This is a genomic window from Paraburkholderia lebeckiae (assembly GCF_050436225.1).
Taxonomy (GTDB): domain Bacteria; phylum Pseudomonadota; class Gammaproteobacteria; order Burkholderiales; family Burkholderiaceae; genus Paraburkholderia; species Paraburkholderia tuberum.
Genome location: NZ_JBNDLU010000001.1, coordinates 2867466 through 2925136 on the forward strand (window position 1 = coordinate 2867466; position 57671 = coordinate 2925136).

A 57671-nucleotide genomic window follows, 5' to 3' on the forward strand; every position below is an offset into this window, starting at 1 on the left:
CGCTCGTGCTGCGTTCGGGCGCTTAGGCGCCGAGATAATGCTTGAACCACTGCACCGCGTACCGTGAAACGGCTTCCAGTGTGCCGGGTTCTTCGAACAGGTGGGTGGCGCCGGGGACGATCACAAGATCCTTCGGACATTCGAGCAGAGCGAAGGCCTCCCGGTTGACTTCGATGACATTGACGTCGAGCCCGCCTACCACGAGCAACGTAGGCGCCTGCGCCGCGGCGAGGACGTCGCGTCCGGCGAGATCGGGCCTGCCGCCTCGCGAAACGATCGCCTCAACCGGGACCGACGACACGGGCGCCGCGCGGATCGCCGCAGCCGCGCCCGTGCTCGCGCCGAAGTAGCCGAAAGAGAGGCGTGTCGTCTGCTTCGCCGCGATCCAGGCCGTTGCTTGCGCGAGACGCATCGCCAGCAGCTTGATGTCGAAGCGGGCAGCGGGACCGGTGTCTTCCTGCTCGGAGAGCAAGTCCATCAGCAGCGTTCCGATCTTGGCCCGATTGAGTTCGGTGGCCACGTACTGGTTACGAGGGCTGAATCGTGAACTGCCGCTGCCGTGCGCGAGTAGAACCAGTGATTGAGCGTCCTGTGGCAGCGCGAGTGTGCCCATCAGGGAGGCGTCCTCCACCGGAATGGTGACTTCCTGCAATTGGAGCCTAGGTTCCATGACATCCTCAAACCGGGTGGGGCATTTCCGACCCGATACGCGACGCGCTGGCCGTCGGCGGGCGCGCTGTTGCTGAGCTAGACACTAGATTGCCCGGCAGGCTTCCGCGCATCTCCGGCACGCATCGCTGCATGTTCCGCAGTGCTCGGGTACGTGCCGCGCACATTCATCGGCGCACTCGTCACAGATCCGTGCGCAGAGTTCGCAAAACTCGGGTGCGAAATGGCTTTGTCGAGCCAAGGCCGCAGATGTGAGGCGGCATAGCGAAGCGCAATCGGCGTTGAGGCGAATACATTTGGCCATGTTAACCCGGCCCGGTTCATCGAGGCAGGCGGATGCGCAGCGATCGCAGGCAGCGGCACAAGCATCGCAGGCTTCAATAGACGGCTGATAGATTTCGGGGTTCATCGACGAAGCTCCAGCTTGAATAGAGTTGTTCGGCGTCCGCCGCGTGCTCTCCTCGAAGGCAAGGCGCAACGTGTTGCGATAACTTCAGGGCCGACCAGCGCGGCTCTCATAGCAGCGTAGTCGCTCGTGTCGGTGCCGTAAAGCGAAGCTACGAGCCGGATTCCTCGCGAATAGCTTCGTTAAACGTTTCGAGTTTGATTCGCTGTGCCGGTTCGCCGCGGTTCCGGAAGAGATTCTTCGAGACAAGGTGAAAACTGAGGCACTAATCTCCCAGGTCGACGCTTTCCGCGATGGCCGCTCGGTGATCGACATTCTTCTCAACCGAAGCGGTCCCAGTGCGGCCAACTTTCCTTGGACCAACGGCGATAGCAAATGAGTGCAACCACCGCAACGGTTGCCGCCTGCTCCAGTGGAGCGGTGGCCGTTCTATCCTTGAAAGCTGCCGCTCAGTCTGCGCCTGCTCGAGGGGCGGCTCAGGGTCGCGAGTACTCATTCACTCGTATTGGTACCTGACATTCGAGGCTATGTCGGCGCGAACGGCGGCAAAGCGCCTATCAGCTGTCTCACAGTCGCCAACACTCCAACGTCCGCAATGGCCGACAACCTGGCGGCCGCCGCTGACTCACGGATGACCGTTGGACCTCGGACGCGGCCATTGATCTCGCGTCGGTCCCAGCGGCGGCTCAGGGTCGGCACGAGCCTGTCGCGTCACGCAGTACCCGGTTAGGAAAACTCACTACACGGGCCGCGCTGGCTCACTTCACCGCGCGACTGGTTCAGTCGATTCGCCCGAGGCCTGGAGTTCCTGAGTCCGTATCCAACCCACAACCTGAAGCGTTTTGGCGATTACAAGCTGCGCATGAGCAGGCCGCAGGAAGGCTGGACCCGCGATGCGCTGTTGGCCCAAGGCCGCCCATACTGCGGGACGGAACGGCCCAGTATCTCAGCCCGGATGATGCTAGGCTATGGCGAGTCCGCGGGGATGGTCAACACGCATGGGCATGGCCGTTGTGCGCGTCCCGCTTCAGTCAACTGAAAGAACAGGAGGGTGTATGAAAATTGGCATCATTGGCGCGGGGAATATAGGGAGGGTGCTGGCGCTGCGCTGGGTCGAACAAGGGCACGAGGTGCTTATCGGCAACTCGCGCGGGCCGGATACGCTCGCCGATGTCGCCCGCGAAACTGGCGCGAAACCAGCCGAACTCGCGGATGTGGTCCGCGGTGCAGCAGTGATCGTGGTCACGATTCCCGAAAAGAAGGTGCTCGATCTGCCTGCCGGCCTGTTCGACGACGTGCCGGAAACCACGGTTGTAATCGATACTGGCAATTATTATCCACGCGAGCGCGATGGCCGCATCGACGGGATCGAGTCCGGGATGACGGAAAGCGCGTGGGTCGCGCAGCAGATCGGCCGGCCAGTAATCAAGGTGTTCAACAACATCTACGCGGATCATTTGCGCAATCTCGGCAAGCCGGAAGGCGCACCCGGGCGGATTGCGCTGCCAGTCTCGGGCGATAGCGCCGACGCCAAGGCGACAGTGATGCAGCTCGTCAACGAAGTGGGTTTCGATGCCGTCGATAATGGCGGTATCGACGACTCCTGGCGTCACCAGCCCGGCACGCCAGTCTATACGACGGACTTCGACACTGAAGGCCTGAAGGCCGGCTTGCGGAAGGCGGATCGAGCTCGTACTTCGCAGTGGACGGCCACGGACAAGAGCCCCGGCAGCTTCGATCAGCCTGCTTGAAGCCAGACGACGACAGACTTGTCGAAGTCCGTTGCCGCGTGCTGGAAAGACGCGGCCAGTACGAGAGGTCCGTTGTGCGCTCGAGAGCGGACCTTTGGCCAACACGGTCGCAATAGCGGCTATGGGTCGGCTATCGCCCACCGCCGCTTGACGCAAACTGGGTCTCCCTTCCCTTGAAAGGAGATCGTGATGGAAGCGACAACCAACAACAGCGTCGCGCGTGTGCCATGGAACAAAGACAAGCTGACCGGGCAGAAGCCGCCGCTGAAGCTCAGGGAAATCTGGGCCATCCGGATCAGGCTGCAGCTCGGGGCGAAAACCCGTGATCTTGCGATGTTTAATCTGGCGATCGACAGCAAGCTGAGGGCATGCGACCTGACTAAACTACGAGTGCGCGACATCTGCCTCGGCTCCCGCGTTGCGCCCCGGGCGACTGTGATGCAGCAGAAGACGCAACGACCCGTGCAGTTCGAAATCACTGAGCAAACCAGGGAGAGTGTGGAAGTCTGGATAAAGGCCGCAGGGCTCTCACCTTCTGACTTCCTGTTTCCAGGCCGGATTCACGAATCGCCCCATCTATCAACGCGTCAGTACGCGCGACTCGTGCATCGCTGGGTACGCTCGATCGGTCTCGACGACACGGCATACGGCACGCATACGATGCGCCGGACGAAGGCATCATTGATATATCGCCGGACGAAAAACCTCCGTGCCGTACAGTTGCTGCTCGGACATACGAAGCTGGAGAGTACCGTTCGATATCTAGGCATCGAAGTCGACGATGCGCTTGAGATGGCCGAACAGACCGAGGTCTGAGCGGCAGGCGGCCGGCCAGCGACCGGTCGCTGTCCGGCCGAGGGTGTGTGAAAACGCATTGATCGCCTAAACTGAATCAACGTACTGAGACCGGGTGACTCATGAAGCGATTCGTTGAAGGCGATGACCGCAAGCAGGTCGCACTACTACCCGAATGCATAGATGACTACATCGGGCAGGACAATCCGGTCAGGGTCATCGATGCCTTCGTCGACGAACTGGACCTTGCGGAACTTGGCTTCAACGGTAGCACGCCCGCAGTCACGGGTCGCCCGTCCTACCACCCAGGCGTGATGCTCAAGATCTATATCTACGGTTATCTGAACCGGGTGCCGTCCAGCCGGCGTCTTGAGCGCGAATGCCAGCGCAATGTCGAGCTGATGTGGCTGACAGGGCGTCTGGCGCCAGACTTCAAGACGATCGCCGACTTTCGCCGCGACAACGGGCCGGCCATTCGCAACGTATGCCGTCGTTTCGTCGAACTGTGTCGCGGACTGAAGCTGCTATCCGGCGACATGGTGGCCATCGACGGCAGCAAGTTCAAGGCTGTAAACAGCCGCGACAGGAACTACACGGCGGGCAAGATCGACAAGCGTCAGCAACAGATCGAGGAAAGCGTTCAGCGATATCTCGACATGATTGAAACCGCAGACCGGACCAGTCCGACAGGTTTCGATGTGAAGACGGTGCGTCTGTACGAGAAGATCGCGCTCTTGCGTCAGCGGATGCGTGAGCTCGAGCAGATCAAAAAGCAACTGAAGACGCAACCCGACAGACAGCTATCGCTGACTGACCCGGATTCCCGCTCCATGACCAGCGGCGGCAAGAGAACCGGCACCGTCGGCTACAACGTGCAGACCGCCGTGGATACGAAGCACCATCTGATCGTGGAACACGAAGTGACGAACATCGGGGGCGATCATGGGCAACTCAGCAGGATTGCGAGTTCTGCGAAGAGCGCGATGGGCAAGCTAAAGTTGAAGGTGCTGGCTGACCGCGGCTACTTCAGTGGTCCGGACATCCGTGCCTGTGAACTGGCCGGGATCACTACGTATGTCCCGAAACCACTCACCTCGGCGTCAAGGAAGAAAGGGCTCTTTACCAAACGCGACTTCATCTACGTTGCCAGGAACGATGAGTATCGATGCCCCGCCGGCGAGCGCGCAATTCCTCGGTTCAAGACCGTGGAGAATGGCATGAATCTGAACGTGTACTGGCCCAGCGCATGCCCGCGTTGCCATCTCAAGGAGCGATGTTCACCCAGCGACTATCGCCGCATCCGACGATGGGAGCACGAACATGTCCTGGAAGCCATGCAGCGACGACTCGACCGGAAGCCAGATGCGATGACCATCCGAAGAAGCACCGTTGAACACGTCTTCGGTACGCTCAAGCATTGGATGGGTGCCACACACTTCCAGACCCGGACGCTCGGGAGGGTGAGCACCGAAATGAGCCTTCAGGTACTGGCATACAACCTCAAGCGAGTCATGAATATACTTGGAGTTGCGAGGACAATGAAGGCAATGAGGATGGCTGGAAGCTGAGGCCCTGACGGGCTTCTTGCGCTCGCATTGCTCGAATAGCGCAAGTTCGACTCATCTAACTTGATTGACCCGACCGCCAACCTCGCCCTCAGACGCGAAAATCGAGTTTCCACACGCCCTCGGCCAACTACGGACGTTCGCCGATGCTTTCACGAGGACGTTTGAACGTCGGCTTCCGCCCAGGCAATGGACATTTCCCCCGACGTCTTTCCATCTCACTGGAAAGCAACGTGTCCGAATGAAAGCGCCTCGGTCAGGTTCAGGGCGCTAGCTGCCAGCGCAACACAGGGTGCGTTCCTCCCGGCGGCATAGCCCAGATCCCATGCGGGCTGAAATCGTACGTCGGGCCGAAGCTGGACGGCATGCTCATCTGCGCGGTGGTCAAACCTTGAGCGCTGCCCGCTTGTGCACCGTTGGCTAGAACGAGCACTGCGACCGTGGCGCCGGTCGTCTGCCTGTCCCAAAAGACGTCACTGGCGATGGTCCCTGGTGGCGCATCATTGTAGGCGGCGATGCCTGCCCCACCTCCCGGCACTTGCACCCTGCCGGTCGCGAACGACTGTTCAATCGTGCTAAACATATTCGCCCCAACCAGTGCTCCCACATAACCCTGAATGGGGCTACTGACTGTGCCGGTCGCGTAGGACTGCGTGATGGTGCTTGCATTATTGTAGCCAACCAGTCCACCTACCAGTCCGCCTGAGGTAACGCCAAACTGTGTGCCTCCCGTTGCCTCGACGTTTCCCGATGCAAACGACTGCCGGATGACCCCGTGGTTGTCTCCGACCAGGCCACCCGTATCCCCAGAAGGCGATACGACATCTGCACTGCTCGAAGAACGCGTTATGATGCTGTCGCCGGAGGTGTCACCGACGAGGCCTCCAGTTGAGATTTCTCCCCCACCTACCGGTGCCGGGCCTACCACTCTGCCGCTGGTATGCACCGCGGCAATGGTGCCGAGGTTGGTCCCCGCCAGAATTCCCTCGCTGCCACCGATAACGTTGCCACTGGTCGCCGGGCCGCTGACATTTCCTTGCACGCTCAGGTTGCGCACGACACCCGCCGTATCGATCACGGCGAACAGCCCTACCTCCGTGCCGCTTCCAGACGACGAAACCAAAATGGTGAGGTTGGAAATTGAATGTCCCATGCCGTCGAACTGACCGGTGAAGGGATTCGGGTAAATGCCGATGGGCGTATAAAGTGTGCCGGACGGCGGGCTGACGTCGATGTCCTTGCCGAGTGCATAGATGCCAGCGGGATCCAGCGGGACTTTTTCCAGATCGGCAAGCGAGTTGACGAGCTTATAGCCTGTAACCTGGGTGACGAGACCGCTGTCTTGTGGCGCGGTCCATGCTGTGCTTGGAAGGATGTTTCCCGCGCTGTAGCTGCCGGTCATGTCGTATAGCGCGTTGACGATGCCCATGCTTGCGGACCAGTCGATCGTGCCGTGGTTGGCTATGCTGCCGCCGTTGTCGATGCCCGAAGCGTCGGCGCGCAGGGTCAGATTGCCCACACCATTGTTCGCTATCGTCGTGCCCGTCGTCACGGAGATGTTGTGGTACGCGGCAAGCGTGAGCGAAGCCGGGCCCTGCCAGCGCAGGCTCGAAGCGATGCCCAGGTCGCCCGCTGCGCCGTTGCCACCCGTGGTCGTGACATCGACCGAGGTGCCCGCGCTCAGGCTGCGCTGCAACGTCCGTGCCGCGGCGTCATCGATCGTGAAAGCAGGCGTTGAAAGATTCCACTGCCCGGCGTGAACGGTTGTGTGCCTGCCGAACGCCAGCTGCGCCGCCTGCGTGTCGACCGTTCCGCCGCTGCCGTCGGCATCCGTTGCCGCGATCTTGCCTTGCTGCCTGACCAGGCCGCTGTCCGCGATCAGCCAGACGTGGCCATCCCGGGTGGCCGTGCCCGTCGCGCGGATCCGGGTGCCGCTGCCTGCGAGCGCATAGACGTTGCCATCGGCAGCCTGAAGACTGACCTGCGCGGCCTTGATGCGCCCCTCGTTGACGACGGTGCCGTGACTGCCTGCCTGCACGAACACCTGCCTGCTGCTGGCCGAGTCCTGCAACAGCACCGTCTCGCCAGCCGCCAGTTCCACCGTGCCGCTGGGCGCTCTTACCGTGCCCGCGTTGACGACTGCCTGACGCGCGATCAGGAACACATCGCCGCCGCTGGAGCTGAGCCTGCCGAGGTTGATCACGCTCGCGTCCGACTTGCCCGACAGCGTGAGCGCATCGCCGCCGTTCATGAAGGCGCAGTTACAGATATCTAGCGTGGACGCGACGAAACGTCCGCCCGTGCTGACAACGCCCGAGGGCCCCACGACGATGCCTTGCGGATTGATCAGGTAGAGGCTGCCGGTGGCGGTGAGCTTGCCGAGAATCGATGAGGGATCGCCGCCCGTGACACGGTTCAGCGTCGCGCCCGAGCCGTTGTTGAAGGCGACGGTGTTGCCGTTGCCGATCGAGAAGCTGTGCCAGTCGATCACGCCGCGGGACGAGGACTGGTCGATCGTTAGCGAAGTGGTGCCGCTCGTCATCGCGCCCTGGCCCCGGACGAAGGCGCCGCCCTGCGGCAGTGGTCCGGCCGCGTGGGCCATCGGCACGCACCACGCGGCGAGCGCGAGCGGCACCCCTAGTGCAAGCGTCAGCGGGCGCAGAACACGGTTCCACGCGGCAGGCCGCGACCGAGGCGCGATGAGTGCCGCGCCGGCATACGCCAGCGTAAAGGTCGGCCCGTTGCGCGGGGGTAGCGGCGACTGGATCGCCAGTCTGATTGAACGACGCGACATGATCCCTCCCGAAACGTGGTTCGTGGAAAGTCGTCGTCGCGGAACGCAGGTTGTTGCGACCAGGCAAGGCGCGAAAGCCGCCATACCGCACAACACAGCCTAATGGTAGCAGCGCGTTTCAAAAGACCAACCGGTATTTGGGCATGCACCCGGTGCTTGCTGGTACCGCTTCAAGCGGGGAGGTGTGTCGATCGCCGCGGCAGTGGGAACGGCTGTTCAACCCTCGAAGCTGCCTTTGGAGGAATGTTGGGCCGACAGGCCGCAGTGGGTCGCGCGCTGTCGGTCGAAGCAGAGGGAAGTCACGCCACCGATGCTGTTTGCATGAGGCACTGAGCGGCCAACTTCAGCCGTTCGCCCTCGTCCTTACACGGCCATTCAGAGGACCGTTCCGGTCATATAACAGACCTTCGCGCTGGGACACGGTCGAGCGCCCAGGCGGACGCGAACTTGCGACCCAGCCCGGACGTCCCGCGCCTCAACCTCCGCGGGAAGATCTGACACGCACGTTTGGGCCCGGATCCACGGGCAAGCAACAATCTAAGAGCCAGGTTCGGGGCCACCAGGAAACAGAACAAATCATACTTAGCCACTCCGTACAACGACTGGAATCAATCACTTTTGGTTGCAGCCGGCCGCCGCGCTGATTGTCGACAAGCGCGGAACAAATATTTTTCCTACCATTGCATGAGGCAGCCGCCTTCAGGAGATAAGCGGTGGGAAGCATTGCAGAGTGGTTAGCATCACTCGGCTTGTCTGAGTATGTCCAGCTCTTTGCCGAGAATGGTATCGATCGTTCGGTCCTTCGCGATCTCACGGACCAGGATCTCAAGGATCTTGGCGTACTGCTTGGACATCGCCGCAAAATGCTGCGCGCGATCGCCCAACTTGACGACAGCGCCGTTGCAATATCTCCAATCGTGGCCGCGCCCGTGCCAGGTGATGACGCGGACCGACGCCAGCTCACCGTCATGTTCTGCGATCTCGTCGGCTCGACTGCCCTCTCGAAGCGGCTTGATCCGGAAGACATGCGGAAGATCCTCGGCGCCTATTACCGGGGTTGCGCGGACGTCATTACCAAGGCCGGTGGCTTCATTGCCCAGTACATGGGCGACGGTGTGCTGGCGTATTTTGGTTATCCTCAGGCACATGAGGACGATGCCGAGCGTGCCGTACGTGCTGGGCTGACGCTGGTGCGGGCAATCGGCGAACTCGATTCCGGGACCGACGAACGTTTGCGAGTGCGGATCGGGGTTGCTACCGGCGTAGTGGTAGTCGGTGATCTCACGGGTGATGGCGAAGTCCAGGAGCATGGCGTTGTCGGTGAGACGCCCAATCTCGCCGCTCGGCTGCAGACATTGGCCGAGTCCGGAACAGTGGTGATTTCTGCGAGCACGCAGCGCCTTACGGCGGGGCTGTTTGACTACCGCGACAAGGGCCTGGCGACAGTGAAGGGTTTTGACGAAGCAGTGCGGGTTTGGCAAGTGCTCGGCCCCAGCGGGGTCGAAAGCCGCTTCGAGGCGCTGCACACGACCACGTTGACGCCAATCGTCGGGCGCGACGAAGAAATCGGGCTGTTGCTCGGCCGATGGCAGCGGGCGAAGAACGGCGATGGGCAGGTTGTGCTGCTTTCAGGCGAGCCCGGTATCGGAAAATCGCGGCTGACCACCGCCCTTGAAGAGCGGCTTCAATTCGAGCCGCACGACCGCTTGCGGTATTTCTGCTCGCGCCGCCATCAGGACAGCGCCTTCTATCCGTTCATTTCCCAGCTCGAGCGTGCGGCCGGATTGCGGCGGGACGATAACGCTGAACAACGCCTCGACAAACTTGAGGCGGTGCTCGCGTTCGCCGCAGACAATCTGGGCGAAGCTGCTCCGCTGGTGGCGGCGTTGCTATCGATTTCGACGGAAGGTCGATACCCAGCACTTAACCTCACGCCGCAGCAGTACAAGGATAAGACGCTTAGCACGATAATCGCGCAGATCAAGGGCTTGGCAAAGCGCCAGCCGCTGCTGATATTGTTCGAAGATGTACATTGGGTCGACCCCAGCTCGCTTGAAGCGCTGGACCATCTTGTCGATCGTATTGCAACCCTGCCTGTCCTGCTGATTCTCACCTTCCGGCCTGAGTTCGTATCTCCGTGGATCGGCCGCTCAGAGGTGATGCTCCTTGCTCTCAATCGTCTGCACCCTCGGCAACGAGCCGAGATGATCGAGCGGGTAACTCTTGGCAAGGCACTGCCGAAAGAGATTACAGACCGGATTATCGAGCATACGGATGGAATACCGCTATTTGTTGAAGAACTGACGAAGACAGTGCTGGAGAGCGGCGTACTGCGCGAGCAGAACGGGCGCTACGTCTTCGATAGTCCGCTGCCACCACTGGCGATCCCGATGACGCTGCACGCTTCGCTGATGGCGCGTCTCGATCGCCTGGCACCGGCGGGGGATGTAGCACAAATCGCCGCTGCAATCGGCCGGCGATTTTCTTATGAGCTCATCAGCGCGGTCGCGTCGATGCCCAAAGAGCGCTTGGACGACGCATTGGATCATCTCGTCAGTGCGGAGCTGGTTTTCCAGCACGGCGCACCACCGGATGCGGAATACACCTTCAAGCACGCCCTGGTGCAAGACGCCGCGTACAGCTCCCTGCTGCGGGACAGGCGACAGCAACTGCATGCCCGCATCGCAACGGAGCTCGAAAATCATTTTTTTGACGTAGCGGACCAACAACCGGAAATCCTGGCGGAACACTGCGCCCAGGCCGGATTGGCGGAGAAGGCGGCCCGGCTGTGGCTGCGTGCCGGTCACAATACGGCAAAACGCGCCGCGCATCGCGAGGCGTCGGCCTTGTTCGAGAAAGCGCTGAATGCCTATGCGGCCCTGCCGTCCTCGGCCGAGATACTTGGTGAAATCATCGATACCCGATGGGAACTTAACCACTCGCTTTATCCGCTCGGAGAATTGACACGGGACCGGGCGAATCTGGAGAGCGCAAAACATCTTGCCGAAGGACTTGGCGACGAGGTACGCCTATCGCGCGTTCTATCAAGGTTGGCTTTCACGCTCGGTTCGTTAGGCGATCTTGTCGGCGCCGTCGAGGCAGGCGACCGCGCCCTGACGTTGGCGGAGCGGCGAAGCGACCCCGATGCGAAGGCGTGGGCTGCCATGATGCTGGCCAGGTCACGGTATGGGCGCGGAGACTATGAACGTGCGATGGGACATGCTCGACAGGCGCTAGATCTCCTTCCCGAAGGCCTTGGTCACGGCCTCGGACCCCATGAGGATTACGCAAAATTCACGCGCGTCAACGGTCGTATCTGGTTGGTGCTGTGTCTCGCCGAACTCGGCCGGTTTGAAGAGGCTGCCGTCTTTGGACAGGAGGCGACCCGCATGGCCCGAGAGATGAATGAGCCAGAGGAACTAATCTTTGCCGGCCACGGTGTCGGACGGATGCACCTTGTTCAACGCAATCCCGGCGGTGCTGTCGAGGCACTTGAGCCAGCACTGGCCATGTGCAAGAGCGCTGAGTTTCCAATCTACGTTCCGCGAATAGCCTCCTGTCTGGGGGCGGCGTATGCCGCACTGGGCCGGACCGAGGAAGCACTGGTTCTTCTGGAAGAGGCAGTTCGCCAGGCGGCGGCGAGTAATTTAACGTTCGGACAGTCGCTAGTGCTCTCAATTTTCGGTCAAGTGTGCCAGCTCGCAGGTCGACAAGATGAAGCCCTCACTCATGCATATGACGCCATTGATCTTGCTCGAGCCTCCGGCGAACGAGGCAACGAAGCCTGGGCCTGGTGCCTGTTGGGCGATCTTGTCTCGGATGGCAACGCTACCGCACCTCGGATCGAGGAAGCTCACAATCACTATCGCATGGCGTTGATGATCGCCCAGGACCTCGGAATGCGCCCGCTGCAAGCACAGTGCCTACATGGACTTTCCCGGCTGCAAAAAGATGGTCGGAAATGAAGCATTGGCCGAGCAACAAGTAGCAGACGGCACCTCGTTTTGCCGGGAAACGGACATAAGAACTCCATAGCCTGGTAGAACCTCATTTCAACTCGCACCGTTCGCCGCGAACCGTTCGCGCGCTGGTCTGCATCAAATCTCGATTACCACCATCGCATTACTTACCTAGCGACTGGTTCGCCTTTTCGGCTGCCGCGTTCAGTGCCGCGGCGGGTTGAGCCTTTCCCAGGTAGACGGACTGCATCGCATCCGACACGACCTTCCCGGTGTCTTCCCACCCAGTGACAGTCGGTGCGAAGCGCGCGTTCGGCAACAATGCGATGAACGCCCTGGTGTCTGGGCTATTGAGCGCCGGATCGCTGGCTTCGGCCTTCGTCGTGGGCAGGAAGCCTTCCGTCTTCGAGAATTCGACGCGCGGGCCCTTAGTGAAGAGGAAGTCGAGAAACTTCCAGGCGCTCTTCTTGACCCTGGAGTTCTTGAACATCATGATTGAATCGGTCACCGCGTAGGTGGCCTGCGTCGTTCCGGTCGGAATGGGATCGATACCGTACTTCAGATCCGGTGCCTCCTTCGCGATCTGCTTCGACAGTAAGGGCAAAGAGATAACCATCGCCACACGCCCCTGCTTGAACAGGTTCTGTACGCCTTCACGGCTATACCCGGTGACCCCCGCTTCGGTCAGACCTTCAGCTATCATCGTTTTGTACAGCGTTGCGGCTTTCACGCCAGCCTGCGAATTGAAAGCAGCCTTGCCGTCCTTGCCGATCACGTCTCCGCCGTAGCTCCAGAGTGCATAATAGAAATAGACATCTGTCTCGATTTCTTTGCCTTGAAGACCAAAGCCGGCGATTCCCATCGCTTTCAGCTTCTTCGACGCATCGATTACGTCGTTCCAAGTCTTCGGACCATTCGGATAACCAGCTTTCGCAAGCAGGTCCTTGTTGTAGTACAGCGCGCGTGTTGAAGCAGCGAGCGGCAAGCCATACACCTTGCCTTTGATTTCGCCCGGCGCCAGCATCTGGCCAATGAAGCGGTCCTTGAAGCTCGCGTCCATGTAGCCATCAAGGGGCTCGGCGACGTCGTCCTTAACGAAGTCCAGCAACCAGCGGGTACCGACAATCGCCAGGTCCGAGTTCGCTCCACCCATGATGTCCGTCTGGAGCTTCTGTTGCAGCATGTCCCAGTTTACTTCTTCGATCTTGATTGTCGTACCGGGGTTAGCTTTCTCGAACTCCTGAGCCATCTTGTTGAAGTATGGGCCAGTCGCGTCACTGTAGTGCGAGAGGGTGATCCGGACCGTGTCGGCGAGTGCCGCTACTGCAATACCTGCAAACGCAAGCCCTACGGCAATCTTGCCCAGCGCGAAAGACACAAGTACTTGCTTGCGCCGGCGAATCAGCCTGCTCATGGGGTCGCTCCCGCTTGCGCGCGCTTGCCCGACAGGCAGGAGCGCTCCCTACAGAATAGGCCGGGCCAGCACGCGGCGTCCGCCATTTTCCCGCGTGGGAACAAGACGGCAGGGAACGCCGGCAGACGGCAACACGCCGGAAACCGCGCCTTCTGCCGGGGTCGTCAATGTCGCTAACTCGTACTAGCGGCATTGCGTTAATGGGACAAAGGTGCGGCGTGTTGCGCAATCCGTTATGCTGGTCAACGAAGTGGAGCGACCCCGACCGGCCGTTATACTCCGTAAGCCGCCGCTTTGGTCGCGCGGGGTCGGACGACCGCAAGGGGTCGGCCTGAGGCGGTCGCGTCAGGCAGCAGTCGGCGGGATTGGGCTGAGGTGAAGCCTTTGGCCGTCTGCTTTCGTGCACTGGTCGGCTGCCTCTAGCTGTCCTACGTTGCAGTTTGCTCGACGAGATATCGACCGAAGGAAACGCATGCCGTTTCGCCGATGATGGCAAGTGCAGTGAGCATCTGACAAAATCTCTAGAAGAATACTAACAATGGAGGCAGCTTGCGGACGGTCGAATACCGCTTTTCCACCATTTGGCGCATCGATGCGCCAGTGCAGGAAGTTTGGGCGACAATCCATGATTCGGCGCGATGGCCCGAGTGGTGGGATAACGTCGAGCGGGTGGACCAGCTAGAGGCTGGGTCCGATCAGGGCGTCGGTGTCGTACAACGCTATACGTGGAAAGGCTGGTTGCCCTATCGTCTCGTGTTCGATATGCGGGTGACGCGCGTCGACCCGTTGGTCGCGCTGGAGGGGGAAGCCAGTGGCGACGTCGAAGGCGCCGGCCGGTGGAGCTTTTCGACCGACGGACGCAACCTTACCGTGGTCCGTTACGACTGGTGCGTGCACACGAACCGCGCATGGATGAATGCATTGGCGCCGTTGCTAAGACCGGTTTTCCAATGGAACCACGATGCAGTAATGCGCGAAGGCGGCGAGGCGCTAGCGCGGCGGCTGGACGCGCGGCTGCTCGGCATCGAGCATCGATGAATCCAGCGCGGCAATGGATTGAGCGCTGTGCAGCGGTTCCCCCTAACCTCGATGGTATCTCTTGGCATCGAGGCAGATGATGCGCTTGAGATGATGGAGCAGACTGAAGTTTGAACCCAGGCGCCGCCGGTTGGCGATCGACCGTCGGTCGCTGTCCGGCCAAAACCCGACGGTCAACGGACTGCCCTAGATTGCCGACAATTCAATCCAGAGCGATGCGTTGAGGACGTTCCTCTTGCCATCAACCCCTCCTCCGAGGCGCGGCATTCTGCCGTGTGAGCGCTGTCCGCGAAACTCGATTCACGGCCTAGCGATGTGATTGACTTCAGGAAGCGGGATTCTGGCCGTAACTACAAAAGGGCGGCCAGCCTATTGGTTGCACACGACCAAAGCAACAGGAATCATCTGATCTGGAGGGCGACATCGTCGATCTGCTTGTCAACTTTGCAAGAATGACCTTGTTTTACGCAACCATATTCGTTTCCGGGCTTTGGTGGTGGGTAATCCCGGAGCAAGCTGGTGTCTACGCTAGATTTGCTCGTGCATGCGTGTGGTTGGTCGGGTTGCTGGTCTTCGGGTATGTGTGGTCCCGGAATGAAGCCCATGGCGGAAAGGCCAAGGTCTTATTGGGGTACTGGGTGCCGTTGAGCCTCTCAGGGCTAGGCTTCGCCATAGGTATGATCACGCGCTTTGCATTGTCGAAACATTGAGCGAGTGCGGGGGCAATCGTCGCGCTCGGTCGTGGCCCTCCGTCCGGCCACAAAAGGTCGTTCGACGCCGATGCCCAAATCGTTGACCTCCTCCGGTTAAAGCAGTTTTGGCAAACTCACTTTAACCCCCGTCGCCCGTCAGGGCGGCGGCAGGAGGTCCGCTAGATGATTTTCAATCGGACTCACCAAAACCGACGACACTTCCAAGTGCAACAAATTAACACCGAGTTTGGCCTGCTTAGCGTTGTTGACGAGCCCACGTACTCGTTTAAGTCACAAGACAATGCGCGTTCGTATGAGTTTGAGGTACTGCTTACGCCAGACACCCCAACATCTGTCCATGGGATAGCACTGAACGGTAGTGGGATAGTGGTCGTTGGCGCGGGTGGAGGCTGCTCATCAGTGCATGGTCATTCTGCGCTAGTGCTCGAGGACAAGCTTTATCTTGCGGTCGGCGATCACGTGGCCTGCCTCGCGCTTACGCTGCCGCATCGGCTGGTATGGTCAAGACAGGTCGATATGGCAACTTGCTTTGGTATCCACTGGGAACATGGTCGAGGTGCTCTCATTTCACATGGGGAACTTGAAATTTCTCGTCTGTCAGTAGATGGACAACTGATGTGGCAGGCATCTGGCGTCGACGTGTTCTCGGAAGGCTTTCGCTTGCTGCCAGACCACATCGAAGCCGTGGATTTCAATCGAACTGTGTATCGGCTTGATTACGCAACAGGCGAAGCGCGGGGATAGCTAGCGGCTCTTTTTCACGCCGAACGACCGCTTTCGGAGAAATCGATCGTCTCTTTTGGGTCGATTTTCGCCGCCCGAGACGGGCGTACGAGATCAGGTGTTATGTCAATTACGACCACCTATAACAATGCACCTGCTGCATTCCCGTTGTTCCGCCAAAAAGAAACCGCCTTGAACCGTGGGAATACCATCGGGAAATGCTGCGAATCGCGCAGTGGGCGGGCCATCTGTGGACGCCAAAAAACGTACAACGGAGTTCCCCGGGGGTGCCGCGATCGAGGGACTGGACGGGCGGCGGCCGTTGAACGTATGCCGACGCGATTCGCGTCAGCATACTCTTTCATTATGTCCCGCGTCACAGGTGCATTGCGCCGCGCTTCGCCGCGTCGTCTTTAATTGATATAGACCCAGGGGACGCCAATGTAATTCGCATCACCATCGCTAAAGTTCAGCTGCGCGTTGGAGCCGCCGCCCCGCGCGTACACATAGAACGAAGCGGTCACCCTGAGATAGGCTTGGTCGGCGCCCAACAGGTCCGAGTAGTACATGGTTCGCCAGCCGTCGAAGCGATCATTGACGTTGATGTTTTGGCTGTCCATGTCAAACACGTCGGTGCTGCCGGTCGCCTTGTAGTTGTACTGGTAACCCACTGCCGACATATCGATCCGGGCGTGAGCTTCTTTTGAATCCCAGAACCCGTCGTCCGCATATAGGATAGAGAAGCCGTGGAAGGGAACCCAAACGGTGTGCGCGTAATTGCGGTCCTCCGGAGCTTTATAGCTGAACCACCAGTCCATGTACACAGTGAATGAAGCTGCGCCGGTTCCAAAAATTCCGGAGCCGCTGCCGTTTGCAGAATCTGACAAGTCGATGTTGCCGGGATTGTAGCCCTGCCAATACACGGTGCCATCGGAGCCGTGTAGGGTGCCGTAGTACGGAGTGAACCAGCCGAGCGAGTTAGGTGCCACGAGGTGACCCCCAGCCAAGCCGGGATGCAAGGTCGTCTCGTTTTCCGGCGCCGACTTGGAAGACACGAGCTTTGCTTTTATGCTCTCGGTGAGCGACTTGGTGGCCGCTTCTGCTTCGCTATGCATGCCATCCAACGTGTCGAGCACTGTGACCATGTCCGTTGGCAGAGTCTTCCTTAGATCGGCGATCCGCGCTTGACCTCGAGTTTCCATATCCTTGAGATGGTCGGTCTCGGATCTCTGCAGTCTGACTACCTCTTCTCGGCGTGTGGTTACAAGCTGTCTAAGGATGTCGTCGGACGATCTGAATTTAGCTTCCATGGCTATTTACCTCCAAATGCCAAATCAAATTCGAAAGCCTGATGTCATGAGTTGCACGCACCGTATCGATGACTTCACCATGCAACTGAATTATTTCAGGACGTAAGTGGAGCACTTTCTACAACGAGACTGGATTGGGTGATAGGCGTTTTATCGCGTGAGCATATTTATCGACAACCCTCTCCATCAAGCGCTACCGATTGATGTCATACCAACCATCTCTAATGGATCGACAGTACGCATAGCGGGTGCAAAATTTATTCGCAGTGTGCGAACGTAGAGATCACGTACTGCAGAAATATTCACTGGTTACGGAGGCAGCATCTTCAGCGTGACCACGAAGCGCTTCAGAATGGAGCCATCGCCTTCCCAGTGTCGCCACAACTTGAGCTTGAGCGGCGTCGTACCTAGCGCCTTGGCACGGAAAGTCCAGCGCGCCTCTCCGCCGCTGCCGACCGCGCTGGACCCGCTGGCATAGTCGCTCTCCTGCAGTTCGATGAGGCCAGCGTCCAGCTCTTCGATTGTCCAGCGATAGCCGGTCGTCGCATTTTCAGGCAGGTACAGGATGACCGTGTCTCCCGCATGCATCTCCACGGTCGTGCCGTTGTCGGCTTCGGTTATCGTCCGGCTGTCGTTCTGTCCCAAGGCTTTCTCGGCTTCAAAATGCGTACAGGCAAGCAAGACCAGACCCAGGGCAGCAAGGATCCGTCTCGGTGTTGCCGCGAAGCGCTGCGGCACGTACAAGCGGGACTTGCCACCAATATATGGCCTCATACCGTGATGCCATAACTCTCGTTAAAGAACCCTGCATTGATGTACGCTTCGCTCGCGTACGCAAAACCTTTGTCGCCCCAGCCGTTACCCCAGCTGTTCCGAATAATGAAGCGCTGGTCCTGCGTGTAACCTACAACGCACGGCGCATGTCCGCCGCGGACCGTGCTGGGCTGGAACGTGTCGAGCTTCCCGTTCGTCGCAGTTGCGTTATCCCACGTGGCATCGACGTTGACGCCGACCAGGATTGGACCGTGCGAGGCAAGCCATGTCCGCCACTGGTTGAGATCCTTTCCCAAATTGAAGTATGCGGACGAGCGTCGCTGTGCGGCAGTCGCATAAAACTGGTTCTCGTTGCCGGTATACATCAGGGTGTTGATGTCGAACGGCAATAACCCATCGGGCACCACACCATAGTTTCGGCAGATGTCCATTGCCGCTTTCAGACTCGTTCCGGCTTCCTCGATGAATGTTTCTGGCCGCGCGACAAACGTATCGGTTTCTTTCGATGCCATCCACGTATAGCGTGGCGAGAGTAATTCGCCCTGTCCCAACTTGCCAGCCTTGACCAGGTGGTAGCGCATCACACCGTCCGTCGATCCCCAGCCCACGCAGGAGCCCGTTGCCCCCTGATCACCGACCGCCCACCAGGGTGCGCGGAGATCGCAACTGGGCGGTAATGCCGCTACTGCTCCCACTGATCCGGCTTCGAGCGCATTCTCAAGCCGCCAGTCACGTTCCGTGTCTTTCGAGGGTACAAGATTGCAAATGCGACGAATCTGTTTCCCGTTCATGTTCTCTGCTCCTTCCTCAGTTATCTAATACAAACACAAAACCTAACCGAAACGTTGTGCATACAGCCGGCGCCGCATCGCGTGCTGCGAACGTGGAACGCGCGAGATGGTCTGTGTCGCGCATCAACCCTATGTGATAGAACAACGGCCGATGTTATTGAAACCCATGGTTTCCTCTCAATTAAATTCGCACTACCAAGTAATTCCTCAGCGATGGAGCGTCTGCGGGACCTGCTGCGCGAAGGAATGGCAAAAGGGAAGGCGCCACTGCAGAGTGACGTCTGTCCCAAACCCGTCAGCCAAAATTGTCACAGGCGCTTCGCTAACAAAAATAGTGACGGGTGCAAGTTAGCGTATTGCGATCCAAATAAGTTTGAGTATGTTTTCGTAACCATTACAGTAGACAATTTTACGGTTATTGCAAGCAGAACGTATGGGTGGTTTTTAACTATGCGTTCTGCATTATCGATCCCAGTTTAAAAGACCGATCCTTCACGGCGCGCGCCATGTTTTTGAAGGAGCTGATAAAAAATTGGAGCGCATTTAAACTAATTAATGTCTGAAACTCTCGGGTAGCCACACGACGCGGTCCAACGCGTTCACGTCGAGTCTGATTATCGTAAATCTGCTGCTCCGTCCGTTCGGCGGACTTGACGAGCCGTCATGTGCCACGCCTCGCAGCTGGCGTCGCGGCTTTCTTCCTCTGCTTATATAGGATAGCGTCCTCTATCACATATCGGCTGGCCATTGAAAGCGACAACCAAGGTGCTGGTCGTGATGACACATTACGGAAGCGCTGTCTTGGCGAGTAGCACGGGGACGGATCGCTCGAAAGGAAGTCATCGCCGGCTGGAATGGCCATCGCATCTGGGCCGCTGCACCCAGCACTTGAAAATGCGGCTGGCTCGTCCGTCGAGTCGGACGCCGTCGCTTTGCCAAATGGCGGCTCGTTGCTCATCAGCAGACGTTCACCGACAGAGTGCGAAGGACCGTTCCTAGCCGACCGCTGTCCGACGCGGAAGACCATGATCGACCCCTATGCTCAGGTCGCAACTATGCGCAGATGGTCGGTCGCTGACGGCGCCGACTCAAGCATGGCACAGCTCTGGCAAGGCGGGCGAGTAAGGATCTGGACATAGTTCTCATCTGTAGATGCAGTGGTGGTCCCACTTCTGGAGATCACCATGGGCATCGTTCGCCGCTCCCACCGCACTGACATAGACGGTTTCGCCGACGGGCCGATCAGACCATACGTTGGTGCGTTCAAGCAGTACCTGAGCCAACGCCGGTACGCTGCGAAGACGGTCGCTACCTATCTGCGCTGCATCACGCATTTCGCCCGATGGGCGCACTTCGGGCACCATCGGCAGCAACGGATCGACGAAGGGTTGATCGCAGAGTTCCTCGACGAGCATCTCCCGCAGTGCGAGTGCGCTGGCGCGATCCGCCACGATCGGGGTGACCATAGCGCGGCGCTACGACACCTGCTGGTGGTCTTGCGCGCTCAGGGCGTCATCGCGGTGCCGGCGGACAGCGCAACACCGGTAGACGAGGAACTGCGCCGCTACGACGAGTATATGGAGCACGTGCGGGGCCTGGCGCCGAAGACGCGGAGCATGGCGCTGCGCATCGTCGGGCGGTTGCTAACGGCTCGTTTCGGCGAGGGCACCGTCGACGTCGCCGCGATCAAGCCCGAGCACGTTCGGCGTTTCTTCGCCGGGCAAGCGAAGCTCTATAGCAAACCGGCGAATGCTGGGCCAGTCGTGGCATCGCTGCGCGGTTATTTCCGCTACCGCGCCTCGCTCGGCGATCTGGTCCACGGACTGATTGGCGCGGTGTCCTATCCTGCTAACTGGTCGCTGTCCTCGTTGCCCAAGTCGCTGACGGCGGAAGAGGTCGAGCGGTTGATCGGATCGCTCGGCCAACGGGGACGCTCGATGCGGCGAGCCGACGCCATCGTGCGCTGTGCGCTCGATCTTGGACTGCGCAGCGGCGAGATCGCCCGTCTCAGCCTGGACGATATCGACTGGCAAGCCGGTATGCTCGTCCTGCGCCACACCAAGGGGCGCCGGGAGGACGTGCTGCCGCTACCCGTCGCGACCGGCGAAGCCATCGCGGCCTACCTCGAGCAGGAGCGTCCCAGGACTTCCAATCGAGCCGTCTTCGTCCGCCATGTCGCGCCCCGCGATCAGCCCGTCGGTGCCGATCTCGTCCGCAAGACGATCCGCCAAGCCTTCGCCCGCGCCGGCCTTCCTTACACGCGCTCGCATCTGCTGCGCCACACGATGGCCAACCGCTTGCTGGCCGGTGGCTCCTCGCTGAAGGAAGTAGCCGACGTCCTGCGTCACCGCTCGCTGAACACGACCCTGATCTATGCCAAGCTCGATAGCCGCAAGTTGGTCGAGGTCGCGCTGCCATGGCCAGGGAGTGCAGCATGAGAGCGCCGACTTCTGTGCAAGCACGCGTCGAACAGTTTCTGGTCGAGCGTCGCCAACTGGGGTTCTCCGATGATGGCTACGTCCTACGCAGCTTCGCGCGCCATGTCCAAGCTGCCGGCCATCGCGGCGCCTTGACGGTGGAACTCATGGCCGCCTGGGCCCGAAGCGACCGCCACGAGAGCAATGACCCGCGGACCTGGGCGCGACGGCTGAAGAGGCTGCGCGCGTTCCTGCGCTGGCTGCAGCAGTTCGAGCCGCGCACTGAGGTACCCGACGATTCGATCTTCGGACGGTTGCCCGAGCGGCAAGCGCCACACATCTTCAGCGAGGAAGAGATCGTCGACCTACTTGCTCGCGCGCGCCGACTCGGGCCTTCGCCGGGGCTACGCGGCGCCGTCTACGAAACGCTGTTCGGACTGATCGCCGCCACGGGGCTGCGGATCGGCGAGGCGCTGTCGCTGCGCAACGGCGACCTTGATCTCAAGGACGGGATGCTGACCATCCACCGGACCAAGTTCGGCAAGTCGCGGCAGATCCCCATGCACCCGAGCACCGTGGATGCCTTGCGCCGCTATCGCCGGCTGCGTGACCTGGCCGAGGGGCCGCCGGCGGAGGATGGCCCATTCTTCGTCGGCACCCGCGGTCGACGACGAGGTCTGCCGCTCGGCGAGCGTCAAGTGCATCGCGTCTTCCGCGACCTACACCAGCAGCTGGGCTGGGGCAACCGCGGAGCGCACCATGCCCCACGCATCCATGACCTGCGACATACCTTCGTCGTGCGCCGCATCGTGCAGTGGCAGGCCCAGGGCGTGGACATCGATCAGGCCATGCTGTCGCTGTCGACCTACGTCGGGCACACGATGGTGACCAACACCTACTGGTACCTCTCGGCGGTGCCGGAGTTGATGGCGCTGGCCGCCGGACGTTTCGAGTCGTTCACGACCAGGGCGGAGGTGCAAGATGCGTGAGACCCCTGCTCCGAAGCCACCTTCGTTCGCTGCGCTGGTCCAGCAGTTCTTTACCGAGTACCTGGTCGCGCAGCGGGCGGTCAGTCCGCGTACGGTGGCCTGTTACCGGGATGCCTTGCTGCTGTTTCTGGACTTCGCTAGCGGCCAGCTCAACAAGGCGCCGACCACGATGCGGCTGGCCGACATCCAACCCGATCTGATTCTGGCCTTCCTTGACCATCTGGAGCAGGATCGGAAGAACTCGGTTCGCAGCCGCAATCTGAGGCTCACCGCGCTGCGCGCGTTCCTGAAGTTTGCCGGCCGCCGTGACGTGGCTTCGTTGCACGACGTCGAGCGCGCACTGGCGGTGCCGATGAAACGCTTCGAGCGGCCGATGCTGAACTACCTCACGCGTGCAGAGATGGTGGCCGTACTCGGCCAGCCGCGCGAGAGCTGGTCCTCGCGGCGCGATCACCTGCTGCTGACGTTGCTCTACAACACGGGCGCGCGTGTCTCCGAGATCATTGGCGTACGGGTCGTCGATGTAGTCCTCGACGGCGCAGCGTGCGCGCACCTGCACGGCAAGGGGCGCAAGCTGCGATCGATCCCCCTGTGGGACGCCACCGTCGCCGAGGTCCGCAGCTGGTTGCGATTGAATCCAGCGCTGCGCGGCGAAGCCCCCTTGCTACCCAACCGGGATGGGCAGGCGATGTCGCGCTCCAACGTCGCACAACGCCTGGACCTTGCCGTGAGCCGCGCGAGCGTGGAGCAACCCAGTCTGCTCAAGAAGCGCGTCTCACCGCACATCTTGAGACACACGACTGCGATGCACCTGTTGCAGGCGGGCGTTCCATTCAATGTGATCGCCTTGTGGCTCGGTCACGAGAGCCCGATGACAACCCATCGCTACGTCGAAGCTGACCTCGCGATGAAGGAGAAAGCGCTCGGTCGGCTAGAGGCGCCAGATGCCAGGATTCGCCGATATCAGGCACCGGACTCGTTGCTTCGATTCCTGCAGACGCTGTAACTATGCGTAGGCTCCGCCAGCCCCTACCGCACCCCTTAAGGGGCTGGCCGCGCTCGCGATGACCATCTGCGCATAGTTGCGACCTGAGCATAGGGGTCGCTATGTAAACCTCCGCATAGCGACCCGCTGCCGCCATTCGACCTAGGTCAGTCTAAACGGCAGCTTTCGAGTGCACATCAGCCACCCGCTTGGTTCAGCGGCAGGAGCTCGCCCGTGCCAAACGTTCGCATGCCCATTGTGCCCCAATGTCACGCGGACTCGTCGCTTTTATGCATCAAGCTACTCATGTCACCTCGTCGAATTTCCTGTCATGATTTAAAAAATGGCATTGATATTTCAATCCGTTTGACTACTATTCCGTACAGTCCTTACAAATTAGAAAACGGATACGTCGTGTCAATAGTGCTATCGGTGATCTGAGCACGCAGAAGAATAACCCGCCAGGAAGTGACAGGCTGTTAGCGTTGTCGCGAACGTTTTCGACAGCAGAAAAGTGCGCTCGAAAGGGTGACGCGTCATCTGCCAACTCAATAGTGATGCTCAGTGTTTGGCCAAATTCGCCAATCTTCGCCCGGCGGTCTGTGTGACGTCGACTTACCGCAATCTGCAGACCTGCGCGCCCAACTTTCGCACCAAAAGGAGGAAATCTGTCATGCCAGATCTAAATCCCCAACCGCTTCCTCCCGGCAGAAGCGTCCGAATTTATGTCACACGTGAGGTTGCCTACGATCTCGAGAAAATGCACCGCATTACGGCAAACGTGTTGAACAAGCTAGGGTGTTCAGCTTGTCACTCCGGGCGCCAACTTGATTTTCAGATCGTCGAAGATTTTGTCGTAAATCCGGATACGCTCGAGGCCAAGGAAGTCGTCGGCATGAACGTCTGAATGGAGGAGCCGTGAGACAACTCGGCGTCGGACTTGTATATTGGCCCGAGTTGGCACCTTTGTTCGATGACAACAAAATATTGAACGTCCTCGAAGTGGAGCCTCAAGCTTTCTGGGAACTAGTTGGAGGACAAGACGGTTATCATTACCGGATCAATGACACAATAATTTCCCAAATCGAACTGCTGCCGCAGGATAAGCTAATTCACGGTATCGGACAGCCGGTTGGCGGGACAGTTGACGATCCGATAGAATATTTTGCGCAGCTCAGGCGCGTTGTACGGCGCCTTGACCCCGCGTGGGTGAGCGAACACCTGAGCTTCAATCGCACGCGCGTTAGCGAACGGTGCGAGGAATCAGGCTTCCTTCTGCCGCCGCGGCAGTCAGCCGCGGGCGTATCGACAGCCGTGAGCAATATCAGGCGCTTTTGTCAGCAGGTCGGCCGTCCGTTCGCGTTTGAGACAGGCGTGAGCTACGTTCGTCCGCGCTCCGATGAGATCGAGGACGGGGCGTTTATCGCAGCAATTGCGGCGCGGGCAAGATGTGGAATTCTGCTTGACTTGCACAACTTGTGGTGTAACCAGCTGAACGGCCGCCAACCCGTACTCGACGTGCTTGAGCACCTCCCGGTTGATCGGGTCTGGGAGTTGCATCTTGCAGGCGGGATGGAGTATCAGGGCTTTTGGCTGGATGGGCATAACGATGCGATACCGGCGCAGCTTTTGCAACTTGCCGAACAAGTCGTTCCGCAGCTATCGAATCTTGCTGCGATCATCTTTGAGATCTTGCCGGAGCATGTGGGACGCATTGGCATCGATAAAGTGTACAAGCAACTCGAGACGCTACATGCGCTGTGGAAATTAAGGCCGCCGCAGAAGATAGTGGCAGCGCGCTCGAACGTGAACGGGGTCGCGCACCGTGTCACGAGGCAGGGCTCAATAACTGGGGATCCCTCGACTGAGGTCTGCGCTTGGGAACTATCCCTTGTTGCCGCGCTTCGTGGCGGCGAGATTTTCGATCATCGCTTTGCGGATTTACAGGATGACCCGGGTGTTGCCGTACTTCGCCAATTGATTAGCGACGCGCGCAGGGCCAGTATCGCGCGCGCCTTACGGTACTCGAGCATCCTTCTTCTGCTCGGTGTCGGTCCCGGCGAAACGCACGCGTTGTTGAACGAGTATTTCTGTATTCACGCTCCGACATCCTTCGCATCGTTGGAAGCAGACCGCTTTGCTACGTTTCTTCGGAGTCGTGCCAGTCTATGCGCGGCTGTTCCCTATCTTTTGGAAACCTTGGCGTTTGAACAGGCGCTAGTTCGGGCGACTACATATGGCGTCACGACCGACCTCGTTTGGACAATTGACCCAACCGCGCTCTTTGCGTCACTAGATAAAGGTTGTGCACCGACGGGCCTTAAGGAAGTTACAAACGCGATGCGGGTCAGCCCCGGAATGCCTGCAGACAGCAGTTCTGAAGTGGGAGGCTGGACCCCCATGGAGAAATAGTACACAGTTGGCTGTGTCGCGGAAGCAGGCGGGGGACAACGAGTATACCCAGCGAAGCGGATGCTGGATCTGCTTGCTAGGGCGCCCATGCAACGTTCGTTGTAGTTAGAGGCGACGCGTGTTGGACAATATCAACGACGCACTCTCGGGAGTCCCGTACTTCCGTCGCACGCAGGCAAGGGAGGCGACTGAGACCAAACGGGAAGCCGACAACGGCTGGTTTCTCAAGGTCGTGCCATGGATCGGCCGTGTGAGCAGTCCGTGGAGCGACTTGCAGGCGCAAATCGGTCGGCGGCCTGCCGTTTAGATGGGCCTCTCCCGGCTGTAGATGCTACAGGCCAACCTCTGCGGTTGATCGCCACCGAGGGATACGTCGCACGACATCTCGTGCGCGGAGGAATTGTGATCTCACCTGCCTCGGTTTCAATGGAGAGCGAACTTCCACGAGCTGTAGCCAGTAGTGCTCTTTTGTATTGTCCGTAGGCACCTAGTGGGCAACACATTCAATATTTAGGCTTCTAAGGTGCGTGACAAATCTAGCCGCTTTGTAAGCGCGCTGCGAAAGGTCGCGCGGCAGATGCAATGTAGCCGTCGTTCGTCTCTTTACACATTATGAGGAGCGCATGAATGAAATCGAATAAACGGCGAGTCACAGTAAATTTTGGACGTATTGTTTCAGCGGTCCTCTGCTCAACACTTTCGTCTTTGCCTGCTGCAGCTGCCGGACCTACCGTGGCATATGCTCATGTTAGCGGTAACGGGACCCTTGATATGGCCAACTCAAAAAATGTCTTGCAGATGGCAACAGATGCGAGCGGATTTTTCTGTTTCAAACTGTCGTTTGCACCCAAGACCGTAATGGCGACAATCTCCCAAGATCCCACTGCTCCTATTCAGGGAAATGGCTTTATTAGGGCTGCGATTGCGCCGACTCCGCTCTCCACGTGTACCAATCTACCTAACCCCAGCAGCGTGGTTGGAACGTTCAACCAAACAGGGTCAACGGGTGGCTATGCGTTCTACGTATACTGGACAAAATAATTTAAGAAGCTTCGTCGGAAAAACGCGTGGGCGGACGGAATCTCGGGGAGGTTGAGGGGGTAGCCGCGCCTGAAAGGGCTCTTCTGTTTGTGCTGTAAGGGAGCGCACCGCTGTGCCGTACTGCCGTCGAACACCGGAATGATCCGTCGAACGATAGGAAATCCAGCGGCGCTTTCGCAAGAATTGTGGCGTCTGCCTACGCGTGGTTGCAGGCGATCCCCCGGCGGTCGGTCAAATTCCCCCAGGTTTGCCGAGATCGAGCGCCGGATGCGCGAGTGGAAGAAGGAAGACAAGGCGGTGAAGGCGGTTAGCGAAATTTGCGGCGTCGGGCTGTTGACGGCAACGGCAGCCGTCTCAATGATGGGTGATCCGAAAGCATTCAGTTCGGGGCGGGAGTTTGCCGCATGGGTTGGCATCGTGCCGAAGCAAACCGGCTCGGGCGGAAAAGTGAAGCTGCACGGGATCAGCAAGAGAGGCGATACCTATTTGCGCACACTGCTGATCCACGGCGCACGTAGCGTAATAGAGCACGCAAAAGAACCCGGCGAGTGGGTCGAGCAGATGATGAGGCGGCGGCCAAAGAATGTGGTGGTCGTTGCATTGGCGAACAAGATGGCGCGGACGATCTGGGCCGTGCTGGCCCATGACCTGCCGTACCAGAAGGCCTAGCTGCTGCGCCATTCCTGCGGAAGCGCTCGCCGGCTTCCTGCAGCAATTCTGATGTGATGTTCAGATAGACCAGCGTCGAGCGGATGTCTTTGTGCCCGAGGTACGTTGCGAGATAGGGAAGCCTGGATTGCGGGTCGATTCCCGACTTGTACCAGTCGCGCATCCGATGCCCTACCATCGTATGTCGCAGATCGTGAACTCGCGGCCCGACTGCTCCGTGCGCGGGTTTGATGTTCGCAAGTCGCAGGACATCTGTCAGAACAAGCCGTATGCCACCCACTGTGTAGCCGCGGTTTCGCTGTGGACTCCAGAACAGTGGGCTCTCAGGATTCGTTGGAGTACCAGCTTGCTGACGCATGTCAAGATAGTTCTGGAGCACTGTCATGACTCCAGGGGCCAGAGGCAAGCGACGTCGCTTGAAAAACTTCGTCTCACGGATCTCAAGAGTCTGCTCACGCAGATCGACATCGCCAAGCACCAGACGCGCGACCTCGCCTCCCCGAAGACCGGCACAGTAGGCAAGCACGAGCATTGTGAAGAGGGTGACAGGACGCCACGGTGCCTTCGGCGAGGGATACAACAGCGCCGCCTGCAGAATGCGCTGTATCTCATGCACTGCGGGTCGCCCAGGCAATGCAGGCACAGCGCGATAACCGCCCTGTGTCGGGCTCGCCCTCCCGCACGAATCGCGGCGCGCAAGTGCGTAACAAGGAACGCCTGCCGGGCACGAAGAAACAACGCGAGTTCACGCGCGAGGACATGAATGCCGCGCTCACGTTGATCGCACAACAGAACGCAAAACCTGCAAGCCAGTCCATCAAACCCAGGCAGCGGAGCGCAGGATCCCACTGAACGGACTGACACGCCCTGCCCGTTCACACGCTGTCCTTCAACAATGTGTAGCGACAAAACCAGAGAGATAGATCGCCACTTCCTGTTCAACCGCTACGACATCTGTATCTTGCTGGGACCCCGACATTTCAAAAAAGCCTCGACATTTTCTGTAGGAGTGCCTGGCATAGGTGCGGATGTTGCCTAAACCGGGGTCCCATCCGAACCATACGAGTCAGCACGCAGGGAGACGCCGCCGGAGTTGCCCGGGGAGTAGCGGTGATAACCCCCGTTATCGCGGCCAGCGTGTGCTCGCCGCTGTTGCGGCATCCCGCGAAATGGCTCGAGCAGGCGCAGGAAACCACCGGCGCTGCCACCCGAAGCGTCCGCGCAGCCGCGCGCGGCTGCGGCGCCTTGCGTTCGCGACCCGCGGCGAAGCCACCCCCTCCGCCACGATCCTGTTTGCCGGACACGTAAGCGTGCCCGCAGGATCGCTGCGGCGGGTCTTGGCGCGCGCCGCGACGGCACGCGGCAGCTGGCAGCACCGGCTAGTGCGGACGGGGCGAACGGCAAGACGGCGCACCCTGAGCCGCATCGGGGGCGGGATCGGATTGCATGCGCCCGGGCTTCGAATTTCATCGCCGCGCAAGCCGCCGGTTCCGCGAATGCGCCTGCTGCGCAGTTCGGTGCCACGCCTCCTTCACGAGGAGTCCGCGGCTTGCTTCTGTGTTCAAGGCGAAGATTGTGCAGGTGAAAGTTGAAAGCCCCGGCCGGGTCGCCTTTAATGACACTATGGACCGTGACCTTTTAAACGGTCACCGGTGGCCCCTCACCTCTCATGCTCCGCCTCTGGAGCGTCGGAGGGTTGCCGAGTGTTCCCTTGGCGCAAGGCAATATAACGTCGACGCATTGCTCGGAACGGCACGTTTGCGGCGTAAGGCTTCAGGATGGCTTCCACGACAATTTTGGAGCGGCAAATTACCAGGATCCGCCGCGGACACCTCGGTTGTGGCGAGGGGGCTGATTACAAGCCGGGAGCGAGCGTCTGGGAAGACCGGCAGGCCAAGAGGGTGCACCGGGTGCCGTTCATGGGACGCGAAGCTCAACTTCCTCGCGATTGCCGCTTTGCCGCTTTTTTATGGGAGTGCTACCAGGACAATACAACCGATATCCGGGAATTCATGCCCTGTGATCACACTGACACTGTCGAAGTGGCACGGGTTATGAAGCTTCGCCATCCCCGAAACCGTGACGGCACCTACAAGGTTCTCAACACCGACCTGCTGGTCACCAAGCGCGAGGGGCGGAGACAGTGGGTCGAGGCCGTTTCCGTGCGATTGCAGGGGAGGCGTCCGCCTGCCGGTCAGCCGGAACTCAGGATTGTTGAGCAGTTCTGGAAGCAGCAAGGCGTGCCGTGGCGGTTACATCTGAATGATGGATTGAACACGAACTGGGCCAGGAACCTCGACTTCCTGTATGCGATTGCGCTGCGTCCTGTCCGTGCTGGCGAAGGCGCAGATAGCCCCGTGGTTCAGCGAGCTGTCATACGTGCACTGTCGAACGGAAAGCATACGTCGGTGCGAACGGCATGCGAGCGCGCGATGAAAGAGAAAGGGCTGCCTGTCCCATACGGACTTAACGCCTTTCATCTGATGCTGGCCGCGAAACACATACGTTTTGACGTCCATTGCCGCGACGTCGATCAGGAGCCCGTCTCAGCGCTGATGATTGTGGACACGCGGCCCGTTCGCTTCACCTGAGGTGGTGCTTCTGGTGTTGAGTCATGCATGCGCGCTGGAACGACGCGCGTGAAACGCCGTCAGAAGTATCGCTACCAGTGTGGTTGGCTCCCCGAAACTTTGGCCACGCGATGAAGGTTACGGCGCCTGATCCGTCCATAGACCCTGTATTCAATCATAGGGTGCAAATATGCCATCGAAGGTTCGGATTCCTGCCCCGATATACGTCAATCGCGTGTATCAAGACCTCGCTAACGACGTTCTCTATCGCGTGGTGCACACAGGGTACGGTCAGCCCAATACCTATCTCGTCCGGCTAGACAGCTCGCGTTTGATCATCCGTTCGATTCCAACTGACGAATTCAAGCCATTGGTTGGCCTGAATGCGACCGCCACTGGCGGCTTCGTGCTTGAAGACGATCCATATGCAGACCTGGGTTGCGGTCTCAGAACCACACCGGCACATGCGCAGCAAAGCGAAACGAACTACGGATACATCAAAGATCTTGTCAATCGGGATAGCCAGAAAGGGCGGCATCAATTCGTGCAGTTGCTGAAAGCCGGGGCGGCACGCGCACGGATTATTGATGAGCATGCGGAAAACCAGAAAGTGCAGCCGAAAACTATCCGCACATACTTTCGGCTTTGGCTTCAGCGAGGTATGACACCCCGGGCCGTAATTAGTGGCTATCCGAATTCGGGTCGATCCAACCGGCCGGCAGCCACACGCCGTGAATACCAGAATCACCCTGGACGCCGCGCAGAGATTCGTCGACCGCAAACGTTGATGCCTTCCGAATCTCGTGACCGATTGTTCCGCTGGATGGCTGACCTCTACTACACTCACGGCCAGGCTGTATGGGATGCCGGACTGCCTGAAGATCCGAAACCGCGAACGGCAGGGAAGGCCAAAAATACGAGGCCAAGCGGCCGAGGGAGGGCACAACGCTCAGTTCACACAAACCGAAAACGCGGCAAACGGGGCTGGAATCGCGGCTCCCGGGATCGCCCTACGGCAGAGAACGTGGTAGATCGGGCCAACTATCTGTTGCGATGTGAACGGCTCATCAAAAACGCGAAGGGGGAAGCCACAGCCGTCGAATTGCGAGAGCACTCAGCTATTTCCGTCGAGCAGTTTCGTCACTACCTCAGGGATTGTGACGGCGGGCGTCGAAAACGTCACAGCATGGGGGAGGCCCAGTTTCGTTCGCGAGGGCGTACTCCACGAGGACATGCTTTGCAGCATTGTCGCGGTCCCGGCCACGTGTTCATGATCGACGCGACAATCGCTGACGTTTATCTGGTCTCATGTTTCGACCGGACGCTGGTAGTGGGGCGGCCAACGGTGTATTTCGTCGTTGACTTGTGGAGCCGCATGATCGTTGGACTCCATGTCAGTTTTCGGCCCCCGTCTTTCGAAGGCGCTGCGCTCGCACTGGAAAATATGGTCAGTCCGAAGGACGAATTCTGTGCACAGTACGGGTTCACCATAACTGTGGAAGACTGGCCCTGCGAGCATCTGCCGGCCCGCTTTCACTGCGACCGCGGATGTGAATACAAGCAGTCGCTCCCCTGGAAGCATATCGGTAAAGTCTTTGCTGTCGGGATTGACAACAGTGCGGCGTTCGAGCCATTCTGGCGCGGAGTGATCGAGCGCCGGTTCGGGATTATTCCGCTGATAGCGCAGCGTCATGGATATGGCATTGTGGAAGCGTATCGTGATGCGCCGCGGAACTTCAACTGCGCGGTTGACGCGTTGTGGACCCGCTCGGAATTTATCCGGGAACTGCTCAGGGCAATCCACCAGTACCACCGTACACCTATTTCAGGCGAGATCTATACACCGGAGGAGATGGTGACGGGAGGTACGCCTAATACGCCGCTGGAACGCTGGAATTGGGGGGTGAACCGTTCGCTCGCGATGCTTCAGGCCTGCGCCGTCGATGACATCAGACATGCAGTACTGTTTGAGACGGACGCAACGGTCACGTCTTCCGGATTGCGGGTGAACAACGCGGACTACAACCCGGAAACGGCGACGGAGCGCTACGCGACAACATATGGAAAGGCCTCTAAACAGAAAGTGGGCATTCTCTACAATCCGGACGAGATGAGTCAGATAGATCTATCCCCCCGCAATGAGTTCCCGCAATTCGCTAACCTCGCAGGCACAAATCGCCATGATCTCCACGGTGCTACGACCACCGAATGGGAACAGTTCTGCAAGCTGAAACGGAAGAGTGCGGGTCAGGCTCGTCAGGATAATGAGGGCATGAGAATGCTACATGCTCTGAACTCTAACGCAGACAGGCACCGGGCCATGCAGCAACAGGACGCGGCCTTGAAGGTAGCGGGCAGGAAGCGCCCTGACGCCACGCGTGTCAAGGATGCCAAAAAGGTCGAGGCAACTCTGGAGCGAACGTTACCTGCAGTGCCAAAAGCCGAAAATAATGGTAGAGCAGCGAGTCTAAGTGCAGCGGCGCGCCTGCAGCAGCTAACCGATATCAGCGGCTCGCGACTGCTGAGTGACCCTGGTGGACGTCGGACGCGACGGTGAAGGAGCGCAGGCATGGCCAGGATGACAGCCGCTGAAAGAAAAAAGGCACAAGAGGAGCTGGTGAAACAGGTTCCCCTCAACGTCGTTGGCGATCCAATCCTTGCCCATTGTGATGTAAGAGTCAAGGCCATATATCGAAAATCAGCAAGCGAGCTGCCAGAGTTTGCAAAAAATTGGCTGGTCCTTGCACTTCCAGCTTTCAATCGAGCCGCGATTCTTGACGCGATGGTGAGTGGCTTCAAGGTAAAACACCCAAAATCAAGCCGCCGCCTCACAAAGTCGCAGCGCATGATAGCCTTGGGCAGAATCTCTCGCGTCTGGGTAATGCTTCCGGTTCACATCCAGCTTCTGGATTGGCTCTATGTGGCATTGCGGTCGCGATACCACGGTTTCCGCTCTTCCGTTGAGATCAAACGGGAATTGCAGGCGTCCTACGCCGAGATCCAACGCGGCAGATTCCGACTCCTGGGTTTTCCACGGGAGAGTCATTCCGAGTGCTTGCCGGTATTCGCGTTGTCGGGCGTTGGCAAGACCACTGCTGTCAAGATGGTCCTCAGTACATTGCCTATGATCATAGAACACGACCGGCTGCCGGGCACATCGGTAGGAATCGCCCAGACGGTCTGGGTGTTCGTGAGTTGTCCACATAACGGAAGTGTGATTACCCTTCTTCAGGGGATTGTGCATTGGTTCGATCTTTATCTAAATACCCGGTATTGCGATGAGGTGGCCTCAGGAGCCGGTTCAGGTGTCTGGATCCAAAAAGTCATTATGGTTCTATCTCGGCACTACACAGGCGTGCTGATTATTGACGAGATTCACAATGCCCTGAAAGCGGCCAATCGCACAGAGCTGATCGACTTCCTGACTACGCTGTTTAACGCGCGTTGCTGCGCCTTCATCTGTCTTGGCTGCCCCGAGGCGGAAAATCAGCTGAAAAACATATGGACGCTACGGAGGGTTAGCAGCGGCGGCAAGTTGCCGATGACACCTTTCCAGCCTGGAGAGCTCTGGGATCGTTTCGCAAATGCCCTCATCGCAATCGATCTCCAACTGCGGCCTTTCAAGGACCCGGTCGCGATACGCGCTACGCTTTGCGATCTCAGTGCAGGTATGCCTGCGATCGCCAAGCTGGTCTGGCGTCTGTCACAGTACGAAGGAATCTTTCTTGAGGACCTGGACCCGAAGGATTCCGGCTTTGTCGTGGGCCAGATCACACCTGACCTGATGAGCATGGCTGCTGCACGTGGTCTGGGTCTTGTGGAAGGTATGCTGACGGCAATCAAAAACCGGGATTACAAGAAAATATCTGAGCTGACGGAGATGGCGATGGATAAGGTGAGTGCATATCTCGCACAGTCGGAAACCGGCGTAGAGGCCCAACGTGCCCTTGATGAAGCCGAGGCCCGGGTTTTGCGATATGCCGAAGTGGCGGACGCTTTGATAGATCTGCACATACCAAAAATCGAAGCGGAACAGTATGCACGGGACGTCACTGACGGCGATGAGAACAGCTCCGTCGCTCAACTGATCCGGCGCGCAATCGCCATGTATGAGAAATCCACGGGAAAGCAGGATTCAGAAGAGGCAATCGTCGCGAAGCGCACAACACCAGTGCGTAAATCGCCGACGCTGGCGAACAGATCACCCAAGGCAGCCCCTGCGAAGGCGGCGCGCGGTGGACGGACAACTAGCCCCAGGCATAAAAACGCCGCCTCAAAAAAATAATATGAGCGTTTATCTGAACGAGGGTGCCCCCGATGAACCTTTGTTCAGTATGGTGGCCAGCTACGGAAAGCAGATGCTGGTCACCGACTGGAAGATGTTTGTTTCCGGCCTGTTCGGTTACGGTGCGCGGTTCAATACTGGATTGGCCTATAACCTGAATGAAGTTGCACAGCAGACGCGCGTATCGCTGGGAATGTCAGCCATGGAGATAGCCGAGAGGCTTACGCTGTTTCCATATTACGCGAGGTTCTGCTCCAGGCCGTTAAGGAGGCGATTGCTGAGCCGGATGTTGACATGGTCCTCAAAGCATCAACCAGGAGATGTGCAGAAGCTGATACAACGGCCTCACGTCATCAGATTCTGCCGTTCATGTGCTAGCGAAGACCGCAGTAGTGGCAGGGTAGCGACCTGGAAAAGATGCCATCAGCTCCCGGGAGTTCTTGTGTGCCCGCATCACGGCGTGTGGCTCCTCGAATGTCCTGTGAATGTCCAACCCTATTCCGCATGGCCGACATTAACCGATGTAAAGCAAGCCGTCCGAGTTGAGCTAGATGTCTCTGAATCGCAACATCGCGATCAGGCGTGTAGGCGATCTGTCTGTCAGTTTGCTCTGCGATATTGGAAGCGACGCGTCGCCGCCGGGTGAGGGAGGATGGTTGGAGGTTGCCCGTAGCTGCGGATACGCGCGGGGAAAAAACACGCTGGAATCCGCGCTGGTCTGTGAGAATCTGATTGATACGTTCGGAGAGAGCTATCTCTCCCGATGCGATCTACTGCCTTCGGGACGACAGAACTGGGTGGTTGGCCGCGTTCTTGGTCAGCAGAGTGCTGCCGCGGCCTTGCCTGAGGTCTTGCTCCGAGTTTTCTTCGAGACCCGGCGATCGGCCAGCGATGAACACTGGCCGGTCTGTCCGAGCCGCTATGCTGCGCACGGCGCTGCTCATCCAGCTGAAATCCGAACCAGAAGTCACGGAAAGCTTTTCTGCTCTTGCCGGTGTGGCATGTCGTTTGTCAAAAACTTGCGAGACGGTGACACCGACCCAGTAATTTCAGTGTACGGTGAGCCCTATGCGGCTGAAGCTCTACGGTTGACAAATTGCGGACTTTCAGGAGCGGAAATAGCGCGTAGGCTCGGGGTATCCGAAACCACCGCCCGCAATTTGACACGCCGCTCGCAGCGTTACGCAAGGTCTTCGGTCGAAGCGACTGCTGCGCGCGCCGCGCGCGACTGGAAAGCAGCGGTTAGATCCGCTGGTACCGTGAGCATTGTTCAGAAAGAACGCGATGGTTTATATCGCCGCGTTCGCCGATTTGATCCAGAAGCGCTCGCAAGCACGCGGGGGCGGGTCCGGTCGAAGCGAAGCTGAAGGGCGATCCAGCCCGCTCCAGGATGCAGTGACGGCCATGGGTCATCTCCGCTGCCCGTTACAACCGAACCTTCGGTTTGGTCGTTGAAGGACGTCGAGAATTTTTTGATGATGGATGAGTTTCGGCGCCAGGGGACAGGTTGCGAAAGGTTACTGCTGACCGGAGCTCCGTGATGACAATATTTCTTGCCGAACCATTACTCGACGAACCGCTATCTGGTTGTGCGGCCCGGTACATGTCGGATATGAATGCCCGGCCAGCATCGGTTATACAACACCTGTTCGGTTACCATGCCCGTCCAAGTAGTCTTGCCTTCGGGCTTTCACATGTAGAAAGCGTAACCCGAGACTGCTGGGGCATGTCAGCGAGAGAGATAGCCGAACAAAGAACAAATTACCCGTATTTCGCTGCGTTGCTTGCTCCTTCGGAAGCGAATGGTCTGTTTCAGAAGATGCTGTACCCAGTTAGCCGGGGGCACGCCCCAGTCGTGCATCGTGAACGCGGAGCGGCTCGTCGACTTCGTTACTGTAAGGCCTGCTTTAGTGAAGATCTACGAAATGGTGTTCCTAGACATTGGAGGCGGGCGCATCAGCTGCCCGGCGTTTGTGTTTGTCCATGGCACGGCGGCATGTTGTGGCAGGCCCTCAATCCTAAGTTTTTTCGGGAAGGCTATATCCTGCCGCAGGACCTAACAGAGCTAGAGTGCTCGCAACTCAGCATTGAAATGTCGGATGCGCAACTGCAGGCCTGTCATCAAATCGCGCGCCTTTCCTATGGGCTTCTGGAGAGCAAGGTCTCAGTGGACGCGAGTTCTTTCTGGAAGCAGGTCATGAATTTCGCGCCAGGAAGGACCTTGGGTGGGATCGAGTGGTCCACTCTGCGTGAGTTGCAGGCCGCGATGTCCAATTATTTTGGTCCTGCTTTCCTGCGGTGGGTCGGAGTGCCAGACAGGCAGGATCCTCATGTAGGGCGAAGGCTGTTTGGAAGCAGAAGTACGTATTCGCTAATGCCGGTTACGATAGTCATGCTGGCTGCATGTTGCGATGCGATGAGCGGGGAGAACGTCGGAAAACTTACTTTTGGCGTGAAGAGGCCGCGGCTGGTGATCTACTGCATGAATGTCGGCGCCGCCCATGGCTCTCGCCATTCTGTCGACGCTATAAGACGGCGAGGCGATCATTATGCAGCTCAGTGTACCTGTGGCGCGCATTTCAAATTTACCCAATGGCTCGGGCATGAGGCCAGCAACGCGGAGCCATGCGGACTTGGGCGAAACGGAAGGAGCGGTAAGCCTCGTTCATCTTTAGGGCAAACCGTACTTGCGCTGCGCGCGCAAGGAAAAACCCTTCTGGAAATCGGAGCGTTGCTTAAACTCGACAGTAAAACCGTCGGAAATCTCGCTCGTATGCGCGTCAAGCCATAGTTGCGCCCATCAAAATTAACAAAACAGCGGCATGCGAATGGCTACTGAAGGACGCTCGGCGACGGCCTTCAAATCCGAAGGTTGGTCAAAAGCGTAAATCTGCCCCTTTTATCGGTGTGCCGCTAGGCATTATGGGGTTGGCCGAGTCGCAACTTTCGCCAAATTCAGCGACGCAGTAGTTGCAATCGGCGTCATAGGTCGCGACTTTGTCCACCAGTCTATGCAAGGGTTAGCCGATCAAACGCCTATGCGGCACAGGGGCCAAGTCGCAACTTTTTTGACAACTGAGATCACGGCCCTCGTGCTGGCGAACAGCCTCACCCTCGGCATCCTCGAAGGCGCGCAGCCCGCGTTCATCAGCGAACTGTTGCCGGTACATCTGCGCTTCTCGGGGCTTGGCATCGGGCGCGAAATCTCCTCGGTGCTCGGCGGCGGCCTGTCGCCGATGATCGCCACGGCGCTGCTCGCGCACTATCGCAGCGCGACGCCGGTCGCTCTGTACCTCGGCGTGCTCGGCGTGATCACCGTGATCGCGACGCTGCTCGCCCGGGAGACCTATCCGAAAGCGATGCGCATCGAAGCGCATCAGGAAACCGAATGACATCGTTCACATCACTGACTCAAGAGGTAACGCGCATGCACGCCGTTCATACCGCCAGCGCCCGCGCTTGCACTGCCGACGCACCCATCATCGACACGCAGGAGGACTACCCCGAATACACGGGCCCGCTGTCGCTCGATGACCTGATCACCGAAGTCGAGCGTCGCCGCGACGAGTTCGATGCGGTTTCACACGTCCCGCGCGACATGATCGTGAAGATGAAGCTCGCGGGCATCTTCCGCGCGAGCACGCCGAAACGCTTCGGCGGCGACGCGCTGCCGCCGCCACAGTTTCTGGCGATGCTCGAACGCATCGCGATCGCCGATGGTTCGGCCGCATGGGTCGCGGCCTTTGGCTCCGCGAACACGTATCTTGCGTCGCTGCCGGTCGAGACTCAGGCCCGCATCTACGCGTCCGGTCCAGACCAGGTTTTCGCGGGCGGCCTGTATCCCCTGCAACCGGCCGAGCGTGCGCCCGGCGGCTACGTCGTGTCGGGTCAATGGCGTTTCGCGAGCGGCTGCAAGGGCGCGGACTGGATCGGCGTCGGCATCGGTGGCGCGCCGGGCCAGGTCGGCGACGCGAACGCGGGCAAGCCGTTCACGGCCGTGTTTCCGGCGAGCGAAGTCGAGATCGTCGACAACTGGAACGTGGTCGGCATGCAAGGCACCGGGAGCCACGATCTGCGCCTGAAAAACAAGTTCGTCGACGAGCAATGGACCTTCGTGCGCGGCGGTGCGCCGCTGATCGACGAGCCGCTCTACCGCTACCCCGCCGTCGCATATCAGGCGCAGGTGCATGCGGCGGTGAACCTCGGGCTCGCGCGCGCGGCGCTCGACCTGCTGGCCGGTATGTCCGGCGTAACCAGAACGACGACCGGCGCGCCGCGTCTTGCCGACCGCGCGTACTATCGCTCGGGTCTCGCGCAGGCGGAAGCGAATCTGCGCAGCGCGCGCGCGTTCTTCTTCGAGTCGGCGCAAACTTCGTGGCGCACGGTCATGGCGGGCGACCCCGTGTCGCCCAGCGAGGCCAATCTGCTGCGGCTCTCCGCGACGCATGCCGCGCATACGTGCGCCGAGGTGGTCATGCAGGCGTACAAGATGGCTGGCATCGGTGCGATCTATCGCGAGAGCCGCATGCAGCGGATGGTGCGCGATTCGATCGTCGTCACGCAGCACGCGTTTCTCGGCGAAGGCACCTACGACGCGTCGGGCGCGCTGTTCGTCGGCATACCGCCGGTCACGCCCTATCCCTGAGCGACGTAGGAGCGACTGTCATGACACACGACGAAACGCGCACGCACTTCCGCGACGCGATGGCTTGCCTCGGCGCGGCCGTCAACATCATCACGACCGATGGTCCGCGCGGGCGCTGCGGCATCACCGCGAGCGCGGTCTGTTCGGTGACCGATACGCCACCGACCATGCTGGTGTGCATCAATCAATCGAGCTATGTGCATGACGTGATGCACGAAAACGCGAACCTGTGCATCAACATCCTTGGCGCGCACTGCCAGGACCTGGCGCGCGTGTTCGCGGGCATGACGGGTTGTTCGATGGACGCGCGTTTCGATCAATGCGCGTGGCAGCCGGGAGCGCTCGGCGCTCCGGTGCTTGGCGACGCGCTCGCGAGCCTCGAAGGACAGATCGTCGACAGCAGGACAGTGGGCTCGCACTCGGTGATGTTCGTGCGGATCGACCGGATCGCCACGCGCGATGACGGCGATGGCCTCGTGTACTTCGGCAGGCAGTTCCACCGGCTTGTGCGTGCCGGTGTCGCGGCTTGCGAGGCGGCATGACGATGCAGGTCTGTCTCTTTCTGATCGGCACGAGCGACGCGCGGCAGTCGCTCACGGACCCGCCCGCGCTGCTGCGGGCCGCCACGCAAGTCGCGGGGCTGCGCAAGCTGATCGTGCACGAGCCGATCGCGGGACAGGTCGATGCGCGTATCGCACCGGCGGCCGATGCGCCGTCGTGCGTGCTGCAGTGGTACTTCGACGAACTCGAGCCGCTTGAAGCCGCGCTCGAACCTGACGGCGCGATCGCGCACGCGTTGCATTCGGCCATGCGCGCCGAATTCAGCCCGCGAAGCTTCTCGCAGCAGGTGATGGCCGTGCGCATCTTCGCGCCACCGCAGGCTGCGTCGGTCGAAGACAACGCGCAACGCTGCACCTATCTGGTCGCATACGAAGGCGTCGCGCAAGACTTCAACGCGTGGCTTACGCACTATCTAGCGCATCATCCGCCGTTGATGCTGCAATTGCCGGCGCTGCGCGAAATGGAGATCTACACGCGCATCGACAGCCGCAGCGGTTTGCCGTTTGCGCGCGCGAGCGCGATGCAACGCAACAAGGTCGTGTTCGACGATGCGAGCGCGCTCACCGATGCGCTCGCGTCGCCGGTGCGCGATGCGATGCGCCGCGACTTCCACGCGCTGCCGCCGTACAGCGGGGCGACGCCGCATTTTGCAATGCGCAGCATCTACGGTAACCTCGCCGCATATTGACCGGCGCGTCGCGCGGCCAGCGACATGCCTTAGTTTGCGAGAGCTGCGCATGAACAAGCTGAATCCCGGCATCGCCGATCTGAATCTTCTGCGCGTGTTCCTCGCGATCTGGGACCTGCGCAGTCTGACGGCGGCCGGCGATCGGCTCGGTCTCACGCAACCGGCGGTCAGTCATGCGCTGCGCCGCCTGCGCACTCTGTTCGAAGACCCGCTGTTTTCGCGCACGCCCAACGGCATGGTCCCCACCGATGCCGCGTACCGCCTTTATCCGCCGCTCGCGCAAGCGTTCGCGATCATCAACGAAGCCGTGCAGCAGTTGGCGAAGTTCGAGCCGTCGACCGCGCGACGGGTGTTTCGCGTGTCGATGTCGGACATGTCGGAGTTCTACTTCTTGCCCCCGCTCGTCGCGCTGCTCGATCGCGAAGCGCGCGGCATCCGCATCGAGGTTGCCAATGTGCCGGTCGAGTCGGTCAGCGCGGCGATGCGCGTCGGCGAAGTCGATCTCGCGCTCGGCTATGTGCCGGGTCTCGACGCGGGCTGCGTGAGCCAGACGCTGTTCGTCGACGAGCACGTGTGCGTGGTGCGCGCCGGTCATCCGTTGCGCAAGACGAGGCCGAGCCGCGAAGATCTGACCGCGCTACGCTACGTGTACGCGAGCACCAATGCGACCGGGCATCGGATGGTCGAGCAATGGCTCGACGAGCTGAACCTGAAGCGCGAGGTCGTGCTGCGGCTGCCGCATTTCGTCGTCGCGCCCGAGATCGTGATGAATACCGATCTTGCCGTGATCTTTCCGAAAAGCATCGCGAAGCGCTTCAACCGCGGCAAGGCGTTCCGGATTCTGCCGCTGCCGTTTCCGCTGCCGCCGATCGAAATCCAGGTGCACTCCCACTCGCAGTTCGCGGCGGACCCCGGCATCGCGTGGCTGCGCGAGACCATCCATACGATGTTTCATCAGCCGGCACGCTGAGCGGCCGTGACCTTGCCCGCGGGTGCCCGGGAACGCCGGGCATATTAGCTGCACTGATACCCGCCCTGCTTTTCGGCTAATTTGACGCCACTACCTGTCGCCTCGACACTGCGTATCGTGCGAAGCCTTTTCTGAAAGGCCGCACTCCCCCAATTCAGATGCGAGCAGACATGTCCTCAGTTCAATCCCCGATCACGACCGAGCGCGCCACGGCAGAGTCGGATCGCGCACTCAGGAAAATCATCATTGCGTCGGTGGCCGGCAACGCGATGGAGTGGTACGACTTTTTCGTGTACGGCACCGCGGCTGCGCTCGTGCTCGGCCAACTGTTCTTTCCCGCGCACGCGGACCCGCTGATCGGCACGATCGGGGCGTTTGCCGCGTTTGCGATCGGCTTCGTCGCGCGTCCGCTGGGCGGCATCGTGTTCGGGCATATCGGCGACCGCTATGGACGCCGCGCGTCGCTCGTCTGGACGCTGCTGATCATGGGCTTTGCGACCTTCGGCATCGGGTTGTTGCCGACCTATGAGCACGTCGGTCTGGCCGCCCCAGCGGCGCTCGCGGGCTTGCGCTTGCTGCAAGGCATCGCATCAGGTGGCGAATGGGGCGGCGGCGTGCTGATGATCAGCGAGAACGCTCCGCCCGAAAAACGCGGCTATTTCGCGGCGTGGAGTCAGCTCGGCGTGGGCGGCGGCTTCGTGCTGTCGGCGGGTGCGTTCCTCGCGGCGCAAGCGCTGCCGCACGATCAGTTCATGTCATGGGGATGGCGTCTGCCGTTTCTCGCGAGCATCGTGATTTTCGCGCTCGGCGTGTACATCCGTCACAACCTGCCGGAGAGCCGCGACTTCGAGAACGCGGAGAAAGCCGGCAAGACCGCGCATATGCCGGTGCTCGAAGCGATCAAGCGTCACCCGAAAGAGATCCTGATGGCGATGGGTCTGCGGGTCGCCGAAAACGGCGGCGCCTATATCTTTCTCGCGTTCTCGCTCGTGTACGGCAAGTTCGTCGGCATTTCGAATTCGGTGATGCTGACCGGCGTGATGCTCGCGATGGTGGTCGAAATGGGCGCGATGCTCGCGTGGGGCAAGCTGTCGGACCGCATCGGGCGCAAGCCGGTGTATATGATCGGCGCGGTGTCGCTCGCGGTGATGGCGTTTCCGTTCTTCTGGCTGCTCAACACGCAGTCCACGCCGCTGATCTGGCTCGCGCTCGTGCTCGGCACGGCCGTTTGCCACGGCGCGATGATCGGCACGCTGCCCGCGCTCGTCGGCGAACTGTTCAGCACCGAAGTCCGCTATTCCGGCGTGGCGCTCGGTCACGAAGTCGCGTCGATCTTCGCGGGCGGCCTGTCGCCGCTGATCGCGACCGCGCTGCTCGCGCACTACCAGGCCTACTGGCCGGTTGCCGTGTTCCTGATCTTGCTCGGTCTCGTTACCGTCGTCACGCTGAAGTTCACGCACGAAACGCGTCAGCCGTAATGCTTCGCCTGCCTGGCGTGCAAGCCTTCGCGCGGTGACGTGTATGGCGCGAAGGCTTCGCTTTGGCCCGCGCAGTCTGAGGTAAAGGAGTGCGGTAACATGGCACTCCCCCAAGACCCGGTCCTCATGTCAGCGCATGAAAGTCGACACCACCACCGTTCGTCTCGTCGTCGCGATGGTCGAAGAGGGCAGCATCTCGCGGGCGGCCAACCGGCTGGGGCTCGCGGTGGCGGCGGCGTCGCGGCGCGTGTCGGATCTCGAGGAGCAACTCGGCACGAAGCTCTTCAGGCGCGTACCGCACGGCGTGGAAATGACCGAGTCGGGTGGCAAGCTGCTCGGCTATCTGCAGCAGGTCGACACGCTGGTGGACCGGCTCGCGAGCGAGGCGCAGGCACTCGTGAGCGGGTTCGACGGACGCATCGTGATCGGCGCGCCGAAAGCCGTGATCATCGAGTTTCTCGCCGCGGATATCGCTGCTATCCGGAATGCCTATCCGGGCATTTCGCTGAAGATCGTCGAAGAGAACAGCCGCATCGTGCAGCAGATGTTGCGCGACAAGATGATCGACATCGGCATCTACGAAAAGAAGAGCGGCTTTCTCGATCTGCCGCAAATGCGCTATCGCGAGGACCGGCTGGTGCTCGTTTATAGCCGCGCACATTTCCATCTTGATCCGCAGCCGGTCACGCTCGACGCCTTGCTCGAGCTTCCGCTCGTCAGCCTCGGCAAGGGCTCGGCAATCCTTGCCGCCGTGCAGCGCGCGTTTCACAGCCGCGGCCGCCGCTTCGATTGCGACTATCTGGTCAATGGATTCGACACGATGATCGCCGTCGTGCGGCACGGGCTCGGCGTGGGTCTGATGCCGCCCGACGTGCTGCGCAGCTTCCATCCCGAGGACGGCCTCGGCGTCGTCGAGCTCGCGGGTGACTGGCATCAACGTAGCTACGTACTGTCTTGCATGGAAGGACATGCGCAGGCGCAGACGCTGCGCAACGTCGAAGCCGCGCTCACGGCCGGACGGCGCGTGGCCGGCCGCTGAAGCGCGGGCGCAGCAGTTCCTGCGCTCGACGCCCTCAATTGCAAAGCACCCCCTTCGTCTTTTGCGAAACCAGGTATGACCGTCGCATTCTTGCGGCGGCACCCTCGCGTGCGCCACAGTTGACGCACGCCAACACGGTGCTGCAACGGCCGGCCGCGCGACGCGCTTCGCGCGACAGCTACCCGGCAGGAAAAACAGGAGACGACATGACGCAAAGCCACGCCCAAACACCCTCCAACGACGACGCGGAAACAAACAACCGGCCTTTGCCGCTACAAGGCATCCGCGTGCTCGACGTCAGCCAGGTGATGGCAGGCCCGTTCGCCTGCATGATGCTCGCCGATCTCGGCGCCGACGTCATCAAGGTCGAACCGCTCGAAGGCGACCAGACGCGCGGCGCCATGGGCTTCAAGATGAAAGGCCCGGACAGCATGGGCTTTCTGAACATGAACCGCAACAAGCGCTCGGTCGCGCTGGACCTGAAGACCGACGAAGGGCGCGAGTTTTTCTACAAGCTGGCCAGGACCGCCGACGTGATCGTCGAGAACTATCGGCCCGGCGTGGTCCAGCGGCTGCGGATCGACTACGAGACGATCCGTGAAATCAATCCGAAGATCGTCTATGCGAGCATTTCGGGCTTCGGTCAGAGCGGCCCGTGGTCGCAACGTCCCGGCTTCGATTTGATGGCACAGGCGATGTCCGGCGTGATGAGCGTGACCGGTTACAAAGGCGGCAAGCCCGTGAAAGCCGGCGTGCCGGTGGCCGACATCGGCTGCGCGCTGTTCGCCGTGTACGGCGTGCTTTCCGCCTATATCGGCGCACAGAAAACCGGGCAGGGGCAACACATCGACGCGTCTCTGTTCGATTCGGCGATGGCCTTCTCGATCTGGGACATGTCGGATTACTGGGGAACGGGTGTCGAGCCGACACCGCTTGGCACCAGCAACAAGATGAGCGCGCCGTACCAGGCCGTGAAGGCGCGCGATGGTTACTTCGTGATGGGCGCAACCAACCAGAAGCTGTGGTCGCGTCTTTGCGAACTGCTGGAGCGGACCGATCTGCTGACGAATCCCGAGTTCGAGACCGTTTCGCTGCGCCTGAAGAACCGCGAAGCGCTGATCGAATCGCTCGAGAAGTCGTTCGGCCAGCGCGACTGCGAGGCATGGATCGAGACGATGCTGGCCGCGGGCATTCCCGCCGGACCGATCCTGTCGTATCCGCAAGCCTTCAGCAGCGAACATGCGCAGTATCGCCGCATGTGCATGGAGATCGACCATCCGGTTGAAGGCAAGGTCAAGAACATCGGCTTTCCGGTCAAGATGCTCGGTACGCCGCAGCGCGTGCGACGCCATCCGCCGCGGCTGGGCGAGCACAACGACGAGCTGTACGCAGAGATCAACGGGGCCGCGAAATGAGCGAAGCGACGAGTGAGAAAGTCAGGCTCGAACGTCTGACGGAGTCGGTCGCGCAGATCGTGATCGACCGCCCCGAGCGGCACAACGCGATGTCGATTCCGATGTACGAGACCTTGCTGGCATTGATCGACCAATGCCGCGCGGACGAAACCGCAGGTTGCATCGTTCTACGCGGCGCGGGCGGCAAGTCCTTTATCTCGGGCACCGACATCGACTACTTCCGCGACTTTACGGCGGGCTCGCAGGGCGTCGAATACGAAGCGCTCGTCGAACAGGTGATCGACGCGGTCGAACGCATTGCGGTGCCCACCGTCGCCGCGATCGACGGTTGGGCCGTGGGTGGCGGACTCGCCATCGCTACCGCGTGTGACTTCCGCATCTGTGCGGAGGGCTCGCGCTTCGGCGCGCCGATCGCAAAGACGTTATCGAACACGCTGTCGTCACGCAATCTCGCGCGGCTCGTGGCGGCATTCGGCGTGCCGCGCGTGAAGAAGATGCTGCTGCTCTCCGATTTCCTCAGTGCCGCCGAAGCGCACGCGTGCGGCTATGTGTATGACGTCACGGCGAAGGAACAGGTCGGCAACGCGGCGTGCGCGCTCGCCGAGCGGCTCGTTGCGCTATCGCCCGTGACGCAGCATGCGGTCAAGGAGAGCTTGCGGCGCATCGTGATCGATCAAAGCCTCGCAGACGAGGATCTCGTCGAGCAGGTGTACGGCAGCCAGCGGTTCCGCGACGCCGTCGCGGCCTTCGGCTCGGGAACGCCGAAAGGCTGAGCGTCCCGGATCGCACGCGCAATCGCGTGGCTTCACCACAAAAAATAAACCGCGTCTGGAGGACGACACATGAAACGCCTGTCGCTGAAGGCCACCACCACCGTGCTGGTGATGCTGTGCCTGATGTATTTCATCACCTATGTGGATCGCGTCAACATCAGTACGGCAGCGGGGCAGTTCAAGAGCGAGCTCGGCCTCAGCAATACGCAGCTCGGCATCATTTTTTCGGCATTCGCGTATCCGTACGTGATCTTCCAGTTTGTCGGCGGATGGGTCAGCGACCGCTTTGGCGCGCGCCGCACGCTGCTTGCATGTGCGGCAATCTGGGCCGTGGCGACCGCGCTGACCGGCATGGCGGGCGGTTTCGCTTCGCTGATCGCGGCGCGCCTGCTGCTGGGTCTCGGCGAAGGCGCGACGTTTCCGGCCTCGACCAGCGCGATGGCCTCGTGGATCGCCCGTGACAAGCGCGGCATGGCACAGGGCATCACGCACTCGTCCGCGCGGCTCGGCAACGCCATCGCACCGATGCTGGTCCTCACGCTGATGACCGCGTTCAACTGGCGCCTTTCGTTCTATCTGCTCGGTGCAATGAGCGCCGTCTGGCTGGTCCTCTGGTATCTGACCTACACGGAGCGTCCCGTCGATCACCCGCGCATCACGCGCGCCGAACTCGATAAACTGCCGCCTCCCAAGACGCGTCCGGTCGATCCGCGCGGCACGTGGATGCGCCTGTATAAACGCATGGCACCGATCTCGGCGGTGTACTTCTGCTACAACTGGATCCTGTGGCTGATGCTCGACTGGATGCCGCTGTACTTCATGCATTCGTTCCACCTGAACATCAAGAAGGCCGTGGTGTTCACCTCGGGCGTATTCGTGGCGGGCGTGATCGGCGATCTCGTCGGCGGCATGGTGAGCGACCGCCTGTTGCGCAGGACCGGCAACGTCAAGCTCGCGCGCAGCTATCTGGTGGCCTCGTGCATGGCGTTGACTGCGCTGTCGCTGGTTCCCGTCGTGCTGCTGCACGATCCGATGATTTCGCTGATCTTCCTTGCCGCGGCGATGTTCTTCAACGAAATGAACATCGGCCCGATGTGGGCGATTCCGATGGACGTCGCCTACGACCGCTCCGGCACGGCCAGCGGCATCATGAGCGGCACCGGCTTCACTGCGGCGATCGTGAGCCCAGTCATCGCCGGGTTGGTCGCCGACCGGTTGCACAGCTGGGATCTGACGTTCGTACTGTCGATCGGCGTGATGCTCTTCGGCATCGTGCTGAGCTTCTTCATGAAGCCGAACATACCGTTTTCGAATGACGCGACGCAGCCGCGCAGCGAATCGCAACGCAAGGAGGACGCGCTGTCGGGCGCTTGACACTCCAGCATAAAATAAATCGTATTGATGCAAGCACGGTTTTTTAATCTATTTTGCTTATCCGATGCGGGGCGCTAGTCTCGGCATATCGTCCCCCCCAGGAATACATCGGAAGGCAATCATGCAAGCTTCAACCCTGAAAGTCCGCGTCGACGCCTTGTGCGAAGAAGCGCACGGGGTCCGCTCGTTCAGCATTTCGCGGCTCGATGGGCTGCCGTTCGAGCGCTACGAACCCGGCGCCCATATCGACGTCACGAGTCCTTCGGGCGTCACGCGGCAATACTCGTTGTGCGGCGACCCGGAATGTATCGAGTCGCAGATTTTCGCGGTGAAGAAGGAGGAGCAATCGCGCGGCGGCTCGCGCTCGCTTCATGAAGAGGTGAGCGTCGGCACCGAGCTGTCGGTCGGCGCGCCGCGCAACCTTTTTCGTCTCGAAGAAAGTGCGAACGAGCACATCCTGATCGGCGCGGGCATCGGCATTACGCCGTTGTTGTCGATGGCTTATCGGCTCGCCGCGCGGCACGCGCGCTTCACGCTGCACTATTTCGCCCGCAGCGAGGCGCACGCGGCGTTCATGACGCTACTTACGCGCGAGCCGTTCGCACGGCACGTGAAGCTGCATTTCGGCGTGCGGCCCGAGGATCTGAAACCCGCGCTCGATGCGTGCCTGCTCGATGCAGGCGCGAACGCGCATGTCTACACGTGCGGTCCCTCGCCGTTCATGGATCTCGTCGTCGCCGGCGCCCAGCAACGCTTGCCCGCGGAGGCGATCCATCTCGAACGTTTCAAGGCGGAGCCGGCGCCCGCGGCCGAAGCGTCGCTCGATAGCTTCGACGTGCAGCTCGCGAGTAGCGGTCAGACGGTGCGAGTCGATGCGAACACGTCGATCGTCGACGCGCTCGCGTCGATCGGTATCGAAGTGGACACGTCATGCGGCGAAGGCGTGTGCGGTACCTGCATGGTCGATGTGGTCAGCGGCGAGCCCGAGCATCGCGATCACTGCCTGAGCAAGGCCGAGCGCGCAAGCAATAGCGTGATCTGCTGCTGCGTGTCGCGCTCGCGAACCCCCGTGCTCGTGCTCGATCTCTGATTCACCTACGCGCCATCACATTTTCTCGAATCCCGCGAGGATCTCGGTGATGAGACCGCGCATCCACGCGATGCCTTCGTCTTCGTGGAAGTGCTCGTGCCAGTGCATCGTCACGGCGGCCTTCGGCAGTGGCACGGGCAGTGCATAGATCCGGAACGCGTCGCCGCGGTTGAGGATATGCGCGAGCCGTTCGGGTAGTGTCGCGAGCAGATCCGTCGCGGCGAGCACGCCAGGCACCGCGACGAAGTGCGGCAACGCGAACGCGATATTGCGGCCGACGCCTTGCGCGCGCAGCGCGTCGTCGAGCGCATGGTGGCTATGTTCGAGCGAGCGCACCTGGATGTGCGACGCGGCCAGAAACCGGTCGAGCTTCAGCGTGTCACCGCTCGGCAGGTCGCGACGCTTGCGCGTCATGCACACATACGATTCCTCGAACAGCAGGCTATGCCGCGTGCGCGGCAGCAGCGACGGCAGATTGCCGATCGCGAAGTCGAGCCGGCTCGAACGCAGCGCCTCCTCGATCTCCTCCACAGGCAATGGCTCGACGACCAGCTTCACGCGCGGCGCGGACTTCTGCAGCGCCGCGCACAGCGCGGGCAGATAAGCCATTTCGCCCGCATCCGATAGCGACAGACGAAACGTGCGCGTGCTCGTCGTCGGATCGAAACGTTCCGCGTAACGCAGCGCCTGACGCACGGTGTCGAGCGCGTGGCCAACGATTTCCGCCAGCTCGAGCGCGACGGGGGTCGGCTGCATACCCGCGCGCGTGCGGATAAAGAGCGGATCGTCGAACATCGTGCGCAGACGGCCGAGCGAGTAGCTAACCGCGGGCTGCGACAGCGCGAGGCGTTCGCCCGCTTTCGTCAGGCTGCGCTCCTCGACGATCGCCTGAAACACTCTCAGCAGATTGAGATCGACGTGGTCGATGGAGGTCATGGGGTCTCTTGTGATATCAGCCGAACTTATTCGGCAACCTGTTTTTAATCGATTTGACGCATGATCGTCGCAAAGCGAGACTGATGTCAACGAGAGGATGCGCTGATGTGTTGCACGCGACTCGTCGCGTCGATGTGCGTCTTCATTCCAACCACGCAACTGTTCCCGCATACGATGAGTACGCCGACCTATCAAACCATCGACACCAGCGCTTTAGCCAGGCGCGCCGAGGCCGATCGCATCGCGCCTTCCCTGTACTACGATCCCGAGCTGTTCGACGTCGAACTGGAGCGCATTTTCTACAAGACGTGGATCTGGGTCGCGCATGACAGCGAGCTGCCGAAGCCTGGCGATTTCATCACGACGACGATCGGCCGGCAGCCGGTGATCGTGGTGCGCGACAGGAGCGGCGCGGTCAACGTGCTGCAAAACCGCTGCCGGCATCGCGGCGCGACCGTGTGCGAAGAGCACAAGGGCAATGCGAAGGGCTTCACGTGCCCGTATCACAGCTGGTCTTATGCGCTCGACGGCACGCTGCGCGCTCTGCCGTACGGCGACGGTTACGAAGGCGTATGCGAAAAGGGCGATCTGCCGCTGAAAAAGCTGCGCGTGGGCGTCTATCAAGGCCTGATCTTCGCGAGCTTCAACGAAACGATCGAACCGCTCGAAGACTTCCTCGGCGGCGCGAAGCCGTGGATCGACCTGTTCATGAAGCAGGGCGCGGGCTATCCGATCAAGGCCAACGGCGAGCACAAGTTCAAGTTCAAGGGCAACTGGAAGATCCAGCTCGAAAACACGACGGATCTGTACCACTTCCCGGTCGTGCACAAGTCGTGGATGAAGTCGATCGACGACGAGACCGCCGCCGCGATCACCAGCTTCATGACGAGCGACCAGGCGTTCTGCCGCTCGCTCGGCAACGGTCACAGCCTCGCGGTGCTGATGCCCGAGATCGTCGATCTGGACCGCGACGATGGCGCGCCGCTGCCCGAGCGCTTCAGCGAACTCGCCGCGCAACTCGCGCAAAAGCACTCGCCGGAAGAAGTGCGCCGCATCGTGCGCTCGCTGATGGGCGTCGGCTTCAACCTGAACCTGTTCCCGAATCTCGCGCTGTCGATGGCGTTCTTCCGCGTGCTGCGGCCGATTTCCGCCGAGGAAACGGAGATTCGCCACGTCGCGCTCGCGATGGACGGCGGTCCTGAAGAAGCGAACCGCGTGCGCCTGCGCATTCACGAGCACTTCCAGGGCCCGTTCGGCTTCGGCAGTCCCGACGACGCCGAAGCGTGGGAGCGCGTGCAGCGCGGCTCGCATGCGGGACCGGACGTACCGATCCTCGTCAATCGCGGTCTGAATCGCGAAACGACCGCCGCGAACGGCGAGAAAACCGCCCACGCAACCGATGAAACCGGCATGCGCGAAGCCTACAGGCAATGGCGCGCAATGATGGAGCAGGCATGATGGACGACAGAAACGCACTCTTTTCCCACCAGACGTTTGCGCGCGCGATCGAGTTCATCTGGCGCGAAGCCGAATTGCTCGATCGACGCGACTATCGCGAGTGGCTCGAGTTATGGGACCCGGCGGGCCACTACGTGGTGCCGATCGATCCGAACACGACCGATTACGCGGCAACGCTGAACTACGCATACGATGATCAGCACATGCGCGAGCTGCGCGTGCAGCGCATGACGTCGGGCTATTCGGCATCCGCGTCGGATGCCGCGCGCACGGTGCGCACGGTGTCGCGCTTCACGCTCGCGAGCGATAGCGCGGACATGGTCGAAGTGAAGTCGTCGCAGATCATCATCGCGTACAAGCGCGGCACGTCGACGATCTTCGCGGCCGATCTGACGCACAAGATCAGCATGGCGAGCGGCGAGCCGCGTCTCGTCGAGAAAGTGATCCGCCTGATCGATTCCACCGATGCGCTGAGCGCGATCGGCTTCCTGCTCTGACCGGTCATCATGCCGACACTCGAAGGCTATCAACCGAACCAAGGAACGTTCCCATGAGCGACATCCGAAACCTGCCTTTGCGTGTGCTGTTCTGCTGCGGCGTCTCGCAGAACTTCTTCGACTTGCCGCGCGAACAGATTGGCGAAGTGTGGCAAGCGTACGGCAAGATGCTGAACGCGATCGAAGCGATGGAAAACGTGCGCGTGCTGGGCGTGATGGACGACGATCGGCTCGTGGTCGGCAACGCCGATGGCGCGCCGTGGACGTTCTATATCATGGCCGACGTCGCCGACTTCGATACCGCGGTGGCCGTGTGCAATCTGTATCGGACGACGCCGGTCGGCGACTACAACCTGTGGCGCTACGGCAAGATCGAGGCGCGCGTGGGCCGTGCGCTGACGGTGCCGCCAGCGGTCGCCAACCATGCGTGACGCGATGACCGATCCGGCTATCGACGCGCTGCTCGCGCGCGTCAAAGCGCTAGAAGCACAGAACGCGGTGCGTAAGACGATCGCGCGCTACATGGCGCTGTGCGATGTGCCCATGCGCGCGCTCGAGGGCGAGGCGCTCGCCGCGCTGTTCGCCGAAGACGCGATCTGGGAAGGCATCGGCCCGCAGTACGCGAACAAGTTCGGGCGTCTCGAAGGGCCGGCGCAGATCGTCGCGATGCTGCAGCGTTATTTGCCGCCCACGCCGCACTTCGCGAGCAATGTGCACTTTCTGACTGCGGAGCATATCGAGGTGAACGGCGACACGGCGAAGGGTCGCTGGATCATGTTGCAGGCTTCGGGTTATGTCGATGCGAAAGCGGAACTGATCGCGGCGCGCCTCGAAGTCGACTTCGTGCCCGCCACTCACGATGCGGGCGCGACATGGCTGATCCGCCATTTCCGTACCGAGCGTCTTTTCGATGCACCGTGGCAAGTCAACCCGGCCCAGGGAGTTTCGGCATGAGCGCATTTCTGCAGACATTCGATCTGAGCGCGACGGACAACGCCGACGCGCCGACGATCGCGATCAAGGACAGCATCGACGTCGCCGGCTACGCGACGACGGCGGCAAGCCGCGCGCTTGCCGACGCACCGCTTGCATCGGAGCACGCCGAAGTCGTGCGGCGTTTGCTCGACGCCGGCTGGCGCGTCACTGGCAAAACCAACATGCACGAACTCGCGTTCGGCATGACCGGCATCAACGACTTTTCCGGCACGCCGGTCAATCCGCAGGACGCGGCACGCATTCCGGGCGGATCGTCGAGCGGGTCCGCGTCGGCGGTCGGACAGAAGCTCGTGGACGCCGCGCTCGGTACCGACACCGGTGGTTCGGTGCGCGGCCCCGCCGCATGCTGCGGCGTTATCGGGCTGAAGCCGACGTTCGGCCGGGTGTCGCGGCACGGCGTGGCGCCGCGCGTCACGACACTCGACTGCGTTGGACCATTCACACGCGAGACGGACACGCTGATTCGCGTGATGACGGCGATCGATCCTTCGTTTCGCGCTGCCGATGCGCGTCGAGACGTTTCGCAGTTGCGCATTGGCATGGTCGCAGTCGACGCGGATGACGACATCGCCAAAGCAATCGCCGACGCTGTCGGAAAGTCCGAACTCGCCACGCAAGCGATCGAACTCGCGTCCCTGAAGGACGCATTCACGGCCGGCCTCGCGGTGATCAACGCGGAGACATCGCGCGCATTCGGCCATCTGGTGGCAAGCGGCAAGCTCGGCGCCGATATCGAAGCGCGCCTGCGCGCGGCCGCGGCCACGAGCGCCGTCGATCTCGATGCGGCGGAACGCGTGCGCCGCACGTTCACCGACGAAGTGGACCGCGCGCTCGACCGGGCCGACGTACTCGTGCTGCCGACGCTGCCTGCATTGCCGATCACGCTCGAAGCAGCACGCGCCGGCACGTCGGTGATCGGCATGTCGTCGTTGATCCGGCCGTTCAACCTGAGCGGGCATCCGGCGCTGAGCCTGCCCGTTCCGATCGAACGCTCGACGCTGAAGGCGGGCCTGCAGATCATCGGTCGCAAGCACGACGACGAAACGGTGTGCGCGGTCGCCGCGCACCTCGAAGCGCGCCTCGCGCAATCCGTCTGAGCGCAATCAAGGAGTCAGCTACATGTCGAACAGAATCGCGCTCGTGACGGGCGCCGCGCGCGGACTTGGCGCCGTTGTCGCGCGTCGTTTTCACGAGGCAGGCTACAGGGTCGCGCTGGCCGATATCGCGATCGAACCCGCGCAAGCGCTCGCGCATGACCTGAGCAGCGACGGCTCGAGCGCCTGCGCAATCCGGCTCGACGTCACGCGCAAGGCGGACTTCGAAGCGGCGCGCGACGCGTTGCTCGAACGGTGGGGCGGCGTGGACGCGCTCGTCAACAATGCGGGCGCCTCGAAGGTCGTGCCCGTGATGGACATTAGCGCCGAGCAGTTCGATCAGGTCATCAACGTGAATCTGCGCAGCGTGCTGTTCGGCTGCCAGATATTCGGGCAGTACTTCGCGCAGCGCGGCGTGGGCCGCATCGTCAATATCGCGTCGCTGGCGGGGCAGAATGGCGGCTCGGCAACGGGCGCCCACTATGCGGCCGCGAAGGGCGGCGTGCTGACGCTGACCAAGGTCTTCGCGCGCGACCTCGCCGCGCGCGGTGTGACAGTCAACGCGATCTCGCCGGGGCCGCTCGATTTGCCGATCGTTCACGAGAGCGTGCCGGCGGACAAGCTGGCAAAAGTGATCGAAGCGATATCGGTCGGCAAGCTCGGGGCCGCGTCGTATGTTGCCGATGTCGCGGTGATGCTCGCTTCCGGTGACGCTTATTTTGCCAACGGCGCGTGCTGGGACGTCAATGGAGGCCTGTATATGCGCTGATGCGTCTGCAAGGGCCGAGTCGGCCGGGTCATTCCGGCCGCTCGTCCGGCGGGCTCCATACTTCGAGCACGCCGCGCACGAGGGTCGGAATCGACGAAGCGCCGAGCTTTTCCCTGATGCTCGCGCGATGCACGTCCACGGTTTTCACACGGATCGACAGGTCCGCCGCAATGACCTTGCTCGGCTCCCCCTCGATCAAACCGTGCAGCACTTACTTCTCGCGCGACGTGAGCGAGTTGATCCGCTCACGCAGTTCGAGTTGGCGCATATGTTTCGCGTGACGCTGGGACGCGAGTTTCATCGCGCGTTGAATGCGCTCGAGCATCTGCTGCGAGTTGTACGGCTTCTCGACGAAGTCGATCGCACCGCGCTCGCGAGCTTGCAGGGGAAGATCGTGGAAGCGAAGGAAGTCGGCTCGCACTCGGTCATGTTCGTGGAGACCACGCAGATTCGCGTGCGCACCGACGGCGACAGCCTGATTTACTTCAACCGGAATTTTCACCGGGTGCCGCGCGCGTGGAAGGGGCAATGAGTCATTTGAAGCGCTGCCGGCCAGTTCAGGCTCCGGCAGCGCTTACGTTGTCGCTCCGGACATGGCTCCCGTAAAACCTCACCATTGCCCGGACCTCCTGGAACTCCTCACCATTCGCACTACTTCAGCAACGCCATCTGCACGACCTTGACGATCACGAGCGCGATCGCGAGCAGTAGATAGCCGCGCAGCACGCTCATCCAGACGCGTTTGGCGAGCGTCAGACGCGGCGGCGGCAGTTCGTCGAGCGGCGGCATGCGCCACGTGTTGCGCGCGTCCTTCGCATAGACCGGAGCCGGCTCGGCCGCGGACTCGCCGCGCAGCTTGCGCATCCCGAAGCTCGCCACATACCCGACGACCGCGAGCAACGTGCCGCCCGCCAGCACTTCGATGATCGTTTCCGCCGCGATGTCCGGATTGATCACCGACGCGGTCAGGATGACCGACAGCATCACGAGCACCCAGATCACCGCGCCGGTAAACAGATTGAGCTTCTTCGAATTGGCCCACGGACCGAGCACCGCGCGATCGTTGCACAGCAGCAGCAGGAACACGGTCGCGCTCGGCAGCAATACGCCGGCGAGCGTCTGCACCGCTTCGGTCAAGAGACCGAGCGGGCTGCCTGGAATCAGCACCAATGCCGCGGCGGCCGCGACGATCGCGAAGTACACGACGTAGAAGCCCTTCGCATCCGACACGCTACGGTGCAGCGAATGGCGGATCTTGAACACGTCGCCGATCGCATAGGCGGTCGATAGCGACACAGCCGCCGCGCCGATCACGCACGCGTCGAACAGTGCGATCGCGAACAGCACGGCCGAGGTACGTCCCGCGTATCTCTCGAGACCAGCGATCACACCGCCCGCGTCCGTGAAGTTGCCGAACCCGGGCCGTCCGTCGAACAGCGCCGCGCTGAACGAGATCATCGCGACCGCGCCGATCAGTACAAACACGATGCCGATCCACAGGTCGGCTTTTTCGTAGTTCATGAAGCGCGGCGTGATGCGCTTGTCGACCACATAGCTCTGCTGGAAGAACAGTTGCCACGGAGCTACCGTCGTGCCGACGATGCCGATTACGAGCAACATCACGTCGGACAGCTTCGAGTGCGCGGGCCAGTTCGGAATAAAGAAGTCGCGCGCGATCTGGCCGACCGGCGGATGAATCGACACGAGCACCGGCACGAGCAGCAGGCTCAACACGCACAGCGCGACCGCGAAACGCTCGAAGCGGCGGAAGTCGCCGGTGCTGACGGCGGCCATCGTCAGCGCCGCGGCGATGCACACGCCCGCGATCTTCGAGACGCCGAAGAAGTCGAGCACGAACGTGATGCCGATGAATTCCGTCACGATGGTTAGCGCGTTCAGCAGGAACAGATCGACGACGCTGAACGCGCCCCAGAACTTGCCGAAGCGCTCGAAAATAAGCCGTGCGTGGCCCACGCCCGTGACCGCGCCGAGCCGCAACACCATCTCCTGATTGACGAACAGCACCGGCACCAGCAACAGCATGGTCCACAGCAACGTGGTGCCGTAGTTCTGGCCGGCCTGCGTGTAGATGCCGAATGCGCCCGCGTCGTTGTCGCCGACCATCACGATCAGACCGGGGCCGAGGATCGCGAGCAGCGTGCGCAGGCGCGCCCACCAGCTCGTGCGTGGCGCGATGTCATGGTGAGCGATCGTGCCGAGCGCGCCCTTGATATCGCCGACGTGTGCCGAATCGAGCACGGCACTGCGCGCGGAGGAAATGTTCGTCGGAGTAGACATGTCGTTCTCTCCTGGTTGTATTTGTCGAAGGTCGGATCGCGAAACGCTATGCCACGCGCGACATCACGCGACGGCAGAAGGCGATGAACGGATGCGGTGCGTGCAGCACGAGCATGCCGTCGTAATGGGCGCGCGATTCCTGCACACGCGGGAACTGCGAAAGAAGAAGGCCGAATTGCATGAGGGATCTCCGTGCGCCGGTTTCGACGCGCTGGTGGAAAGCCAGCAGACACGGAGGCCGCGTATGTTCAGGCGCGGCGGTGGAGGTCTACTCGCTTTCCTCAGTTGATAGAACGGGGAAGCGGCATAAGTGATAACTGTCACTGTCGGGCATGGCGGCTCCTTGTCGGTGTGTAGCGGGGGTTGCGTTCGAGCGTCTGAAGCGTTCGCTACGCACGTTCGCTACGCACGTGTTTATCCACGCGTTCGCGCGCATTGCGTTGAACTGATTGCGTTGACTGACAACGCGCGCGCAAACGCGACCGCAAGCGCAAGGCTCGCGATGCGACGCCGTATCGGCGCGGGAACGCGCTTGAACGCGGCGTTCCTGTCGTGCGGATACGACGTTACTTTAGGTGCACGGGAAGAAACTGCGGCGCGCACCGTCTGCCAGCTGGCAAGACGGCGGCTGATGAAGAGAGCGCGGACGTCCTGCCGGTCAGGCAGCGAATCTGTTCGAAAGTCGGCTACTGCAGGTGTCCAAGGCGTAAGCCCCATTGGTGATGATTTTTGAATTTTAGGGTTCGCCTTCCGCCGAGGTCAACCTGTTTCTTAAGCAGAGCAGAAAAAATGTGCGGCGCGCGACGGTGGGCACTTTGAATGACATGCGGGTCGAGGCCGATATGGGGGGAGGTCGAACAGGGCACCGATCCGTCCGGCCGATGCCACCACGCCGTGCTCACTGATTGGCGCGCCGTCGCTCGGTCAGCCGGTTATGCACGCTCGTGACGCCGCGAACCGATCGCGCGGCGTTGCCGGCTCGCGCGATTTGCGATTGCCGCGGCACGGTGCCGGTCAGCGTAACGATGCCGTGACGCGCTTCGACACGGATGTTCGCCGAATTGAGGTTCGTGGTGCGCGTGAATGCGCGGCGGACGTCGCGGACGATCGCGCTGTCGGACCGGTTGTTGTTCCGGTTCGAAGCCGCGGGGACCGACTGGCTTTGCATCGACGCATCGTTGGGCATCTCGCGCGTCTGTGCGTTTGCATAGGTCGCGCAAGTCGCGATGGCCACCGCGAACATTGCACCGATGATTCTGCTCGCGCCGTTTGTTTTCATTCTTCCTCCTTTGCCGGTTTGTCAGGAACTGCCGTTCGAGCCGCGTGCTGCCAGCGGGGAAGAGGCGGCGCAACGCACTACCGCCTCGCGACGAGTCATCGACCGTCGGCCCCGATTATATTCTGCGGCGCACGCGCCGATACTGATAGGTGAGAAGATTCGGGAGCCGCCGAGGTGAGAATGTGCGCACCTGTACGCGCACTTCAAATGAAGGTGAGGGAATTCGGGAGTCGCCTGGACG

At 60.7% G+C, this 57671-nt stretch carries 46 protein-coding genes and 5 pseudogenes (1 of these 51 only partly in view); 38 read left to right on the forward strand and 13 right to left on the reverse strand.

The window, feature by feature from the left end:
- Nucleotides 1–26, forward strand: partial view of a CapA family protein gene (locus OKW45_RS13490; RefSeq protein ID WP_429468786.1) — the final stretch only. The gene continues 1087 nt to the left of window position 1, outside the view; 26 of the gene's 1113 nt are visible here — the last part of the coding sequence; its start codon lies off the left edge, out of view; the stop codon is at nucleotides 24–26.
- On the opposite strand, the gene OKW45_RS13495 is transcribed toward OKW45_RS13490, so the two are convergent.
- Entirely contained in the window at nucleotides 23–670 is a 648-nt protein-coding gene (locus OKW45_RS13495; RefSeq protein WP_429468789.1) for a dienelactone hydrolase family protein, read from the reverse strand. The genes OKW45_RS13490 and OKW45_RS13495 overlap by 4 nt on opposite strands.
- Nucleotides 671–754: 84 nt before the next feature.
- A complete protein-coding gene (locus tag OKW45_RS13500; RefSeq protein WP_184041155.1) occupies nucleotides 755–1078 on the reverse strand; it encodes a four-helix bundle copper-binding protein in 324 nt (107 codons plus the stop codon).
- Nucleotides 1079–2073: 995 nt separating this feature from the next.
- Between OKW45_RS13500 and OKW45_RS13505 the strand changes: the two genes are divergently transcribed.
- The 3 genes from OKW45_RS13505 to OKW45_RS13515 all read left to right on the forward strand — a co-directional run bounded on the left by OKW45_RS13505 (nucleotide 2074) and on the right by OKW45_RS13515 (nucleotide 5189).
- Nucleotides 2074–2826 carry an NADPH-dependent F420 reductase gene (locus tag OKW45_RS13505; RefSeq protein ID WP_429468792.1) on the forward strand — a complete coding sequence of 251 codons (753 nt, stop codon included), beginning with the start codon at nucleotides 2074–2076 and terminating at the stop codon, nucleotides 2824–2826.
- Between the two features lie 189 nt (nucleotides 2827–3015).
- The gene (locus OKW45_RS13510; protein WP_018419811.1) at nucleotides 3016–3642 is read left to right on the forward strand and encodes a tyrosine-type recombinase/integrase; all 627 of its coding nucleotides are present in this window, start codon (nucleotides 3016–3018) and stop codon (nucleotides 3640–3642) included.
- A gap of 101 nt (nucleotides 3643–3743) precedes the next feature.
- A complete protein-coding gene (locus OKW45_RS13515; protein WP_429468795.1) occupies nucleotides 3744–5189 on the forward strand; it encodes an IS1182 family transposase in 1446 nt (481 codons plus the stop codon).
- Nucleotides 5190–5448: 259 nt separating this feature from the next.
- Here OKW45_RS13515 and OKW45_RS13520 read toward each other — a convergent pair whose 3' ends face one another.
- Entirely contained in the window at nucleotides 5449–7980 is a 2532-nt protein-coding gene (locus OKW45_RS13520) for a two-partner secretion domain-containing protein (RefSeq protein WP_503129152.1), read from the reverse strand.
- 713 nt (nucleotides 7981–8693) lie between these two features.
- Here OKW45_RS13520 and OKW45_RS13525 point away from each other — a divergent pair.
- A complete protein-coding gene (locus OKW45_RS13525; RefSeq protein WP_429468798.1) occupies nucleotides 8694–11945 on the forward strand; it encodes an adenylate/guanylate cyclase domain-containing protein in 3252 nt (1083 codons plus the stop codon).
- Between the two features lie 157 nt (nucleotides 11946–12102).
- Here the strand turns inward: OKW45_RS13525 and OKW45_RS13530 are convergent, their stop codons facing one another.
- Nucleotides 12103–13353, reverse strand: a complete 1251-nt coding sequence (locus tag OKW45_RS13530; RefSeq protein ID WP_429468800.1) for an ABC transporter substrate-binding protein — start codon at nucleotides 13351–13353, stop codon at nucleotides 12103–12105.
- Nucleotides 13354–13902: 549 nt separating this feature from the next.
- Here OKW45_RS13530 and OKW45_RS13535 point away from each other — a divergent pair.
- Nucleotides 13903–14391: an SRPBCC family protein gene (locus OKW45_RS13535; protein WP_429334535.1), complete on the forward strand. Its 489-nt coding sequence runs from the start codon at nucleotides 13903–13905 to the stop codon at nucleotides 14389–14391.
- Nucleotides 14392–15266: 875 nt separating this feature from the next.
- The gene (locus OKW45_RS13540) at nucleotides 15267–15848 is read left to right on the forward strand and encodes a hypothetical protein (RefSeq protein ID WP_429468802.1); all 582 of its coding nucleotides are present in this window, start codon (nucleotides 15267–15269) and stop codon (nucleotides 15846–15848) included.
- A 392-nt stretch (nucleotides 15849–16240) separates the two neighbouring features.
- Here OKW45_RS13540 and OKW45_RS13545 read toward each other — a convergent pair whose 3' ends face one another.
- The 3 genes from OKW45_RS13545 to OKW45_RS13555 form a co-directional block, all read right to left on the reverse strand.
- Nucleotides 16241–17137 (reverse strand): hypothetical protein, encoded by an 897-nt coding sequence (locus OKW45_RS13545; protein ID WP_429468804.1) that lies wholly within the window; start codon nucleotides 17135–17137, stop codon nucleotides 16241–16243.
- Nucleotides 17138–17446: 309 nt separating this feature from the next.
- Entirely contained in the window at nucleotides 17447–17875 is a 429-nt protein-coding gene (locus OKW45_RS13550) for a protease inhibitor I42 family protein (RefSeq protein WP_429469391.1), read from the reverse strand.
- A gap of 32 nt (nucleotides 17876–17907) precedes the next feature.
- A complete protein-coding gene (locus OKW45_RS13555; RefSeq protein WP_429468806.1) occupies nucleotides 17908–18702 on the reverse strand; it encodes a C1 family peptidase in 795 nt (264 codons plus the stop codon).
- Nucleotides 18703–19886: 1184 nt separating this feature from the next.
- Between OKW45_RS13555 and OKW45_RS13560 the strand changes: the two genes are divergently transcribed.
- The 7 genes and pseudogenes from OKW45_RS13560 to OKW45_RS13590 all read left to right on the forward strand — a co-directional run.
- Nucleotides 19887–21140, forward strand: coding sequence for a site-specific integrase (locus tag OKW45_RS13560; protein ID WP_429468808.1), 1254 nt, complete (start codon nucleotides 19887–19889; stop codon nucleotides 21138–21140).
- Nucleotides 21137–22108 (forward strand): tyrosine-type recombinase/integrase, encoded by a 972-nt coding sequence (locus tag OKW45_RS13565; protein ID WP_429468811.1) that lies wholly within the window; start codon nucleotides 21137–21139, stop codon nucleotides 22106–22108. The genes OKW45_RS13560 and OKW45_RS13565 overlap by 4 nt, the downstream gene beginning before the upstream one ends.
- Nucleotides 22101–23114, forward strand: coding sequence for a tyrosine-type recombinase/integrase (locus OKW45_RS13570; protein ID WP_429468813.1), 1014 nt, complete (start codon nucleotides 22101–22103; stop codon nucleotides 23112–23114). The genes OKW45_RS13565 and OKW45_RS13570 overlap by 8 nt, the downstream gene beginning before the upstream one ends.
- A gap of 652 nt (nucleotides 23115–23766) precedes the next feature.
- Complete coding sequence (locus OKW45_RS13575) at nucleotides 23767–24000, forward strand: hypothetical protein (RefSeq protein WP_429468816.1); 234 nt, start codon at nucleotides 23767–23769, stop codon at nucleotides 23998–24000.
- Between the two features lie 11 nt (nucleotides 24001–24011).
- Nucleotides 24012–25505, forward strand: coding sequence for a multinuclear nonheme iron-dependent oxidase (locus tag OKW45_RS13580; protein ID WP_429468818.1), 1494 nt, complete (start codon nucleotides 24012–24014; stop codon nucleotides 25503–25505).
- A gap of 627 nt (nucleotides 25506–26132) precedes the next feature.
- Nucleotides 26133–26546, forward strand: coding sequence for a hypothetical protein (locus OKW45_RS13585; protein ID WP_429468820.1), 414 nt, complete (start codon nucleotides 26133–26135; stop codon nucleotides 26544–26546).
- Between the two features lie 249 nt (nucleotides 26547–26795).
- Nucleotides 26796–27215 (forward strand): annotated as a pseudogene (locus OKW45_RS13590) (IS110 family RNA-guided transposase); the annotation flags it as partial.
- Nucleotides 27216–27327: 112 nt separating this feature from the next.
- On the opposite strand, the pseudogene OKW45_RS13595 reads toward OKW45_RS13590, so the two are convergent.
- Nucleotides 27328–27858 (reverse strand): annotated as a pseudogene (locus OKW45_RS13595) (tyrosine-type recombinase/integrase); the annotation flags it as partial.
- Nucleotides 27859–28993: 1135 nt separating this feature from the next.
- On the opposite strand from OKW45_RS13595, the gene OKW45_RS13600 reads away from it, so the two are divergent.
- The 17 genes and pseudogenes from OKW45_RS13600 (at nucleotide 28994) to OKW45_RS13685 (ending at nucleotide 48103) form a co-directional block, all read left to right on the forward strand.
- The gene (locus OKW45_RS13600; protein WP_429468823.1) at nucleotides 28994–29806 is read left to right on the forward strand and encodes a PDDEXK family nuclease; all 813 of its coding nucleotides are present in this window, start codon (nucleotides 28994–28996) and stop codon (nucleotides 29804–29806) included.
- 169 nt (nucleotides 29807–29975) lie between these two features.
- Nucleotides 29976–32342, forward strand: a complete 2367-nt coding sequence (locus OKW45_RS13605; protein ID WP_429468826.1) for a TnsB C-terminal domain-containing protein — start codon at nucleotides 29976–29978, stop codon at nucleotides 32340–32342.
- A 12-nt stretch (nucleotides 32343–32354) separates the two neighbouring features.
- Entirely contained in the window at nucleotides 32355–34070 is a 1716-nt protein-coding gene (locus OKW45_RS13610; RefSeq protein ID WP_429468828.1) for an ATP-binding protein, read from the forward strand.
- Between the two features lies 1 nt (nucleotide 34071).
- Nucleotides 34072–34716 carry a TniQ family protein gene (locus OKW45_RS13615; protein ID WP_429468831.1) on the forward strand — a complete coding sequence of 215 codons (645 nt, stop codon included), beginning with the start codon at nucleotides 34072–34074 and terminating at the stop codon, nucleotides 34714–34716.
- Nucleotides 34622–35437: a TnsD family Tn7-like transposition protein gene (locus OKW45_RS13620; protein ID WP_429468834.1), complete on the forward strand. Its 816-nt coding sequence runs from the start codon at nucleotides 34622–34624 to the stop codon at nucleotides 35435–35437. Before OKW45_RS13615 ends, OKW45_RS13620 begins: the two co-directional genes overlap by 95 nt.
- 173 nt (nucleotides 35438–35610) lie before the next feature.
- Nucleotides 35611–36861 (forward strand): TniQ family protein, encoded by a 1251-nt coding sequence (locus OKW45_RS39645; RefSeq protein WP_503129153.1) that lies wholly within the window; start codon nucleotides 35611–35613, stop codon nucleotides 36859–36861.
- Between the two features lie 289 nt (nucleotides 36862–37150).
- Nucleotides 37151–37462 (forward strand): annotated as a pseudogene (locus OKW45_RS13635) (MFS transporter); the annotation flags it as partial.
- Nucleotides 37463–37497: 35 nt separating this feature from the next.
- Entirely contained in the window at nucleotides 37498–38715 is a 1218-nt protein-coding gene (locus OKW45_RS13640; RefSeq protein ID WP_035472151.1) for an acyl-CoA dehydrogenase family protein, read from the forward strand.
- A gap of 20 nt (nucleotides 38716–38735) precedes the next feature.
- On the forward strand, nucleotides 38736–39257 hold the full coding sequence (gene hpaC, locus OKW45_RS13645; protein ID WP_018424034.1) for a 4-hydroxyphenylacetate 3-monooxygenase, reductase component: 522 nt from the start codon (nucleotides 38736–38738) through the stop codon (nucleotides 39255–39257).
- A 2-nt stretch (nucleotides 39258–39259) separates the two neighbouring features.
- Nucleotides 39260–39964 (forward strand): EthD family reductase, encoded by a 705-nt coding sequence (locus OKW45_RS13650; RefSeq protein WP_429469393.1) that lies wholly within the window; start codon nucleotides 39260–39262, stop codon nucleotides 39962–39964.
- Nucleotides 39965–40013: 49 nt separating this feature from the next.
- Entirely contained in the window at nucleotides 40014–40934 is a 921-nt protein-coding gene (locus tag OKW45_RS13655; protein ID WP_018424036.1) for a LysR family transcriptional regulator, read from the forward strand.
- 170 nt (nucleotides 40935–41104) lie between these two features.
- Nucleotides 41105–42412, forward strand: a complete 1308-nt coding sequence (locus OKW45_RS13660) for an MFS transporter (protein ID WP_429468836.1) — start codon at nucleotides 41105–41107, stop codon at nucleotides 42410–42412.
- Nucleotides 42413–42548: 136 nt separating this feature from the next.
- Nucleotides 42549–43451: a LysR family transcriptional regulator gene (locus OKW45_RS13665; protein ID WP_429468839.1), complete on the forward strand. Its 903-nt coding sequence runs from the start codon at nucleotides 42549–42551 to the stop codon at nucleotides 43449–43451.
- 206 nt (nucleotides 43452–43657) lie between these two features.
- Nucleotides 43658–44866, forward strand: a complete 1209-nt coding sequence (locus OKW45_RS13670; RefSeq protein ID WP_429468841.1) for a CaiB/BaiF CoA transferase family protein — start codon at nucleotides 43658–43660, stop codon at nucleotides 44864–44866.
- Nucleotides 44863–45639, forward strand: coding sequence for an enoyl-CoA hydratase (locus OKW45_RS13675; RefSeq protein WP_429468843.1), 777 nt, complete (start codon nucleotides 44863–44865; stop codon nucleotides 45637–45639). The genes OKW45_RS13670 and OKW45_RS13675 overlap by 4 nt, the downstream gene beginning before the upstream one ends.
- 69 nt (nucleotides 45640–45708) lie before the next feature.
- On the forward strand, nucleotides 45709–47013 hold the full coding sequence (locus OKW45_RS13680) for an MFS transporter (RefSeq protein WP_429468846.1): 1305 nt from the start codon (nucleotides 45709–45711) through the stop codon (nucleotides 47011–47013).
- A 121-nt stretch (nucleotides 47014–47134) separates the two neighbouring features.
- Entirely contained in the window at nucleotides 47135–48103 is a 969-nt protein-coding gene (locus tag OKW45_RS13685) for a PDR/VanB family oxidoreductase (RefSeq protein ID WP_429468849.1), read from the forward strand.
- A 15-nt stretch (nucleotides 48104–48118) separates the two neighbouring features.
- On the opposite strand, the gene OKW45_RS13690 is transcribed toward OKW45_RS13685, so the two are convergent.
- Nucleotides 48119–49039 carry a LysR family transcriptional regulator gene (locus tag OKW45_RS13690; protein ID WP_429468852.1) on the reverse strand — a complete coding sequence of 307 codons (921 nt, stop codon included), beginning with the start codon at nucleotides 49037–49039 and terminating at the stop codon, nucleotides 48119–48121.
- 174 nt (nucleotides 49040–49213) lie between these two features.
- Between OKW45_RS13690 and OKW45_RS13695 the strand changes: the two genes are divergently transcribed.
- The 6 genes from OKW45_RS13695 to OKW45_RS13720 are packed head-to-tail and all read left to right on the forward strand — an operon-like array spanning nucleotide 49214 to nucleotide 53853.
- Nucleotides 49214–50497: an aromatic ring-hydroxylating oxygenase subunit alpha gene (locus tag OKW45_RS13695; protein WP_429469395.1), complete on the forward strand. Its 1284-nt coding sequence runs from the start codon at nucleotides 49214–49216 to the stop codon at nucleotides 50495–50497.
- A complete protein-coding gene (locus tag OKW45_RS13700; protein WP_429333124.1) occupies nucleotides 50494–50994 on the forward strand; it encodes an aromatic-ring-hydroxylating dioxygenase subunit beta in 501 nt (166 codons plus the stop codon). Before OKW45_RS13695 ends, OKW45_RS13700 begins: the two co-directional genes overlap by 4 nt.
- A gap of 53 nt (nucleotides 50995–51047) precedes the next feature.
- Nucleotides 51048–51425, forward strand: a complete 378-nt coding sequence (locus tag OKW45_RS13705) for a hypothetical protein (protein ID WP_429468855.1) — start codon at nucleotides 51048–51050, stop codon at nucleotides 51423–51425.
- Nucleotides 51418–51948 carry a nuclear transport factor 2 family protein gene (locus OKW45_RS13710; protein WP_429468858.1) on the forward strand — a complete coding sequence of 177 codons (531 nt, stop codon included), beginning with the start codon at nucleotides 51418–51420 and terminating at the stop codon, nucleotides 51946–51948. The genes OKW45_RS13705 and OKW45_RS13710 overlap by 8 nt, the downstream gene beginning before the upstream one ends.
- Nucleotides 51945–53087: an amidase gene (locus OKW45_RS13715; protein WP_429468860.1), complete on the forward strand. Its 1143-nt coding sequence runs from the start codon at nucleotides 51945–51947 to the stop codon at nucleotides 53085–53087. Before OKW45_RS13710 ends, OKW45_RS13715 begins: the two co-directional genes overlap by 4 nt.
- Before the next feature lie 22 nt (nucleotides 53088–53109).
- Nucleotides 53110–53853 carry an SDR family NAD(P)-dependent oxidoreductase gene (locus OKW45_RS13720; protein WP_429468863.1) on the forward strand — a complete coding sequence of 248 codons (744 nt, stop codon included), beginning with the start codon at nucleotides 53110–53112 and terminating at the stop codon, nucleotides 53851–53853.
- A 28-nt stretch (nucleotides 53854–53881) separates the two neighbouring features.
- Here OKW45_RS13720 and OKW45_RS13725 read toward each other — a convergent pair.
- A pseudogene (locus OKW45_RS13725) lies at nucleotides 53882–54247 on the reverse strand (response regulator transcription factor); the annotation flags it as partial.
- Between OKW45_RS13725 and OKW45_RS13730 the strand changes: the two are divergent.
- Nucleotides 54215–54385: pseudogene (locus OKW45_RS13730) on the forward strand (flavin reductase); the annotation flags it as partial. The pseudogenes OKW45_RS13725 and OKW45_RS13730 sit on opposite strands and share 33 nt — an antisense overlap.
- Nucleotides 54386–54504: 119 nt before the next feature.
- On the opposite strand, the gene OKW45_RS13735 reads toward OKW45_RS13730, so the two are convergent.
- The 3 genes from OKW45_RS13735 to OKW45_RS13745 all read right to left on the reverse strand — a co-directional run bounded on the left by OKW45_RS13735 (nucleotide 54505) and on the right by OKW45_RS13745 (nucleotide 57430).
- Entirely contained in the window at nucleotides 54505–56151 is a 1647-nt protein-coding gene (locus OKW45_RS13735) for an NRAMP family divalent metal transporter (protein WP_429468866.1), read from the reverse strand.
- A gap of 46 nt (nucleotides 56152–56197) precedes the next feature.
- Nucleotides 56198–56332, reverse strand: coding sequence for a hypothetical protein (locus OKW45_RS13740; RefSeq protein ID WP_018424053.1), 135 nt, complete (start codon nucleotides 56330–56332; stop codon nucleotides 56198–56200).
- Nucleotides 56333–57049: 717 nt separating this feature from the next.
- Nucleotides 57050–57430 (reverse strand): BON domain-containing protein, encoded by a 381-nt coding sequence (locus OKW45_RS13745; protein WP_018424054.1) that lies wholly within the window; start codon nucleotides 57428–57430, stop codon nucleotides 57050–57052.
- Nucleotides 57431–57671: the final 241 nt, after the last annotated feature.

Excerpts from the sequence above, each read along its gene's own strand:
- OKW45_RS13495 (WP_429468789.1), bottom strand. The coding sequence starts at position 670 with ATGGAACCTAGGCTCCAATTGCAGGAAGTCACCATTCCGGTGGAGGAC.
- OKW45_RS13500 (WP_184041155.1), bottom strand. The coding sequence starts at position 1,078 with ATGAACCCCGAAATCTATCAGCCGTCTATTGAAGCCTGCGATGCTTGT.
- OKW45_RS13505 (WP_429468792.1), top strand. The coding sequence starts at position 2,074 with ATGGGCATGGCCGTTGTGCGCGTCCCGCTTCAGTCAACTGAAAGAACA.
- OKW45_RS13510 (WP_018419811.1), top strand. The coding sequence starts at position 3,016 with ATGGAAGCGACAACCAACAACAGCGTCGCGCGTGTGCCATGGAACAAA.
- OKW45_RS13515 (WP_429468795.1), top strand. The coding sequence starts at position 3,744 with ATGAAGCGATTCGTTGAAGGCGATGACCGCAAGCAGGTCGCACTACTA.
- OKW45_RS13520 (WP_503129152.1), bottom strand. The coding sequence starts at position 7,980 with ATGTCGCGTCGTTCAATCAGACTGGCGATCCAGTCGCCGCTACCCCCG.
- OKW45_RS13530 (WP_429468800.1), bottom strand. The coding sequence starts at position 13,353 with ATGAGCAGGCTGATTCGCCGGCGCAAGCAAGTACTTGTGTCTTTCGCG.
- OKW45_RS13540 (WP_429468802.1), top strand. The coding sequence starts at position 15,267 with ATGATTTTCAATCGGACTCACCAAAACCGACGACACTTCCAAGTGCAA.
- OKW45_RS13545 (WP_429468804.1), bottom strand. The coding sequence starts at position 17,137 with ATGGAAGCTAAATTCAGATCGTCCGACGACATCCTTAGACAGCTTGTA.
- OKW45_RS13555 (WP_429468806.1), bottom strand. The coding sequence starts at position 18,702 with ATGAACGGGAAACAGATTCGTCGCATTTGCAATCTTGTACCCTCGAAA.
- OKW45_RS13560 (WP_429468808.1), top strand. The coding sequence starts at position 19,887 with ATGGGCATCGTTCGCCGCTCCCACCGCACTGACATAGACGGTTTCGCC.
- OKW45_RS13565 (WP_429468811.1), top strand. The coding sequence starts at position 21,137 with ATGAGAGCGCCGACTTCTGTGCAAGCACGCGTCGAACAGTTTCTGGTC.
- OKW45_RS13570 (WP_429468813.1), top strand. The coding sequence starts at position 22,101 with ATGCGTGAGACCCCTGCTCCGAAGCCACCTTCGTTCGCTGCGCTGGTC.
- OKW45_RS13575 (WP_429468816.1), top strand. The coding sequence starts at position 23,767 with ATGCCAGATCTAAATCCCCAACCGCTTCCTCCCGGCAGAAGCGTCCGA.
- OKW45_RS13585 (WP_429468820.1), top strand. The coding sequence starts at position 26,133 with ATGAAATCGAATAAACGGCGAGTCACAGTAAATTTTGGACGTATTGTT.
- OKW45_RS13600 (WP_429468823.1), top strand. The coding sequence starts at position 28,994 with ATGGCTTCCACGACAATTTTGGAGCGGCAAATTACCAGGATCCGCCGC.
- OKW45_RS13605 (WP_429468826.1), top strand. The coding sequence starts at position 29,976 with ATGCCATCGAAGGTTCGGATTCCTGCCCCGATATACGTCAATCGCGTG.
- OKW45_RS13610 (WP_429468828.1), top strand. The coding sequence starts at position 32,355 with ATGGCCAGGATGACAGCCGCTGAAAGAAAAAAGGCACAAGAGGAGCTG.
- OKW45_RS13615 (WP_429468831.1), top strand. The coding sequence starts at position 34,072 with ATGAGCGTTTATCTGAACGAGGGTGCCCCCGATGAACCTTTGTTCAGT.
- OKW45_RS13620 (WP_429468834.1), top strand. The coding sequence starts at position 34,622 with ATGTCTCTGAATCGCAACATCGCGATCAGGCGTGTAGGCGATCTGTCT.
- OKW45_RS39645 (WP_503129153.1), top strand. The coding sequence starts at position 35,611 with ATGACAATATTTCTTGCCGAACCATTACTCGACGAACCGCTATCTGGT.
- OKW45_RS13640 (WP_035472151.1), top strand. The coding sequence starts at position 37,498 with ATGCACGCCGTTCATACCGCCAGCGCCCGCGCTTGCACTGCCGACGCA.
- hpaC (WP_018424034.1), top strand. The coding sequence starts at position 38,736 with ATGACACACGACGAAACGCGCACGCACTTCCGCGACGCGATGGCTTGC.
- OKW45_RS13650 (WP_429469393.1), top strand. The coding sequence starts at position 39,260 with ATGCAGGTCTGTCTCTTTCTGATCGGCACGAGCGACGCGCGGCAGTCG.
- OKW45_RS13655 (WP_018424036.1), top strand. The coding sequence starts at position 40,014 with ATGAACAAGCTGAATCCCGGCATCGCCGATCTGAATCTTCTGCGCGTG.
- OKW45_RS13660 (WP_429468836.1), top strand. The coding sequence starts at position 41,105 with ATGTCCTCAGTTCAATCCCCGATCACGACCGAGCGCGCCACGGCAGAG.
- OKW45_RS13665 (WP_429468839.1), top strand. The coding sequence starts at position 42,549 with ATGAAAGTCGACACCACCACCGTTCGTCTCGTCGTCGCGATGGTCGAA.
- OKW45_RS13670 (WP_429468841.1), top strand. The coding sequence starts at position 43,658 with ATGACGCAAAGCCACGCCCAAACACCCTCCAACGACGACGCGGAAACA.
- OKW45_RS13675 (WP_429468843.1), top strand. The coding sequence starts at position 44,863 with ATGAGCGAAGCGACGAGTGAGAAAGTCAGGCTCGAACGTCTGACGGAG.
- OKW45_RS13680 (WP_429468846.1), top strand. The coding sequence starts at position 45,709 with ATGAAACGCCTGTCGCTGAAGGCCACCACCACCGTGCTGGTGATGCTG.
- OKW45_RS13685 (WP_429468849.1), top strand. The coding sequence starts at position 47,135 with ATGCAAGCTTCAACCCTGAAAGTCCGCGTCGACGCCTTGTGCGAAGAA.
- OKW45_RS13690 (WP_429468852.1), bottom strand. The coding sequence starts at position 49,039 with ATGACCTCCATCGACCACGTCGATCTCAATCTGCTGAGAGTGTTTCAG.
- OKW45_RS13695 (WP_429469395.1), top strand. The coding sequence starts at position 49,214 with ATGAGTACGCCGACCTATCAAACCATCGACACCAGCGCTTTAGCCAGG.
- OKW45_RS13700 (WP_429333124.1), top strand. The coding sequence starts at position 50,494 with ATGATGGACGACAGAAACGCACTCTTTTCCCACCAGACGTTTGCGCGC.
- OKW45_RS13705 (WP_429468855.1), top strand. The coding sequence starts at position 51,048 with ATGAGCGACATCCGAAACCTGCCTTTGCGTGTGCTGTTCTGCTGCGGC.
- OKW45_RS13710 (WP_429468858.1), top strand. The coding sequence starts at position 51,418 with ATGCGTGACGCGATGACCGATCCGGCTATCGACGCGCTGCTCGCGCGC.
- OKW45_RS13715 (WP_429468860.1), top strand. The coding sequence starts at position 51,945 with ATGAGCGCATTTCTGCAGACATTCGATCTGAGCGCGACGGACAACGCC.
- OKW45_RS13720 (WP_429468863.1), top strand. The coding sequence starts at position 53,110 with ATGTCGAACAGAATCGCGCTCGTGACGGGCGCCGCGCGCGGACTTGGC.
- OKW45_RS13735 (WP_429468866.1), bottom strand. The coding sequence starts at position 56,151 with ATGTCTACTCCGACGAACATTTCCTCCGCGCGCAGTGCCGTGCTCGAT.
- OKW45_RS13740 (WP_018424053.1), bottom strand. The coding sequence starts at position 56,332 with ATGCAATTCGGCCTTCTTCTTTCGCAGTTCCCGCGTGTGCAGGAATCG.
- OKW45_RS13745 (WP_018424054.1), bottom strand. The coding sequence starts at position 57,430 with ATGAAAACAAACGGCGCGAGCAGAATCATCGGTGCAATGTTCGCGGTG.